General features: G+C 69.8%; 49 protein-coding genes, 3 pseudogenes and 1 riboswitch (2 of these 53 only partly in view). Of the genes and pseudogenes, 24 read left to right on the top strand and 28 right to left on the bottom strand.

What is annotated here, in order from left to right:
- The 4 genes from OH809_RS04090 to OH809_RS04075 all read left to right on the top strand — a co-directional run.
- A protein-coding gene (locus OH809_RS04090; protein WP_406423919.1) for a hypothetical protein crosses the window boundary here: on the top strand, window positions 1-139 show its end. The gene continues 368 nt to the left of window position 1, outside the view; 139 of the gene's 507 nt are visible here — the last part of the coding sequence; the start codon falls outside the window, past its left edge; it ends in the stop codon at window positions 137-139.
- 84 nt (window positions 140-223) lie between these two features.
- Complete coding sequence (locus tag OH809_RS04085; RefSeq protein ID WP_406423921.1) at window positions 224-2,857, top strand: S8 family serine peptidase; 2,634 nt, start codon at window positions 224-226, stop codon at window positions 2,855-2,857.
- 172 nt (window positions 2,858-3,029) lie between these two features.
- Window positions 3,030-3,980, top strand: a complete 951-nt coding sequence (locus OH809_RS04080) for a helix-turn-helix domain-containing protein (protein ID WP_406423923.1) — start codon at window positions 3,030-3,032, stop codon at window positions 3,978-3,980.
- 152 nt (window positions 3,981-4,132) lie between these two features.
- Window positions 4,133-7,867, top strand: a complete 3,735-nt coding sequence (locus tag OH809_RS04075) for a S8 family serine peptidase (protein WP_406423925.1) — start codon at window positions 4,133-4,135, stop codon at window positions 7,865-7,867.
- Window positions 7,868-8,078: 211 nt separating this feature from the next.
- Here the strand turns inward: OH809_RS04075 and OH809_RS04070 are convergent.
- Window positions 8,079-8,427 (bottom strand): annotated as a pseudogene (locus OH809_RS04070) (amidohydrolase family protein); the annotation flags it as partial.
- 362 nt (window positions 8,428-8,789) lie between these two features.
- On the opposite strand from OH809_RS04070, the gene OH809_RS04065 reads away from it, so the two are divergent.
- Window positions 8,790-9,260: a transglycosylase SLT domain-containing protein gene (locus OH809_RS04065; RefSeq protein WP_406423927.1), complete on the top strand. Its 471-nt coding sequence runs from the start codon at window positions 8,790-8,792 to the stop codon at window positions 9,258-9,260.
- 267 nt (window positions 9,261-9,527) lie between these two features.
- Here OH809_RS04065 and OH809_RS04060 read toward each other — a convergent pair whose 3' ends face one another.
- The 12 genes from OH809_RS04060 to OH809_RS04005 form a co-directional block, all read right to left on the bottom strand.
- Window positions 9,528-10,148 (bottom strand): L-threonylcarbamoyladenylate synthase, encoded by a 621-nt coding sequence (locus OH809_RS04060; protein WP_406423929.1) that lies wholly within the window; start codon window positions 10,146-10,148, stop codon window positions 9,528-9,530.
- A 601-nt stretch (window positions 10,149-10,749) separates the two neighbouring features.
- Window positions 10,750-11,766: a Rieske 2Fe-2S domain-containing protein gene (locus OH809_RS04055; RefSeq protein WP_406423931.1), complete on the bottom strand. Its 1,017-nt coding sequence runs from the start codon at window positions 11,764-11,766 to the stop codon at window positions 10,750-10,752.
- Window positions 11,767-11,768: 2 nt separating this feature from the next.
- The gene (locus OH809_RS04050; protein WP_406423933.1) at window positions 11,769-11,993 is read right to left on the bottom strand and encodes a recombinase-like helix-turn-helix domain-containing protein; all 225 of its coding nucleotides are present in this window, start codon (window positions 11,991-11,993) and stop codon (window positions 11,769-11,771) included.
- Between the two features lie 28 nt (window positions 11,994-12,021).
- Window positions 12,022-12,957: a PDR/VanB family oxidoreductase gene (locus tag OH809_RS04045; protein ID WP_406423935.1), complete on the bottom strand. Its 936-nt coding sequence runs from the start codon at window positions 12,955-12,957 to the stop codon at window positions 12,022-12,024.
- Window positions 12,958-12,995: 38 nt separating this feature from the next.
- Window positions 12,996-14,621 (bottom strand): thiamine pyrophosphate-binding protein, encoded by a 1,626-nt coding sequence (locus OH809_RS04040; protein WP_406423937.1) that lies wholly within the window; start codon window positions 14,619-14,621, stop codon window positions 12,996-12,998.
- A gap of 9 nt (window positions 14,622-14,630) precedes the next feature.
- Entirely contained in the window at window positions 14,631-15,419 is a 789-nt protein-coding gene (locus OH809_RS04035; RefSeq protein WP_406423939.1) for an SDR family oxidoreductase, read from the bottom strand.
- A 19-nt stretch (window positions 15,420-15,438) separates the two neighbouring features.
- The gene (locus OH809_RS04030; RefSeq protein WP_406423941.1) at window positions 15,439-16,194 is read right to left on the bottom strand and encodes an SDR family oxidoreductase; all 756 of its coding nucleotides are present in this window, start codon (window positions 16,192-16,194) and stop codon (window positions 15,439-15,441) included.
- Window positions 16,187-16,708: a cupin domain-containing protein gene (locus OH809_RS04025; protein ID WP_406423943.1), complete on the bottom strand. Its 522-nt coding sequence runs from the start codon at window positions 16,706-16,708 to the stop codon at window positions 16,187-16,189. Before OH809_RS04025 ends, OH809_RS04030 begins: the two co-directional genes overlap by 8 nt.
- Window positions 16,709-16,720: 12 nt before the next feature.
- Entirely contained in the window at window positions 16,721-17,509 is a 789-nt protein-coding gene (locus tag OH809_RS04020) for an alpha/beta fold hydrolase (RefSeq protein WP_406423945.1), read from the bottom strand.
- Complete coding sequence (locus OH809_RS04015) at window positions 17,506-18,303, bottom strand: aspartate dehydrogenase domain-containing protein (RefSeq protein WP_406423947.1); 798 nt, start codon at window positions 18,301-18,303, stop codon at window positions 17,506-17,508. Before OH809_RS04015 ends, OH809_RS04020 begins: the two co-directional genes overlap by 4 nt.
- The gene (locus OH809_RS04010) at window positions 18,300-19,244 is read right to left on the bottom strand and encodes a VOC family protein (protein ID WP_406423949.1); all 945 of its coding nucleotides are present in this window, start codon (window positions 19,242-19,244) and stop codon (window positions 18,300-18,302) included. The genes OH809_RS04015 and OH809_RS04010 overlap by 4 nt, the downstream gene beginning before the upstream one ends.
- 31 nt (window positions 19,245-19,275) lie before the next feature.
- Window positions 19,276-20,760, bottom strand: a complete 1,485-nt coding sequence (locus OH809_RS04005) for an aldehyde dehydrogenase (protein WP_406423951.1) — start codon at window positions 20,758-20,760, stop codon at window positions 19,276-19,278.
- Between the two features lie 301 nt (window positions 20,761-21,061).
- Between OH809_RS04005 and OH809_RS04000 the strand changes: the two genes are divergently transcribed.
- A complete protein-coding gene (locus OH809_RS04000) occupies window positions 21,062-22,426 on the top strand; it encodes an MFS transporter (RefSeq protein WP_406423953.1) in 1,365 nt (454 codons plus the stop codon).
- A 217-nt stretch (window positions 22,427-22,643) separates the two neighbouring features.
- Entirely contained in the window at window positions 22,644-23,183 is a 540-nt protein-coding gene (locus tag OH809_RS03995) for a MarR family winged helix-turn-helix transcriptional regulator (protein WP_406423955.1), read from the top strand.
- Between the two features lie 130 nt (window positions 23,184-23,313).
- On the opposite strand, the gene OH809_RS03990 is transcribed toward OH809_RS03995, so the two are convergent.
- Window positions 23,314-24,477: a glycosyltransferase gene (locus OH809_RS03990; RefSeq protein WP_406423957.1), complete on the bottom strand. Its 1,164-nt coding sequence runs from the start codon at window positions 24,475-24,477 to the stop codon at window positions 23,314-23,316.
- Between the two features lie 194 nt (window positions 24,478-24,671).
- On the opposite strand from OH809_RS03990, the gene OH809_RS03985 reads away from it, so the two are divergent.
- Window positions 24,672-25,898, top strand: coding sequence for an FUSC family protein (locus OH809_RS03985; protein ID WP_406423959.1), 1,227 nt, complete (start codon window positions 24,672-24,674; stop codon window positions 25,896-25,898).
- Between the two features lie 355 nt (window positions 25,899-26,253).
- On the opposite strand, the gene OH809_RS03980 is transcribed toward OH809_RS03985, so the two are convergent.
- Window positions 26,254-27,207 carry a DUF5996 family protein gene (locus OH809_RS03980; RefSeq protein WP_406425388.1) on the bottom strand — a complete coding sequence of 318 codons (954 nt, stop codon included), beginning with the start codon at window positions 27,205-27,207 and terminating at the stop codon, window positions 26,254-26,256.
- Between the two features lie 574 nt (window positions 27,208-27,781).
- Window positions 27,782-27,967, top strand: a riboswitch (cyclic di-AMP (ydaO/yuaA leader).
- 4 nt (window positions 27,968-27,971) lie between these two features.
- Between OH809_RS03980 and OH809_RS03975 the strand changes: the two genes are divergently transcribed.
- Both OH809_RS03975 and OH809_RS03970 read left to right on the top strand, forming a co-directional pair.
- Window positions 27,972-28,748: a transglycosylase SLT domain-containing protein gene (locus OH809_RS03975; protein WP_406423961.1), complete on the top strand. Its 777-nt coding sequence runs from the start codon at window positions 27,972-27,974 to the stop codon at window positions 28,746-28,748.
- A gap of 293 nt (window positions 28,749-29,041) precedes the next feature.
- Window positions 29,042-30,598 carry a GMC oxidoreductase gene (locus OH809_RS03970; protein WP_406423963.1) on the top strand — a complete coding sequence of 519 codons (1,557 nt, stop codon included), beginning with the start codon at window positions 29,042-29,044 and terminating at the stop codon, window positions 30,596-30,598.
- Between the two features lie 3 nt (window positions 30,599-30,601).
- On the opposite strand, the gene OH809_RS03965 is transcribed toward OH809_RS03970, so the two are convergent.
- From OH809_RS03965 to OH809_RS03955, 3 genes are all read right to left on the bottom strand, one after another.
- Window positions 30,602-31,081 carry a carboxymuconolactone decarboxylase family protein gene (locus OH809_RS03965; protein ID WP_406514840.1) on the bottom strand — a complete coding sequence of 160 codons (480 nt, stop codon included), beginning with the start codon at window positions 31,079-31,081 and terminating at the stop codon, window positions 30,602-30,604.
- Window positions 31,078-32,157, bottom strand: coding sequence for a dihydrodipicolinate reductase (locus tag OH809_RS03960; protein WP_406423965.1), 1,080 nt, complete (start codon window positions 32,155-32,157; stop codon window positions 31,078-31,080). Before OH809_RS03960 ends, OH809_RS03965 begins: the two co-directional genes overlap by 4 nt.
- A gap of 291 nt (window positions 32,158-32,448) precedes the next feature.
- Window positions 32,449-33,642 (bottom strand): MFS transporter, encoded by a 1,194-nt coding sequence (locus tag OH809_RS03955; RefSeq protein WP_406423967.1) that lies wholly within the window; start codon window positions 33,640-33,642, stop codon window positions 32,449-32,451.
- A gap of 74 nt (window positions 33,643-33,716) precedes the next feature.
- Between OH809_RS03955 and OH809_RS03950 the strand changes: the two genes are divergently transcribed.
- On the top strand, window positions 33,717-34,475 hold the full coding sequence (locus tag OH809_RS03950; protein WP_406423969.1) for a DeoR/GlpR family DNA-binding transcription regulator: 759 nt from the start codon (window positions 33,717-33,719) through the stop codon (window positions 34,473-34,475).
- A 243-nt stretch (window positions 34,476-34,718) separates the two neighbouring features.
- Window positions 34,719-35,165, top strand: coding sequence for a nitroreductase family deazaflavin-dependent oxidoreductase (locus OH809_RS03945; protein ID WP_406423971.1), 447 nt, complete (start codon window positions 34,719-34,721; stop codon window positions 35,163-35,165).
- A gap of 449 nt (window positions 35,166-35,614) precedes the next feature.
- Here the strand turns inward: OH809_RS03945 and asnB are convergent, their stop codons facing one another.
- A complete protein-coding gene (gene asnB / locus OH809_RS03940; RefSeq protein ID WP_406423973.1) occupies window positions 35,615-37,468 on the bottom strand; it encodes an asparagine synthase (glutamine-hydrolyzing) in 1,854 nt (617 codons plus the stop codon).
- Between the two features lie 378 nt (window positions 37,469-37,846).
- Between asnB and OH809_RS03935 the strand changes: the two are divergent.
- A pseudogene (locus OH809_RS03935) lies at window positions 37,847-37,954 on the top strand (hypothetical protein); the annotation flags it as partial.
- A 153-nt stretch (window positions 37,955-38,107) separates the two neighbouring features.
- Here the strand turns inward: OH809_RS03935 and OH809_RS03930 are convergent.
- Complete coding sequence (locus tag OH809_RS03930; RefSeq protein ID WP_406423975.1) at window positions 38,108-38,845, bottom strand: flavodoxin family protein; 738 nt, start codon at window positions 38,843-38,845, stop codon at window positions 38,108-38,110.
- 215 nt (window positions 38,846-39,060) lie between these two features.
- On the opposite strand from OH809_RS03930, the gene OH809_RS03925 reads away from it, so the two are divergent.
- Window positions 39,061-40,755, top strand: coding sequence for an acetolactate synthase large subunit (locus OH809_RS03925; RefSeq protein WP_406423977.1), 1,695 nt, complete (start codon window positions 39,061-39,063; stop codon window positions 40,753-40,755).
- Between the two features lie 145 nt (window positions 40,756-40,900).
- On the opposite strand, the gene OH809_RS03920 is transcribed toward OH809_RS03925, so the two are convergent.
- Window positions 40,901-41,590: a TetR/AcrR family transcriptional regulator gene (locus OH809_RS03920; protein WP_406425390.1), complete on the bottom strand. Its 690-nt coding sequence runs from the start codon at window positions 41,588-41,590 to the stop codon at window positions 40,901-40,903.
- A gap of 124 nt (window positions 41,591-41,714) precedes the next feature.
- On the opposite strand from OH809_RS03920, the gene OH809_RS03915 reads away from it, so the two are divergent.
- Complete coding sequence (locus tag OH809_RS03915) at window positions 41,715-43,430, top strand: CocE/NonD family hydrolase (protein ID WP_406423979.1); 1,716 nt, start codon at window positions 41,715-41,717, stop codon at window positions 43,428-43,430.
- A 167-nt stretch (window positions 43,431-43,597) separates the two neighbouring features.
- On the opposite strand, the gene OH809_RS03910 is transcribed toward OH809_RS03915, so the two are convergent.
- Complete coding sequence (locus OH809_RS03910) at window positions 43,598-44,350, bottom strand: hypothetical protein (protein ID WP_406423981.1); 753 nt, start codon at window positions 44,348-44,350, stop codon at window positions 43,598-43,600.
- Window positions 44,351-44,678: 328 nt separating this feature from the next.
- On the opposite strand from OH809_RS03910, the gene OH809_RS03905 reads away from it, so the two are divergent.
- Window positions 44,679-45,680: a PHP domain-containing protein gene (locus OH809_RS03905; protein WP_406423983.1), complete on the top strand. Its 1,002-nt coding sequence runs from the start codon at window positions 44,679-44,681 to the stop codon at window positions 45,678-45,680.
- On the opposite strand, the gene OH809_RS03900 is transcribed toward OH809_RS03905, so the two are convergent.
- A complete protein-coding gene (locus OH809_RS03900) occupies window positions 45,675-46,118 on the bottom strand; it encodes a hypothetical protein (RefSeq protein ID WP_406423985.1) in 444 nt (147 codons plus the stop codon). The genes OH809_RS03905 and OH809_RS03900 overlap by 6 nt on opposite strands.
- 213 nt (window positions 46,119-46,331) lie before the next feature.
- Here OH809_RS03900 and OH809_RS03895 point away from each other — a divergent pair, with 213 nt between their 5' ends.
- The 5 genes from OH809_RS03895 (at window position 46,332) to OH809_RS03875 (ending at window position 51,250) form a co-directional block, all read left to right on the top strand.
- Window positions 46,332-46,844: a hypothetical protein gene (locus tag OH809_RS03895; RefSeq protein WP_406423986.1), complete on the top strand. Its 513-nt coding sequence runs from the start codon at window positions 46,332-46,334 to the stop codon at window positions 46,842-46,844.
- A gap of 446 nt (window positions 46,845-47,290) precedes the next feature.
- Window positions 47,291-48,004: a hypothetical protein gene (locus tag OH809_RS03890; RefSeq protein WP_406423988.1), complete on the top strand. Its 714-nt coding sequence runs from the start codon at window positions 47,291-47,293 to the stop codon at window positions 48,002-48,004.
- Between the two features lie 944 nt (window positions 48,005-48,948).
- Entirely contained in the window at window positions 48,949-49,626 is a 678-nt protein-coding gene (locus OH809_RS03885; protein ID WP_406423990.1) for an ABC transporter permease, read from the top strand.
- Window positions 49,623-50,297 carry an ABC transporter permease gene (locus OH809_RS03880; protein WP_406423992.1) on the top strand — a complete coding sequence of 225 codons (675 nt, stop codon included), beginning with the start codon at window positions 49,623-49,625 and terminating at the stop codon, window positions 50,295-50,297. The genes OH809_RS03885 and OH809_RS03880 overlap by 4 nt, the downstream gene beginning before the upstream one ends.
- Window positions 50,297-51,250 (top strand): ABC transporter substrate-binding protein, encoded by a 954-nt coding sequence (locus tag OH809_RS03875; protein WP_406514839.1) that lies wholly within the window; start codon window positions 50,297-50,299, stop codon window positions 51,248-51,250. The genes OH809_RS03880 and OH809_RS03875 overlap by 1 nt, the downstream gene beginning before the upstream one ends.
- Window positions 51,251-51,517: 267 nt before the next feature.
- Here the strand turns inward: OH809_RS03875 and OH809_RS03870 are convergent, their stop codons facing one another.
- Window positions 51,518-52,681 carry an ABC transporter ATP-binding protein gene (locus OH809_RS03870; protein ID WP_406423996.1) on the bottom strand — a complete coding sequence of 388 codons (1,164 nt, stop codon included), beginning with the start codon at window positions 52,679-52,681 and terminating at the stop codon, window positions 51,518-51,520.
- 106 nt (window positions 52,682-52,787) lie between these two features.
- Between OH809_RS03870 and OH809_RS03865 the strand changes: the two genes are divergently transcribed.
- Window positions 52,788-54,083 (top strand): alpha/beta fold hydrolase, encoded by a 1,296-nt coding sequence (locus tag OH809_RS03865; protein WP_406423998.1) that lies wholly within the window; start codon window positions 52,788-52,790, stop codon window positions 54,081-54,083.
- 76 nt (window positions 54,084-54,159) lie between these two features.
- Here the strand turns inward: OH809_RS03865 and OH809_RS03860 are convergent, their stop codons facing one another.
- Entirely contained in the window at window positions 54,160-54,732 is a 573-nt protein-coding gene (locus tag OH809_RS03860) for a rhodanese-like domain-containing protein (RefSeq protein WP_406424000.1), read from the bottom strand.
- 76 nt (window positions 54,733-54,808) lie between these two features.
- On the opposite strand from OH809_RS03860, the gene OH809_RS03855 reads away from it, so the two are divergent.
- Window positions 54,809-55,087 carry a metal-sensitive transcriptional regulator gene (locus tag OH809_RS03855; RefSeq protein ID WP_266978054.1) on the top strand — a complete coding sequence of 93 codons (279 nt, stop codon included), beginning with the start codon at window positions 54,809-54,811 and terminating at the stop codon, window positions 55,085-55,087.
- A gap of 27 nt (window positions 55,088-55,114) precedes the next feature.
- On the opposite strand, the gene OH809_RS03850 is transcribed toward OH809_RS03855, so the two are convergent.
- From OH809_RS03850 to OH809_RS03840, 3 genes and pseudogenes are all read right to left on the bottom strand, one after another.
- On the bottom strand, window positions 55,115-55,897 hold the full coding sequence (locus tag OH809_RS03850) for a sulfite exporter TauE/SafE family protein (protein WP_406424002.1): 783 nt from the start codon (window positions 55,895-55,897) through the stop codon (window positions 55,115-55,117).
- Window positions 55,894-56,253, bottom strand: a complete 360-nt coding sequence (locus tag OH809_RS03845; RefSeq protein ID WP_406425392.1) for a rhodanese-like domain-containing protein — start codon at window positions 56,251-56,253, stop codon at window positions 55,894-55,896. The genes OH809_RS03850 and OH809_RS03845 overlap by 4 nt, the downstream gene beginning before the upstream one ends.
- Window positions 56,253-56,661: pseudogene (locus tag OH809_RS03840) on the bottom strand (MBL fold metallo-hydrolase); the annotation flags it as partial. The pseudogene OH809_RS03840 and the gene OH809_RS03845, both read right to left, overlap by 1 nt.
- 226 nt (window positions 56,662-56,887) lie before the next feature.
- Between OH809_RS03840 and OH809_RS03835 the strand changes: the two are divergent.
- Window positions 56,888-57,002, top strand: partial view of a hypothetical protein gene (locus OH809_RS03835; protein WP_406514838.1) — the 5' portion only. 35 nt of this gene lie beyond the right edge of the window; only the first 115 of its 150 coding nucleotides appear in the window; the start codon lies at window positions 56,888-56,890; the stop codon falls past the right edge of the window.

Below are 57,002 nucleotides of genomic sequence, written 5' to 3'. Positions count from 1 at the left end.
CTTCACCACCGACTGGACGGTGTTCCGGGAGTACCTGGAGACGCCCGGGCTCTTCGTGCTGCCGGGTGCAGATCCTCATGAAGTCACCCCAACCATCCGATGCCGCTCGGAGGTCGGAGAAGGCTCATGGTCGAAATGATCGACGTCGAGTCTCCGCCATGGCGGAGACTCGACACACGGTGACCGTTGCCCTTCCGAGGCCGGTCGCATTTGATCGACCGTCGTGTACAGACACTCGATATCCGCAGCGTCCGCGCTGCTCCTCGTCTCGCTCGTCCTGCCCGGTGACCTGGCGCACGCGGACTCGGACGACCTGTCCGGGCCGTCGGTGACGCGAATCGTCACGCTCGACAGCGCCCCGGCCGCGCAGCAGGCCGCCCCGCAGGACCGGGCAGCGGCCCGCCGTACGGTCTCCGATGCGCAGCGGACGCTGGTCGACGCCGCGCACGACGCGGGCATCGCGCTGTCCGTGGAACGCCAGTACCGCAATGTCGTCAACGGTCTTCTCGTCGAAATGCCCGCCGGTCAGACCGGCCGACTGGCCGAACTCCCCGGCGTGGCCCAGGTCACCGAGCCGGTGACGTACGAGATGCCCGAGCGGCCCACCCCGGTGCCCAAGGACGTCCTCGCAAAGGCCGTTGCCCAGGCGGGCCATGACGCACGGTCCGGCGAGGCGGCCCCCTCGGGCCGGGAGATCGTCACGGCCACGGATCTCACCGGCGTCCCGCAGGCCCACCGCCTGGGTTACACGGGCAGGGGCGTCACCGTCGGCATCATCGACAGCGGCATCGCCTACGACCACCCGGCGCTCGGCGGCGGGGGCTTCCCCAACGCGAAGGTGGTCGGCGGCTTCGACTTCGCGGACGAGGACGCCGACCCGTACGACGACAAGTTCGGCCCGGCTGCCGGGCACGGCACCCATGTCGCGGGCATCGTCGCCGGGGACGACACGCACATCGAGGGCGTCGCCCCGGACGCGACACTGCGCTCCTACCGGGTGTTCGGTACGAAGAACTCACCGACCGACGCCATCGTTCTGGCCGCCCTCGACCGAGCCGCCGCCGACGGGGTGGATGTCGTCAACATGAGCCTCGGCGCAACCGGCGACCGAAGCAGCAGCGTGCTGTCGCTCGCCGTGAACCACCTGGTGGACTCCGGCGTTCCCACGGTCGTCGCCAATGGAAACGGTTACGCCGGTCCGTTCAACGCCGCGGCGCCCGCGGTGGCGGACGGGGCGATTGCGGTCGGCAGCACCTACAGCAGCCGCTACCCGTTCCTCGCGTTCACACTCGACGACGGCTCGACGGCCCCCGTCCCGTACCTGGACTCCGGGCGGGCACCGGCCGCTCCCGTGACCGGCGCCCACCCGGTGGCCGTCATGGAGTCCAGCTGCGCCCCGCTGCCCGCAGGCAGTCTCGACGGCAAGATCGCGCTCTTTGCTCCACACACCGGCACTGACGTCTTCAACTGCCGGGTGATGGACCTGGCCCGCACCGCCGAGGCCGCGGGTGCGGTCGCCGCGGTTCACTACGACCCGTCGGGCACCGATCCGGACGCGATGCCGTTCTCGCCCTGCTGCGGCACCATCGGCATCCCCGTGGTGGGGATCCGCGCGCGGGACGCCGAGCGCATCAAGGCCGCACCGGCCGGCACCGAGCTGTCCTGGGGTGCGTACGCCGGTGCGCCGATGAATGCCGACGCCGCAGGGCTGATGGATGCCGGCTCCTCCTGGGGCCCGGGCAGTGAGCTGGAGTTCAAGCCGGACGTCGCCGCTCCCGGTGGGTACATCCTGTCCGCGCTTCCCCCGGCCCAGGACTGGTACGGCGTCATGTCCGGTACCTCGATGGCGTCCCCGCACGTCGCGGGAGTGGTCGCCCTGCTGCTCCAGGCCCGACCGGACCTCACTCCGGCCCAGGTGCAGACCGCGCTGCAGAACACGGCCACTCCGCTCGCCATGACCGGTGATCACGAGCGCGGCCGGCAGCCCGTCGCCCAGCAGGGCGCGGGCCGGGTCGACGCGGTCGCCGCACTGGCGTCGGTCTCCGGCGACACCGTGACCGCCAGGCCGTCCGAACTCGCCCTGGGCGACCTCGAAGACCGGCAACGGACCCGCCGGATCACGGTCCAGAATCCGACCTCCCGTCCGGTGACCTACCGGGTCGGGCAGAGCGCCGCCGTGTCCGCAGCCCCGCCGTACACCAGCGAGTGGCAGCCCACCGACGCCACAGGCGACGCCGAGGTCGACGGCCAGGACAGGATCACCGTGGCCGCGCACGGCAGCCGTACCGTCACCGTGCACATCAGACAGCCGCACGGCGTCGCCGAAGGAACCCTGTTCGGTGGCTGGGTGGAGTTCACCCGGTCCGGCTCGGCGGCCCCGGAGATCCGGGTGCCGTATCTGGGCATGGCAGGCGACTTCGACGCGGTGTCGGCGATCAACCCCACCTTCACCTCGATCAACAACAGACTGGACAATCCGGCGCTTCGTCCCGGCTACTTCAGCTTCGGCAAGAATGTGCCCACCGCCGTCGACCTCACCGACACGTCCACGGCCAACGACAAGGCCTGGGTCATGCTGTCCCACGGCTTCCCGCTGCTGGAGCGGATGCGGCTCCAGGTCCTCGACGCCCGTGACGAGGTGATCGACACCCCGTACGACGCGTCGTGGGTGACCCGCAATTCCGGCGCGGGCACCGGGATGGCGTTCTACAGCTGGGACGCCACTCGTGCCGATGGCACCCCGGCGCCCGCCGGTACGTACCGGCTGCGCCTCGTCTTCGACAAGGCGCTCGGCGACCCGCAGAAATCACCGGGCACCCAGACCTGGACCTCCCCGGAGGTCACCCTGGTCCGCTGACCGCAGGACCGGCCCACGTCACACCGGCTCGGCGGACAGCCGGTGGTCCTGCCCGGCCGGGCAGGACCACCGGCCGCCGTGGTTTCGACGGCTCCGGTGACACCGCCCGGGCCCTGCAGTCGGGTGCGCCCGGCCGAGCTGCAAGAATCCGGCAGTACACACGGACCGGAGGGTGGCTTTGGCACTGGAGGATCTCGGGCTCGGCGCCTGCGAGGAGTCCGTCTACAGGGTACTGATCGAGCGGCCCTCGGCCTCGGTCGCCGAGGTGGCCGCGGCGGCGGCCGTCCCCGACGCGGAAGTCGCGGACGCATTGAACTCGCTCGCGGCTCGCGCCCTGGTCAACAGGCGGCCCGGAAGCGGTCATTATGTCGCCGCGCCACCATCGGTCGCGCTTGGCACGGAACTGGCCGAGCGCCGCATCCGCCTCCACCGTGCGGAACTCGCGCTTGCCGAGGTGGTCGAGACCTACCGGACCGGGTCCATGGGACGCGCGCAGCGCGATCTTGTGGAGGTCGTCGAGGGGCGGGATGCCGTGCGCCAGCGGTACCTCCAGCTCCAGCTCTCCTCCCGGCACGCCATCGACACGTTCGTCACCGGCGACGTCCAGGTGGTCGGCCCGGAGAACACCGAGGAGCCGACCGTGCTGTCGCGCGGCCTGCAGGTGCGCGCCGTCATCGACCAGTCGTTCCTGGGCGAACCGAGCGCGGCCGACAACGTGGACGAGTCGCTCGCCCGGGGCATGCGGATCCGGACGGTCGATGGCGTACCGCTCAAGCTCATCGTCTGCGACGGCGAGACGGCGATGCTCCCGCTGCGTGGCTCCGGCAGCGAGGTCGACCCCAGCCTCGTCCTGCGCGGCGGACTCGCCAACGTTGCCCAGGCACTCTTCGACGCCGTGTGGGAACGGGCCCGCCCCTACGGCGAACCGCACCACGGGATCGATGTCCTGGACACCCGCATACTGCGTCTTCTGCTCGCCGGTCTCACCGACCACGCGGTGGCCGCGCAGGTGGACATGTCGGCGCGCACCGTGCAGCGGCGCATCCAGGGGCTGATGGTCCAGGCCGGGGCGACCACCCGCATCCAGCTCGGCTGCTACGCCCGCCACCACGGCTGGGCGTAGGGCGAGTCCGTGCTCCGTGTCCGTCACTGACGGGTCTACGCCAAGGCAGATATCCGCCAGGGCAGAACGGTCGACACGCAAGCTGCCGCCGCGAAAACTCTTCGCAGCACCCGGAACCACCCATTCACCGGGTGCGTGGAGGAGAGTCATCCATGACCAGATTATCCGCGAGGCGGAGATCCCAGCTGCTCGCAGTGGGGTTGTCGCTCGTACTGCTGCCGGCCGGGCAGGCCGTCGCAGCCGGCGCATTGGGGACGGCGGGGGCGGGCACCGACCGTGCCACGTCACCCGTGCACGCACCCAGCACCGCGCGAACCGTCACCCTGATCACCGGTGACCAGGTGACCGTGACCGACCTCGGCGCGGGCCGGAAGTCGGTCGCCGTGGAGCGTCCCGAGGGCGCGACCGGAGCGGTTCGCAGCGAGATATCCGACGGCCGGATCACCGTCATACCCGACGAGGCCCGGCCCTACCTCCAGGCGGGCGTCCTCGACGCCGAACTCTTCGACGTCACCGCTCTGCTCGAGCAGGGGCTCGGTGACCCGTCGTCCGACGGCCTCCCGCTCATCGTGACGTACACGAAGAACGCCCGGAGCGCGACGCCCCGCGGAGCCCGCCAGGTCCGTGGGCTGCCGAGCGTGGGCGGTGCGGCCCTGGAGGCGTCGAAGTCGGGGGCGTTCTGGCGCACGGTCGCACCGGACGTCACCTCCGGGGCGCGCAGCGCGACTTCGGGCCGTGTGCGTCTGTCGGGCGGCGTCGAAAAGATCTGGCTGGACGCCCGCGTCGACGCCGCGATGGAGAGCAGCAACGCTCAGATCGGCACCCCCGCGGCCTGGGAGGCCGGGCTGACCGGCAAGGGTGTCAAGGTCGCCGTACTCGACACGGGCGTGGACCTGACCCATCCCGATCTCAAGGACCGGGTGAGCGAGACCAAGAGCTTCATCGACGGCCAGGAGGTCGCCGACCGGAACGGCCACGGCACGCATGTCTCGTCCACCGTCGGTGGCAGTGGTGCGGCGTCCGACGGCAAGGAGAAGGGCGTCGCGCCCGGCGCCACGCTCGCCGTCGGCAAGGTTCTCACCGACCAGGGTTTCGGATCCGAGTCGCAGATCATCGCCGGTATGGAGTGGGCGGCCAAGGACGTCCAGGCCAAGATCGTCTCCATGAGCCTCGGATCGTCGCAGGGCAGCGATGGCACCGACCCGATGGCCCAGGCGGTGAACACCCTCTCCAAGGACACGGGTGCCCTCTTCGTGATCGCGGCCGGCAACGCAGGCTACCCCGGCAGCATCGGCTCCCCCGGCGCGGCCGACTCCGCACTGACGATCGGCGCGGTCGACTCCGCCGACCGGCGTGCGAACTTCTCCAGCCAGGGCCCGCGTTTCGGCGACAACGCGCTGAAGCCCGACCTGTCCGCGCCGGGCGTGGACATCCTCGCGGCCCGCTCGCAGCTCGTGAGCGGCAGCGGCCCGTACACATCGAAGAGCGGTACGTCCATGGCCACCCCGCACGTCGCGGGCGTGGCGGCGCTGCTCGCCGAGAAGCACCCCGACTGGAGCGGACAGCAGCTCAAGGACGGGCTGATGAGCACGTCCAAGCAGATCAGCGGCACGTCGTACGAGGTGGGTGCGGGCCGCGTGGACGTCCCGTCCGCGATCGCCGCGCAGATCACCGCGACCGGCAGCGCCGACCTCGGCTTCACCAGCTGGCCCTACGAGGCGAACAAGCCGGTCACGAAGACGCTGACCTACACCAACGCCTCCGACCGGCCGGTCACCCTGGCGTTGACCGCCGAGGGCGCTCCCGCCGGCGTGGTCACCCTCGCCGACTCCACCCTCACCGTGCCCGCGCACGGAACCGCGCAGACCACGGTCACCGGTGACGGCACCGCCGCGCCCGTCGGCGCCACCTCCGGCCGGATCGTCGCCAAGGACGGCGACACAGTGGTGGCGCACACGGCCTTCGGCCTGACCAAGGAGGACGAGCGCTACACCCTCACGATCCACGTCAAGGACCGCGACGGTGCCGCATCCGCCGCATACGTGGCTGTAAAGCAGCTGGCCAAGGGCACGTCGGTCATCCCGGCCCCGGTCGATGACTCCGGCACGCTCAAGCTGCGCCTGAAGCCGGGCATGTACACCCTGTCCAGCTTCCTCGACGTGCGCGGCAGCGGGGGCAAGGACTCGCTCGGCCTCGGTCTTCTCACCGAGCCCGAGGTCACCATGGACCGTGACCGCGAAGTCACCCTCGACGGGCGGACGTTGCGGGAGATCCGGGCCGAGGTGGACCAGCGGACCGAGACCCGTCAGCGGATCATGAAGTTCAACCGGTCCGCGAACGGCGCGTCCTTCGCGCCGGCCGTGCAGGTCCCGCCGAAGTACGACAGCATCTTCGCCGCGCCGACCCGCAAGCCCGCCACGGGCACCTTCGAGTACTGGACCGCCTGGCGGCTCGGCAAGCCGCAACTCGATGTCGAAGCAGGCGGCCGGCGGCTCGGCGAGACGGCCGTCCAGTACGGATCGGACCTGTTCACCGGGCGGAAGCGGATGTCCCTGGTGGACGCGGGCACCGGAAGCCCCGCCGACTACGCCGGCAAGGACGTGACGGGCAACGCGGTCGTCGTGCGCCGCACCGACGCGATCACGCCCGCCGAACTGGCCCAGAACGCACAGGACGCGGGCGCCAAGGCCCTGTTCGTCACCGACGAGGTTCCCGGGCGGCTGATGGCCAACTTCAGCGGGGCCGGCGGGACGACACGTCCGCTGTACATCGCGACGGTGAACGCGGCGGACGGGGCGCGGCTGATCGAGGCCGCTCGACTCGACCGGGGCGTGGAACTGAACGGCACTCAGTTCACGCCGTTTGTGTACGACCTCACCGAGGGATACCCGGGGGCGATCCCCGCTGATCTGACGTACCGGCCGGACGAGAGCGAACTGGCCGTCGTCAAGAACAAGTTCCACGCGACGAAGGCCGCCGACGGCGGCGAGTTCCGCTACTCGATCCCCGACAGCTTCCCCGTCGGCCTAGGGTTCCAGGAGAAGATCAAGTTCCCCGCGGAGCGCACCGACTACATCAGCTCCGGCCCCGGCAAGGGGTGGCACGAGTCCATGTCCAACGGCCCGTTCGCCCTCGAGGAACGCAGCGGTGTGGTGCACTACCGCGGCGGCACACGCTCCGGGACCGACTGGTTCAAGCCGGTCTGGCACCCGTGGCTGGGCACCGGCCTCGGCTGGGGCCAGCAGCGCGCGGGCAACTACCTGCAGTTCAACACGCCGGGTTGGGGCGACTCGGGACCGGACCACACCGGCTTCGGCGATGTGTGGAACCAGAAGTCGATGACCCAGTTCACCGAGGTGTACGTGGACGGGGTGCGGGTCGACCGGAAGACCGGCTCGGGGGCGTACGCCCGGGACGTCAAGCCGACCGAGCAGGACTTCAAGGTGGTCACCGACACCACCCTGGACCCGGACGTCTGGCGGCTCGCCACGAAGGGCCACTCCGAATGGACCTTCAAGTCGTCCGCCACGCCGGCCGACCGGTGGACGTATCTGCCGATGCTCAACCTCGGGTTCGACATCGACACCGACCTGCACGGTGATGTGCGGGCCGGACAGCGTCTGGATCTCGGGATCTTCTCCGAGTACGTCAAGGGCGCGCCGGACACCGGGCGGATCACCGGCTCCACGCTGGAGGTCTCCTTCGACGACGGCGCGACGTGGACATCCGTCGCACTCGATGGCGTACGCGGCAAGTCCGCCGCCTGGGCCGGCTCGGTGCAGGTGCCGGACGACGCGCAGTACATCTCCGTGCGGGCCTCGGCCGCCGACGACAAGGGTGGCTCGGTCAAGCAGGAGATCATCCGCGCGGTGGGTGTGCGGAAGTAGCCGACGGGGTGGGAGCCGCGCAGTCGGCGGCGCGGCTCCCACCTGCCGCATGCGCTGAGCGCATGGAGCTGACCGCGGCAGCGCTCGCTGCCGCGGTCAGCTGCGCGAGGACCGACGCCCGTGCGGTCGGCCGACGTTCCCGCGCCGCGTGGTCCGGGCCTCTGGAACCGGCCTCCAGGACCGCCGGCCGCGCGTCAGCCGGCATGACCGATCAGAGGCTCGGGTCACGACGGGTGGGCCGGCCGTCGAGGACGGTGAGCACCACAGGGAGTTCGGGCAGATCGGTGGCGGGAGTGATGAGGGGGTTGTCCGCGAAGGCCGTGAGGTCGGCGCGGTGGCCGACGGCGAGCCGGCCGGCCTCGTGTGCCTCGTCCGCTGCGTAGGCGGGGTTGATGGTCATGGCCTGGAGGGCTTCCAGGGCGGTCAGCGCCTGGTCGGGGCCGTGCGGGGGCTGGGTGAGATCGCGGCTGGGGCGGCGGTGGCGGGCTCCCGCCATGACGGCCAGCGGGGGATAGGGGGGCGATCGGCCAGTCGGAGCCGAGGACGACGGTGGCGCCGGAGCCATCGGTCGACATTTCCCGCCGAAGCGGGCCAATAATCGCTACCCCGCCGCCAATACAGCGTGTTCATTCGGCATTACGGTGAGCGAATAGAGCGCCCTTAATGTGCCGCAGGCCACATGACTTACGCCACTCTTGTGCCGATTTGAGGCATTTGCCGTGTGGAGTGGGCCATATGACGGGCGTCACTATGAAGCCGGTTAGTAGATCCGTCACGGCCCGTTCCGCAGCCTTGGCGGCGATTCCTCAACCGTTTTGTTCAGCCGGTACGAATTGGAATAGTAAAAGGGGCCCATTGACCCGCATTTCTCCTTCGCTTAATAATTCTTGGCATCGCCCGACAACAGATGAGGAATTACCGAATGCAGTTCAACGCGATGTCCACGAAGTTCGCCCGCATGGCCAGGACCAAGAAGATCTCGCTGGGCATGTTCGCAGCCGGTGCCGCGGTCGTGGCCGGCACCGTCGCAGGCGCCCCGGCAGCCTCGGCCGCCACCCCCGCCCAGTCCGGCGGCGGCAACGTCGACACCTGGATCAAGGAGTCGCTGAAGGTCATGCACGCGAAGGGCATCCCGGGCACCTACGAGGGGATCCACCGCAACCTGATGCGCGAGTCCTCCGGCAACCCCCACGCCGTCAACAACTGGGACTCCAACGCCACCAAGGGCATCCCGTCCAAGGGCCTGCTCCAGGTCATCGACCCCACGTTCAACACGTACCACGTGAGCGGCACCTCCAAGAACATCTACGACCCGGTCGCCAACATCACCGCCGCCGCCAACTACGCCGCCCACCGCTACGGCTCCATCGACCACGTCAACTCGGCCTACTGACCGGTCGTGCCGGTGTGGCCGGACCCGGCCAGAACATGCCCGGGGCCTGTCCTGACGTCGTGACCGAGACGTAAGCATGGGGCCTTCCCGGGCTCCCGCCCTCGAACAGGCCCGCTCGGCAGGCAGGTTCATCCCGGTCCGCGCACACCTGTTGGGCCCGGACCCTGAGGGCAAAGACAGCTGAGCACGTGGAGGCCGACGAAGTGGCATCCGAGGCAGGGGCACGCGGTCCCATGCCTCGCACGTGGTGATGCCGTCGGTGTATGGCTATTCGAACCGTGTGGTGTCGCCTGCTCCTCGGCGCACGATCGTGGCTTCGCCTTCGGAGAAGTCGATGACCGTCGTCGGCTCGGTGCCGCAGTCACCCGAGTCGACCACCGCGTCCACCTCGTGGTCGAGCCGCTCCTTGATTTCCCAGCCCTGTGTCATCGGCTCGTCCTCATCGGGCAGGAGCAGGGTGCTGGAGAGCAGCGGCTCACCGAGCTCGGCGACCAGGGCCTGGGTAACCACATGGTCGGGAATGCGGACTCCGACCGTCTTCTTCTTCGGGTGCAGCAGCTGACGCGGCACCTCCTTCGTCGCCGGGAGGATGAAGGTGTAGCTCCCGGGCGTGGCTGCCTTGATCGCGCGGAACACGTCGTTGTCGACGTGTACGAACTGACCCAGCTGCGCGAAGTCCTCGCACACCAGGGTGAAGTGGTGACGATCGTCGAGGTTCCGGATCGAACGGATCCGGCCGATGCCGTCACGGTTGCCCAGCTGGCATCCCAGTGCGTAGCAGGAGTCCGTCGGGTACGCGACGAGCGCACCGGAGCGGATGGACTCAGCCACCGTGCTGATGGTGCGTCGCTGAGGATTTTCGGGGTGCACGTCGAAGTACTTAGCCATTCTCCGAGCTTATGTGATCCGGACTGCCGTGGTGAGGAACAGGACCGCGGACAGGAGCGCAGGCCGATCGATCTCCTGGTCCTGGCCCGGGCGGAGAAGCAGATGAACCAACGGACTTCTCCCGAGTCCGTCTCCGTCCGTTCGCCGTCCGACAGCAGACGCCGCTCCGCCGGCGGGTGCACGTGCGTACCTTCGCCGTCGGCGATTCGCCGGTGCCTGCGCAGGAGAGCCGGGCCGGCCGTGGGCTCATCGTTGACGGCGACGCCGTCCATGTGTTCCAGGTGGCACGGAGGATCCCGCGTGTTACCCGGTCAACACCCGGCGCCGCACCGCAGCACCGAGCCGGTCCGAGGGGGCACGCCGTGCCGGCAGGCTCGCCGGAGCGGGTCAGTCGGGCACGCGGCGCGGCCGGGGGCCCACACCGGTTGTCAGGCGTGGCCGGACCGGTCCCCGTTCATGGTGATTCACCCCTGGTCTGCCGCACGGGGCGTGCAGCCCACGACGCGTGGCCACCCGATGCCGTACCGCGGACATCGGGTGGCCACGCGTCATGTGCGACGGCAGCGAGGCCACGCACGGGCCGTTGCCAGTACCGTATTTTTCAGGCGGCCGCCGACGACTGGGCCTCCGCCGCCGCCCGGTACAGCCGGCGCAGCCGGACCACGCCCAGGTCGTGCTGGTACAGGTTCTCCCGCTGGTCGGCGTCGGCCGGCATGGCCTCCAGCATCACGCGGTCCTGCTCCAGGACCTCCCAATGGCGCTTCTCGATCAGGGTCTTGTACAGGAAGCGCCAGGACGCGCGCTGCCAGTCCTCGACGCGGCGGTAGCGCCAGAAGAAGACGCCTGTGCGCTGTTCGTCCACCGGGCACACCATGCCCACGATGCCGAACGGTCCGCCGGGGCCGGCCGACGGCGGGTACGGGATGGACAGGTCGACCCAATCCACGCCGGTGCGGCACAGTTCCACCCAGTCGAAGTTGACGCCACGCTGGTCGGTCTTCTCGAAGAAGTAGCCGCGATCGGTCTCCCGGATGCGGAACTTGGCCGTCGTGTCACCGTCGAACATCGTGTGCGACTCGTGGTGCAGGAACGCACCGTGCATCGGGTCGAGCAGGTTCTCCACGGCGTACCGCCACGGCACGTTCCATTCGGCGTAGCACAGGAAAGCGTCCACCTCGGGGTCCGTCAGCGGCTCGGGCAGCGTCAGCGCGGCCGGCTCCGGGTGCTCCTCGTCCCCGAAGTAGGCGAGGATCGCGCCCGCGACCTCGCGCACCGGCAGCGAGGTGACCAGCTTCTTGCCCTCCAGGCTGCAGCCGGGCAGCCCGGGGACGGAGGCGACCGTGCCGTCGGTCTGGACCTCGACACCGTGGTACCAGCAGGCGACCCGGTCACCGAGGTGCTTGCCGAGCGAGAGCGGCGCGCCACGGTGCGGGCAGCGGTCGGCAAGCATCGACAGGGTGCCGTCGGAGCGGCGGAACAGCAGCCACTGCTCCCCGAGCGCGGTCACCTTGCGCATCGCGCCCGGGGCGACGAAGTGCGAGGGGACGACGGCGTGCCACTGGTTGCGCAGACCGGTGGCGTAGATGTGGTCCGCGGTGGCGGAGGACGACAGCGTCATGGTCAGGCTCCCAGTCGGTTCATCTCGGCGCGGAAGGATTCCTCGGTCCACGGTGTGCCGTCGGCGGCGTGGACCTGACGGGCGTTGAGCCCGCGGACCACGTCGGACAGCTCGTGGCCCTCCTTGGTGAAGACGTCCTCGAGGGTTGCGGCGAGCTTGTACTCGTACGGGGTGGGCTCGTGCGTACGGGACTGGTGGACGTCCAGGTACGGCCAGGTGTCGGTCACGGTGTCTCCTGAAAGTGTGGGGAAGGTGTCACAGGTCGAGGACGAGCCGGCCGGAAGCGCACCGCGAGACGCAGATCATCATCGTGGCGCCGGCGGCGTGTTCGGCCTCGCTGAGCAGGAAGTCGCGGTGGTCGGGGGTGCCGTCGAGCACCCGGGTCTCGCAGGACCCGCAGATCCCGTCGCGGCATGAGCTCTGCACGCTCAGCCCGGCGTTCTCCACGGCATCGAGGATCGAGGTGTCCGTGCCGACGGTGAGGGTCACCCCCGACGTGCGGCACTCGACCTCGAATGCCTCGTCGTCACCGGTGCGCTCCACGACCGGTGCGGCGAACCGTTCCAGTCGCAGCCGGTCCTCGGAGCAGCGCTCCTCGACGGCCGTGAGCAGCGGTTCGGGGCCGCAGGAGTACACCAGTGTGCCGTCGCGCAGCTCCGCGAGTGCGGTGTCCAGGTCGATGTGGCCCAGCTCGTCCTGCGGGACGAGCGTGACGTCACCGCCGAGTGCGGCGAGTTCCGAGGTGAACGCCATCGAGGCCCGGCCCCTGCCGCCGTAGACCATCCGCCACGGGGTTCCCCGGCGGGCGGCCTCCCGGGCCATCGCCAGCAGCGGGGTGATCCCGATGCCCCCGGCGACGAACACATAGGCGTCGGCGTCCTCCAGCGCGAAGTGGTTGCGCGGTTCGGAGACCGTGACCGGCTGCCCGGGGCGCATCTGTGTGTGCACGTATCGCGAACCGCCGCGCGAGGCGGGTTCGTTGAGCACGCCGATGCGGTAGACGTCCGGTGTGTGCGGGTCTCCGCACAGGCTGTACTGGCGGACCTGGCCGCCGACATGGACATCGAGGTGCGCGCCGGGCGTCCAGGCGGGCAGGGGTTTGCCGTCGGGGTGGGTCAGTTCGACGGACAGTACGCCGTCGGCCTCCCATGTCATACGACGGACGATCAGCTGCAGCGAGTTCTCGCTCATGGCCTGTTGCCTCCTTACCGGCAGTACGGGGGGCCGGGCTACTGGCCCGGGATCCTCACGGGTGGGGTGAACGGGTTCTTCATCGGGCCCAGTGCCGTCAGATCGACCTCGACGAGGGTCGGTCCGCCCGAGGCGACTGCCTCGTCGAGCACCGGTCCGGCGTGCTCCTCGGCAGCGATCCGCAGATACGGCAGCCCGCAGGCGCGCGCGAGCAGTTCGAAGTCGGGGGTGACGAGATCCACCCCGGACCGGCGCTCGCTGTAACGGTCCTGCATGTTGCGCAGTACGCCGTAGCCGCCGTCGTTGAAGACGATCAGGGTCAGGCGGGGCCGCTCCTGGGCGAGGGTGAGGAGTTCGCCGAGGTGGACGGCGAGTCCGCCGTCGCCGGCGATCACGACGGTGGGCGCGTCGGGCCGGGCGAGCGCCGCGCCGATGCCCATGCCGAGCCCCTGCCCGATGCCGCCGCCGCGCGGGAAGACGTTGTCGCGCGGGCCGTACATCTCCAGCAGCCGGTTGCCCCAGCTGCTGGACGGGATGGTGACGTCGCGTGCCACGACCGCCTCGCGGGGAAGCGCCGCGCGGATCGCGTCGCAGATCGCGGCCTGCGGGCCGATGCTGTCGTGCAGGGCCGCCCGCACCTCGGTGCGTACGGCGGCGACGCGGTCGGTCCAGCCGGACTCGGCGGGTCGGGCGTGCGCCAGCAGACCGGTCAGAGTGGCGGCCGCATCGCCGTGCAGGGCGTGGGTGGCCGGGTACACGCGGCCGAGTGCGGCCTCGTCGATGTCCACCTGGATGTGCGCTCCGGGGAGCTTCAGCGTGTAGTCGGCGGTCTCGTTCGAGCGGAAGTGCGTGCCGATCGTGAGCAGTACGTCCGCGTCGGCGAGCAGCGCACGGACAGTTGGGGTGGTGGCGAAGTTACCGATGACCTGCTCGTGGTCCTCGGGCACTGCTCCGCGCCCGGAGTTCGAGGTGAGCAGTCCTGCTCCGGTCGCCTCCAGCAGCCGGGCCAGTTCGCCGCGGGCGGTGACGGCGCCGCCACCGGCCCAGATCAGCGGACGGTGCGCCGACGCCAGGAGGGCGCCGGCGGCGGCAGCTTCATTTTCCGCGGGCGTGGGGACGGCGGGCGCGGACAGCTCGGTGGGTTCGTCGGTCTGCGTCGCGTACTGGAGGTCGATCGGCCACTCCACGCTCGCCGGGCCGCCCGGCGCGGTCAGCGTGGCGTGGGCCGCCTCGCGCAGGATCCGGCCCGCCTGCTCCGCGTCCGGCACACTCGCCGTGTACGCCGAGACGGCGGTCAGCATGCCGAGCTGGTCCTTGGTCTCGTGGATGAAGCCCCGGCCGCTGCCCAGGAACTCGCTCTCCACCTGACCGGTGATGTGCAGCACGGAGCTGCCCGCGCTCAGGGACTCGATCAGCGATCCGGCCGCGTTTCCCGCACCCGTGCCGGTCGAGGTCAGTGCGCAGCCGAGGGTCCCGCGGGCCCGCCCGTAGGCGTCGGCGGCGTTCACGGCGGATGCCTCGTGCCGGACGGGGACGAACCGCAGTTCGCGGTCGACGGCCTCGACGAGCGGCAGGTTGTGCACGCTGACGATGCCGAAGACGGTGTCGATGCCGAGTTCGCGGAGGACGGCGACGAGGAGATCGCCTCCGTTGTCGTAACGCATGGTGTCTCCTCAGAGGATGGAGCGGCCGACTCCGCCGCAGACGTCGATGCTGGTGCCGGTGATGTACGAGGCGAGGGGGGAGAGCAGGGTGACGACCGCGTACGCGACCTCCTCGGCCCGGCCGAGACGGCCCAGCGCGATACCCCGGTCGGCGGCCAGTTCCGCCTGCCAGTCCTCGTAGGTCATGCCGGAGTCCGCGGCCGCGTGGCGTCGGGTCCACTGGCCGGTGTCGATGAGTCCCAGGCAGACGGAGTTGACTCGGATGCCTTCGCCGGCCAGTTCGACCGACAGGGACTTGGAGAGATTGAGAATGCCGGCGCGGGCGGCGCTCGTCGTGATCAGCCGGGTCTCCGGCTGCTTGGCGAGCACCGCGTTGATGTTGACGACGCTCGCCGCGCCGGAGGCGGTGAGATAGGGGCGAGCCGCCTGCAGAGGGTTCAGCACCCCGGCGAACTTCAGCTCCAGCTCGTCGCGCCAGTCGTCGGCGGTGGAGTCGTCGAGACCCTTCATCCGGGACTGTCCGGCGTTGTTGACGAGCCCGTCGATGCCGCCGAACTCTTCGGCGGTGCGACGGACGAAGTCGCGCACCGCATCGGCGTCCCGTACGTCGCACACGCCGGTCAGCAGGCGGTCACGTCCGGCGCCGAGCCGGGCGGCCACCTTGGCCAGCCGGTCGGCGTCGCGGCCGCAGGTGGCGACGCGGGCGCCTTCGTCGAGGAGGGCGCGGACCGTGGCCAGGCCGACGCCCGAGCTGCCGCCGGTGACCACGATGGTGCGGTCGGCGAGGCCCAGATCCATAACTCGTTTCTCCTGTAGTTCAGTTCATGGTGAAGCCGCCGTTGACGGCGATCACCTGGCCGGTCAGATAGCGGGACTCCTCGCCGAGCAGGAAGGAGACGATCCCCGTGAGGTCGTCGGGCTGCTGCGGCCGGGAGATGGCCCGGTTCATGCGGTAGAGGTCGTGCCGCTCGGTGGGCACGGTCTCGGTCGCCTCGCACTCGGTGAGTCCGGGGGCGACCGCGTTCACGGTGATCCCCCTGTCGCCGAGCTCGCGGGCCATGGCCCGGGTCAGCGCGATGACCGCGCCCTTGGAGGCGATGTAGTGGGCGAGGCGCGGGGATCCGTACAGTGCGGCGTCCGAGGCGATGTTGACGATCCGGCCCGGGGCTGCGAAGAGCGGGTACAGCGCCTTCGATACCAGCCAGGGGCTGCGGGCGTTGACCGCCATCAGCCGGTCCCACACCTCGACGTCGATGTCCTGGAACTCCTTGCCGCCCACGCCGTTGGCGAGCGCCGCGTTGTTGACCAGGCCGTACAGCGGGCCCAGCTCGCGCACGGCGCCGGCCAGTGCGTCCACCGAGGCGGGGTCGGCGACATCGCAGCGCACGAAGTGGGCGTCGATGCCCTCCGCGCGCAGCTCCGCGACAGCGTGCTCGCCCTGCTCCCGTTCGAGTTCGGCGACGACGACCCGGAAGCCGTCGGCGCCCGCCCGGCGGGCCATGGCCAGTCCCAGGCCACGGCCCGCGCCGGTGACGACGACGGTGCGTGCGTCGGCCGGGGGCTGGTCAGCCACGGGTGACACCGTGCATCGGCGAGTACTCGGGGTAGGTGGGCACCTGCGGCTTCTGTGTGCCGATGACGACGCAGAACAGGGCGTCGGTGTCGCCCTCGTTCTTGAGCGATCGGGTCACGCCGGCCGGGACGACGATCATGTCTCGGTAGCCGAGAGTGCGGTACTCGGCCTCGTCGGGACCGCGGTGGATGCCGACCTTGACCTCTCCTTCCAGGACGAAGAAGGCCTCCTCGACATCGTGGTGGGTGTGGGCCGGGCCCTCGGCGCCGGGCGGCAGCAGCATGTTGGAGAAGGTGAAGCCGCCGGACGGGATGATGCGGCTGTCGCTCTCGTGGTTGCCGGTGGCACCGGAACCGACATACCGGATCTGGCCGCGGCGGAACTGCGGGCCGGCCTTCTCCTGGAAGGAGAGGGTGTCGAAGTCCGCCGCACGGGAGTTCTTGGTGGCGATGAGGGAGTCGGTGTACGCGGAGAGGTCGCCGCCGTTGTCGTACTCGGTGGTGGTCAGAGGCATGGGGAACAGCTCCTATTCGGGAATGGATGCGGTGATGCGGAGGTGGGAGAGCACCCAGGCGTTGAAGTGCCCGGGCTGCTCCTGGTTGGCCAGGTGACCGGCGTCCTTGACGATCACGTAGGCGGTTCTGTGGATGGCCCCGGCGATGGCCTGGCTCGCCTCGATGCCGGTGACCTTGTCCTGGTCGCCGCAGAGCACGAGCGTGGGCGCGGCGATCGAGGGGAGTTCGGTGCGCAGATCGGCCGCGGCCATGGACTCGGCGGCGTACGCGTAGCCCGGCAGCCGCACCGATTCCGCCATGGTCCGCACGACCCGGCGCACCAGATCGTCTGGAGCGCCCGGCGACACCAGCCGCGGTCCGCGCGCCCCGGCGAAGGCGCGCGGACCGAGCTCGGCCAGCTCGACCGCCCTCGCCCGCATGCCCTTGGCCTTCGCCTCGTCCGTGCCCGAGCCGGGGCTGGAGTCGGCGACGATCAGTGAGGCGACGAGCTCCGGGTGGCGGGTGGCGAGCCGCAGCGCGATCACACCGCCCCAGGAGACGCCGAGCACATGCGCGGTCGTGGCGCGCTCGCGAATGAGGGCGGCTGCCGTGTCCGCGAAGTCGTCGAGGGTGAGCGGCTCCTCGGGGTCGGGGGACTTGGCGTAGCCGGGGGCGTCCCAGGCCACGACCCTTACGTACGAGGAGAGTTCGGCGAGCTGCGGGGCGAAAGCGGCCGACGACGAGCCGATGCCGTGCAGGCACAGCAGCAGCGGACCCCGCCCGCCGGCCTCCTCCACATGGACGTCGACGCCGGCGCTCAAAGGATCTGCCCCGTCCGTCCGGCGAGCGCCGCGAGGCTGCGCAGCACCGCGTACGGCACGACCTGGCTGGTTGCCGGATTGCCCGGGTCGGGCAGATGCGCGACCTCGAACCGGTACGCACCGTGCGGGCCGGACGCCTCGATCACATGCCGGGTGTGGTACGCCGCCGGGTCGGCGACGACCTGGACCCGCACAGCGTCCAGGTCGCCGACGGCCAGCGCGACCGACGCGGCCACGTTCGTCGACTTGGGGAATTTCACCGGAACCTCGCGGGCGGTGCCGGACATGACCTCGACCGGTCCGGTTGCCGTCCGCATCCGGGTCAGCAACTCCTCATCCATCCAGGGCTGTTCGAGGGTCGACGGCAGCTTGGTGGTGGTCAGGCGGACCTCGTCCAGCGGGCCGAGCGAGCGTGCCGCCTGGAGCAGGTCGAGACCGCCGACGGCGCCGCCCGTGAAGTACACCCGGCCCGGTCCCGCCGCGAGCAGCCGCTTCGCCAGCTCGTCGTCGGTCAGCGCCCCGCTGGAGGCGATCAGCAGATCGGTGCCGGAGGCCAGCACCCGCTCTCCCCACTCCCGCACGACGCCCTGGCCCGCGGCCTCGACGATCAGGTCGCAGAGTTCCAGGGCCTCCTCGAAGGTGACCTGACGCGCGGGCGCGGCTTCACCGAGGGGACGGTTGTCGACGACGCACACCAGCTCGGCGCCGCCCACCTGCCCATCGGCGAGGGCGGTGCCGACGACCCGGCCGATCGCACCCCAGCCGACCACGCCGACCTTGCGTACGGTGCTCATGCGGTTGCCTCCTGGGCGTCGAGGGGAGCGAGCGGGCCGGGGTCCGGCGTGCCCGCCATGTGGCAGCGGATCTCCTTCGACGGCGGACCGGCCGTGCCCCACAGGTCGGACAGGTCGGGCACCCGCCGCCACACCCGCGCGATCCAGGCGTCCTCGACGATCTGGGCGACCTCGGAGGTGTACTCGCAGACCAGGCCGGACGGGTCGGTGAAGTAGGAGAAGGTGTTGTTCCCGGGACCGTGCCGGCCGGGGCCCCACTGGGGAGTGATGCCGTGGTGGCGCAGCCGGCCGAGGCCCCGCATGAAGTGGTCGACCGAGGTCATCTCGTACGCCACATGGTTGAGTGAGGTCCATGCGGCCTGGTTGAAGGCGATGCAGTGGTGGTCGGCGTTGCAGCGCAGGAACGCCATCTGGTGCTCGGACCAGTCGGAGACGCGCAGACCGAGCACCTCGCAGTAGAAGGCCACGGCGGCGTCGATGTCGGTGGTGTTGAGCACGGCGTGCGTGACCCCGACGGGCACGGCGCCGTCCCGGCCGCGCGGGACGACCGCCTCGACCTGGGCGCTGATCTCGATGAGGCGCCCCTCGGGGTCGGTGAACCGCAGCCCGTAGCCGCCGCCCGCCTGTTCCAGCGGGCCGGGCCCGAAGACGGGAACGAGGGAGCGTGCTTCGAGGCGCCGGGCGGCCTCGTCGACCTCGGCGGGGGTCGCGACGGCGAACGCGATACGGCCGAGGCCGACCCGCTCCCGCTCGGTCAGGTGGAGCACGTGGTGCTCGTCGTCCGTGCCGCGCAGCCAGCGGGCGCCGGTGTCGGACTCGACGGTCTGAAGGCCCCAGACCTCCTCGTAGAAGTCGGCGGCCTCGGTGAAGGCCGGCGTGTGCAGTTCGACGTAGCGCAGCGATCGGAGCCGGGCGATCGGACCGGGCGGTGGTTGGTGCATGAGTCTCTCCAAGACGGGCAGGCGTGCCGGGTCAGTTGGCCCAGGGGAGCGGGAGGTCGGAGGTGCCCCAGTACAGGGACTTCTGGCGCTGGTAGGCGCGGATCGCGTCGCGGCCCTTCTCCGTACCGAGGCCACTGTCCTTCCACCCGCTGAACGGGGTGGAGGCGCTGAACTGCTTGTACGTGTTGATCCAGACGGTGCCGGCCTCGATACGGCGGGCGATCCGCCACGCGGCCCGCAGGTCGCGGGTCCAGATGCCGCAGGCCAGCCCGTAGACCGAGTCGTTGGCCTGGCGGACCAGATCGTCCTCGTCGTCGTAGGGCAGGGCGACCAGCACCGGTCCGAAGATCTCCTCCTGGCAGGTGCGGGAGGTGTTCGGCAGTCCGTCGAGGACGGTCGGCAGGTAGTACGCGCCGTCCTGGTACCGCTCGCCCTCGGGGGCGGACCCGCCGCACAGCACCCGCGCGCCTTCGGAGCGGGCGAGGTCCACATGAGCGGCGACGGAGTCGCGGTGGCGGTGGTGCACGAGCGGCCCGACCTGGGTGCTGGGTTCGGTGCCGGGGCCGACGCGCAACTTGCGGACGCGCTCGACGAGTTCGCCGACGAAGGAGTCGTAGATCTCGCGGGCCACGAAGAGCCGGGAACCGGCGATGCAGGACTGGCCGCTGGACGAGAAGATCCCGAACAGCACGCCTGCCAGGGCCTGTTCGACGTCCGCGTCGGCCCGCACGATCGTCGGCGACTTGCCGCCCAGCTCCAGCGAGGCGGGGACGAGCTTCTCCGCCGCGATCGCGGCGATGGACCGCCCGGTCTCCGTGCCGCCGGTGAATCCGATGCGGGCGACGAGGGGATGGCGGACGAGGGCGTCCCCGACCACCCGGCCGCTGCCGGGCAGCACCGACAGCAGGGCCGTGGGCAGCCGGAACTCGTGGAGTGCCCGGGTGATCAGACGGCCGAGGGCGAGGGAGACCAGGGGGGTCCAGGCCGCGGGCTTGAGAAGGACCGCGTTCCCGGCCGCGAGCGCGGGGGCGATCTTCTGCGCGTCGCTGGCGACGGGGGAGTTCCAGGGGTTGATCGCACCGACGACGCCGATCGGTTCGTACACGCTCATCGTGACGTACGGGCCACGGGACGGGGTGACCGTGTCCTCCGCCGTCTCCAGGGCGGCCGCCATGTAGCGGAAGGTGCCCGCCGCGCTGAGCGCGAGGGCCCGGGTCTCGGCGAGGGTCTTGCCGGTGTCGGCGGTCTGCAGGGCCGAGAGTTCGTCGGCGGCCTCTTCGGTCAGTTCGGCGATCCGGTGCAGCAGCCGGGCGCGCTCGTGGGGGTGCAGGTCCCGCCAGGCCGGGTCCGCAGCCGCCTTCGCCGCGGCCTCGGCCGCTTCGGCGACCTCGTCGGCCGATGCGGAGTGGACGGTGGCGAGAACGCGGCCGGTCGCCGGGTCGACGGTGTCGACGGGCTCACCCGCGCCGCGTCGCCACTGGCCCGCGATCAGGATGTCGGTGGGGAAGTGCGGCACGGGAGAACCTCCGGGCGAGGCGGCGGAATGAGGGGACTTCGGGTGCGGATGCGCTCGGCGCGAGACCGGAGCGCTTGGGCTGCCTGCACTGTCGAAGTGCTAGAAATCTAAGGGCTTAACTTTCTCTGCGCAAGACTCGAGTTGAAATCGATATCGAGGGGGCCTTGAGCATGGGGTCTGTGGCGGCGAAGATAGTCGACAAATAGATGGTCGTCAGGTTTCTAAGCTCTTAACCATTGACCGCTTAGATACGGGACCCTACTGTCTCCGCAACTCCTCTGTCAGCGGAAGGACCCCCTCCATGACGACTGTGGCCGGCAAGCCAGCCCTTGGCTCCATAGCTGCGAGACTTGAACGACTGCCGCACTCGCGCTGGCACGTCAAGGTCCGATTCCTGATCGGCGCCGTTACCTTCTTCGAGGCGTTCGACCAGCTGTTGGCCGCCTCCGCACTGCCCGTCCTGATGAAGGAATGGCACCTGACCACCGGGCAGGCCACCTTCGCCGTGACCTCCGCCTCCATCGGCATGCTGCTCGGGGCACTGGCCGCCGGCTGGATGGGTGACCAGATCGGCCGCGTGCGCACTGTCGCCCTCGGCGTCGCCGTCACCGGTCTCGCCAGCCTCGCCGTCGCCTTCTCCGGCAGCATCGAGACCTTCTCGCTCTTCCGGTTCGTCCAGGGTCTCGGCATCGGCGGTGTCGTGCCCGTCGCGGCCACCTACATCAATGAGATCGCCCGCTCCGACAAGCGGGGCCGCTTCGTCCTGCTGTACGAGATGATCTTCCCGGCGGGACTCGCGGTGGCCACCCTGGTCGCCGTATGGGTGGTCCCCAACTTCGGCTGGCGTGCGATGTTCGTCGTCGGCACCCTCCCGGTGCTGATCGCCGCCCTGTTGCCCCGCCACGTCACCGAGTCCCCGCGCTGGCTGCTGTCCCGTGGCCGCACGGCCGAGGCGGAGGAGGCTCTCGCCCGTATCGAGGCGGAGGTCGCCCAGGCCACTGCCGAGCCGCTGCCCGCACCCTCCGCGACGCTGCCCGACGAGACCTCCCAGGGCCGGCTGAGCGACCTGTTCCGCGGGCGCTATCTTCGGCGGACGGCCGTGCTGTCGGGCCTGTGGTTCGTCGCGTTCTACGTCAACTTCGGCATCTCCACCTGGCTGCCGTCGCTGTACACGAAGCAGTTCGGGCTGGATCTGACCACCGCGCTCGTCTACACCCTGCTCAGCAACGTCACCGGCCTGCTCGGCACGCTCGTCGTGGCCCTGCTGATCGACCGCATCGGCCGCAGGGCCGCGCTGGTCGGCGCGCTCGTCGGCACCGCGCTCTCGCTGGGCGTCCTCGCACTGGCCGGTGCGACCTCGGGCCGTCAGATCGCCGTCTTCGCCTCGTGCACGACCTTCTTCCTGTACGCGATCAACGCGGGGCTCTACCTGTACTCGCCCGAGCTGTACCCCACGTTCAACCGGGCCAAGGGCGCCGCGTTCGGCGCTCTGTGGAACCGGTTCGGTGTCATCCTCGGCCCGGTGACCGTCGGCGCGATCATCGGCGCGGGCGGCAGTCTGGCCGTCGTCTTCGGGCAGCTCGCCGTGGTGGCCGCGGTGGGCGTCGTGATCGCGTGGTTCGCCGTCGAGACCAAGGGCAGGACGCTGGAGGAACTCAACTCCTGAACGCGATCGGCAGTCCCGGTGCGGGGCGGGTGTCCCGGAGCAGCGATCACTGCTCCGGGACACCCGCCCCCCAGCGTTTGCCCCAGGGCGGCTGCTGAGGCGGCGTTCCCGCAGGTGAAGCCCTACGGCGCGGGCACCCCCGGTCCCGGCTTTTCCCCTCAGCGGTAAGATTCCCAGGGCCGTGAGAAGTCTGCGGGAGCCGTGCGAGGGGTTGAGGATGGCTGGATCGAGGCCGGGAGACCGGGACGCCGTGTCGAAGGTGATCGAGGACTGGGCGCGCGAACGGCCGGAGCTGGACACCAGCCCGCTGGAGGTCCTCGCGCGGCTCCACCGCTCGTTCCTGCGCTACAGCACCAGGCTCACCACGTCGATCGAGCGGCATGGTCTGTCCGTGGCGGGCTTCGACGTGCTGACCGCCCTGCGGCGGTCGGGGAAGCCGTTCCGGTTGACGGCGGGCCAGCTCGCCGACTCCGGACTGGTGTCGTCGGCAGGGGTCACCCTGCGGATCGACCGCCTGGAGAAGGACGGCCTCATCGTCCGTGAACGGGATGCCGACGACCGCAGGGTCGTCTACTCGCGTCTCACGGACAAGGGCTTCACAACGGTGGACACCGTGTTCGCGGAGCATCTCGACAACGAACGCCGGATGCTCGGAGGGCTGTCGCCGTCCCAACGCCGCCAGCTTGCGCGGCTGCTGCGCAGGCTGGAGGACTCGATCCTCGAATCCGACGAGGAGCCGCCCGGCGCCGCGCAGTAGAGGGCGTGCCCCGAATCGTCGTGGTGCTCCCTGTGCGTCGCTGTCGCCGGACCGGTCGCGCCGCAGCCCGGGCACCGCTGTTCCTGGTTCCGGCACTGACCGCCGCTCGTCCCCTGCCCCGGTCTCAGTCTCAGCGAAGAGCGGGCGCCGGACCTGCCCGGAGACTGTCGAGCAGTTCGCCGGCTGTCGGTGTGGCACACATCTCGGCCGCCAGGCGCTCGGCACCCGCCCGGTAGGACGGTTCCTTGAGTACCCGTTCGACGGCCGCCCGCAGGCGGGCGACACCGTCCGGACCGAACCCGGCCGTCTCCTGCCCCGGTCCGTCCGTCGTGACGGTCAGACCTGCGCCCGCTCCGGTGACCAGCCCTGCGTTCGTCGGCTGGTCGGCGAAGAGGGGCACACAGACCAGCGGGACACCGGCGGCGAGGGCGCCGTAGACCGTGCCCGAACCGCCGTGGCAGAGCACGAGGGAGGCGCTGCCCAGTACGTCGGCCTGGGGGACCCACTTCTCCACATGGACATTGCGGGGGATCGCCCCGAAGTCCGACACGTCGGTGAGGGGACCCGTGGTCAGCAGGACGCGCGCCGGCAGCCCGCTCACGGAAGCCAGTACCGCCCGGTACAGGGCGGAGGCGTTCGGCATGCCGCCCACCTCGGTGCCGAGTGTGACGTAGACGAGCGGTTCTTCGCCGCCGTGCCACCGGTAGGGCGGAGCGTTCGGGGCGGGTGGCTGATGGTAGCGCCGGGTCACCGCGTACGGCGAGGGGTCCAGGGAAGCGGGGAGCCGGGTCAGATAGGGGGAGGCCCGGAGCCGTTCCGCGATGCCCGCACCGTACGAATCGAGTACCGGGCGGAGCAGTTCGTCGGTGGACTCGGCGAACTGCGCGGCAGAAACGGCGACCTGGGCATGCGGGACACCGTGGCGCTCGGCCGCCACCACCGACGCGAGCTCGTACATCTCGTCCAGGACGAGATCCGGCCGCCACTCCCGGCAGAGCTCCTCCAGCGTCGGCAGCATGGCGGTGGTGCACAGCCTGCCGAACACCTCACTGGTCATCAGGGACACGCCCTCGTCCGCAGGCAGCCCCAACACCCGCATCATCAGCGGCACGAGCTCGGCCTCCGGCGGCTCCCCGCCGATGCGGTAGGGCTGTTCCCGGGCCGCCAGTAACGGTTCGAGCTTCGGCGGTGCGACGACGAGGACATCGTCGCGACGCGCCGCGCAGGCGTCGATGAACGGGACAAGTGGGTTGAAGTGGCCCGATCCGCTGGTCGAGGCGAAAAGTACACGCATGGCAGGAGCCTAGGGATCGGCGCCCCACACCCACAGGACCGCATTGCGCCGACTTCCGGCACTCCGCCGCCGTCCCGCCTTGCTGCCCGCCCACCGGCCCCAGGCGGCGGTACGGACCCATCGCAGGGCCCACACGCAACCCGTCCGGTGGATTCGTGGTGCTGCAAGCAGACGTACGAGGGAAGGAGAGTGAAATGCCTGAACTCTCCGCACCTGTGATCAAGCTCGTACGGCAGACCACCGAGCCTGTCGCGGCGCAGACCCTGCGCTCGACGGCGGCCGCGGTCATCTCCTATGTCGTCGCGGTGTGGACCCTTCCGCAGCCTGTACCGCTGACGGCTCCACTGACCGCGCTTCTCGTCGTCCAGGTCACCCTGTACGCGACACTCACCACGGGCATCCGGCGCGTCAACTCCGTCGTCGTCGGGGTGCTCATCGCCATCGGCTTCAGCGCCCTGGTGGGTCTGAACTGGTGGAGCCTGGGTCTGACGATCTTCAGCTCGCTGATCATCGGACGGATGGTGCGGGTGGACGAGTTCGTGCCGGAAGTCGCCATCAGCGCGATGCTCGTCCTCGGCGTCTCCCAGGTCGCCGCCACCGCATGGGACCGCGTTCTGGAGACCCTGATCGGTGCGGGCGTCGGCCTGTTGTTCAACCTGCTCGCACCGCCTGTATGGGTGCAGAACGCGGGCGTGTCCATCGACGAACTGGCGCGGGAGATGGGACGGATGTTCCGGGCCATGGGCGAGGAGGTCGGCGGCCACATCTCCGTCCGGCAGGCGGCGGCGAGACTGCACGACGCCCGCAGACTGGACCACGACATCGTGGCGGTCGACGCCTCGCTCCGGCAGGCCGAGGAGAGCATCCTGCTCAACCCCCGGATCCGGCAGGGCCTTCTGTACCGCATCGTCCTGCGTACCGGACTCGACACACTGGAGATCTGTGCCGTTGTCCTCCGTGTGCTGGCCCGCACGCTGACGGACCTGGCCAAAGCCCGGACCGAGGAAACCATGTTCCCGGAGGACGTGGCCGCCTCGCTCCGGGAACTCTTCGCGCAGATGGCCGACGCCATCGAGAGCTTCTCCACGCTGATCACCACCCCGGTGTCCGCCAATGCCGAGGAGGCCGAGTCGCGACTCGCTGCCGCACTGGCCGCCAGCCGCGCCACTCGGGACGTGGTGGCCGACCTCCTGCTGGAGGACGTCCAGGAACACCCCCGACAGTGGCAACTGCACGGTGCGCTGCTCGCCGAGGTCGACCGCATTCTGGATGAGCTGGACATCGACAAACGCGCCGAACGCCTTGGCGAGGAACTCGACCGCCACTCCGCTGAACTGCACGAACGCCATCCCCGGCTCGCCGCAATGCGGCGGCGGCTCGGCAGCCCCCGGGCCACGCAGCCGACAGTCCCGGGAGGGTGAGGGCGAGGGCGAGGCGATGGGAGACCGCGCGCCCTGCGACGCCCGTACGCCCTGGCCCTGCTGCCGTCGGCGCGCGAACGTCCCCCGCAGGGAAGGCACTTCACATCATCGAGCGGCGCCCGGAGTCCGGCACGGCTCTTCGACGCAGGCGGACCCGGTAGCCCGGCCTTACGATGCAGGAGGGAAACCGGAAGCCTCAGAGCGCCGGGACGGGACCCGCAGGGTCCGCGGTCTCGCGCCTGATCTCGGAGGAGCTGCTCCCGCCCACCTCGCACCCGGTTGCCCAGCCGACCCCCGGTCCCCAGGGCAAGGTCCCCGTGGACCGGGAGCGGCGGCTGCACCGAAGCCGCGCTCCTCATCCACCGGCAGACGTACGGGTCCTCAGGCACGGATCGGTCATCCCGCCGGGACAGGCGAGACGGTCGATGTCCCAGCCGGCGCGCCCCGCTCCGGCCTGATAGGCGCTTTCGTAGAAGGCGAGTACGGCCGCACGGGGATCGCTCTCGGTGCGGGCCGCGTCGTACGGCAGCACCGCCAGGTGGCTGCCGCCACGATCCACCCATTGCGCCGACACCGGAGTGAGCGGTTCCTCCGCCAGCCGCGCCGGTTCGGGAGCGGTGTACGAGTAGAACGCGGGCGCGGCGAACGTGTCGTCACCGAACCAGAAACCGAAGCTGATCACTTCCCGGGAGTAGGCCTCCCGCGTCACCGGGTCGATCTGCTGGGGTTGGTCGATCTGACGCTCCGAAAAGCGGGTGTGGGCGATATCGAAGGTGTGCCAGAAATGGTGCACGGGACTGACTTTCCCCGAAAACCGCGCCGCGAATTCCTCCAGTACCAGCGCCACTTGACTGAGAACCTGCCAATACCGGTTGGCGTGTTCGGGATCGTATGCCGCGTGCTGGGTGTCCTCGGCGAACGGCCGGTCGGCGTCGGGCAGATCGAATGGCTTGGGCAAGTTGATATCCACCTCGATGCCCAGCGCTTCCAGGGCGGCCATGACCTTCTTGTGGAAGGACGCCACGGACTGGCCCGAAAGCGGGAACGAGACCGTCATGCCGTCCAGTCTTGTGACGACGAGTCGATGGCCGACGAAGTCGAAGTCCACCGTGAAAATCGGGTTGCCGTCGATCTGCCCTATGGGGCGGGTGGTGATGCCGCGTCCAGTGAGGTGAAACGGAACGTTCCACCAGTGATTGCGCCGGACACTGGCCGCGAGACGGATCTTTCCGACGACCTGCGCGAATCGGTGGAGGGTCTCTTTGGTGTCACGCCACTCGGCGAGCGGCATGGGCGGGAACAGCTCCATCGCCATCACTTCTTTCGTGCTGCCGGACGGTCCCGGTGGGCGGGCAGGGCGTTCTTCCGCACCATCTTGTCCATGTCGAAGGCCTACGACACCTCGTGCGGCCGCTGTGGGGTCGTTCGTGTGAACCGGCACGACCTGGCCGGGGTGGGCGGCCACTCGTGCGCTGCAGTCGGCGCAGACGCGTGGCGCGCGACTGCTCCCGGTCGTCTCCCCGGGGACGCCCTTCCCGACGAGTCGGAGGCCGGGTGTCCGTCCGTCGACGCCAAAATCTCCTAAATGTCGCAAATTTGGCGATGAAGGGAAGCCGCTCGCTGTTCTGGTGAATGCGCGACCCGCACGGTCCGAGGCCTTGCGTGCCGGACAAATCGCCCTTTTCGGGCTGAGTGGTGAGAGTCACCTTTCGGGCCCGCGGACGCAGCGGCGTGCCGCCCGGTTCCCTGCTGCGCCAAGAAAGTTGGCTTCGCGGACCGGGGTGGATTGCGAAAATTTCCGCGACTCGATCTTGTAAATGAATTGTGATCGAGAAATGTGGGCTTGTTCAGGTCGGAGTTTCTCGCCTACGGTCACCGTCAATCCGGATGGAACGCCGAATCCTGCCGCCGTCCGGTAACCCGACCACTCACGTACGGCAGGAGCGGGGGACCCAGGTAAGCCGCCGATCCGGTATCCGGAACGGCTAGGGGTGAAGTCGTATTCCCATACGGCCAGGCAACTCCAGCCTCAACCCGACAGCTCACCTCGTAGGCGACGGAGAGGAATTCGCCATGCCCGCACAGGTTAACCACCGTCGTCGTAAGTCCAGTTCGCTGACTCGCGGATTCATCGCCGTGAGCACGGGCGGAGCCGCCGCTCTCGCGCTTCCGATGATCGGGGCAACCGTTGCCTCGGCAGCGCCGGCGCAGCCTGTCACCGCCGTCGCCGTCTCCAAGACGGTGGCGCCCGCTGCCGCTCCCGCCAAGCCGGCTGCCATGCGGGCAGCTACGCCCTCCATCTATTCCGTGATATCCGGTGACACCCTTTACAAGATCGCCCTGAGTCATTCCGTGAGCGGCGGTTGGCAGCAGCTGTACAAGGACAATCGAGCGGTCATCGGAGCCGACCCCGGCGTAATTCACGCGGGCCAGAAGCTCACGATCGGCGCCAAGGCCGCGCCCGCGGCAGTCGAGTCCACGACGGCCGCGAGCACCGCCGTTGCTGTCACCGCGAAGCCCGCGACGTACACGAACGACCTCGACGGCTGGATCAAGGAGTCGCTGGCCGTCATGGCCCAGCACGGCATCCCCGGCAGCTACGACGGCATCCACCGCAACATCATGCGCGAGTCCTCGGGCAACCCCCGGGCCATCAACAACTGGGACTCGAACGCCGCCGCGGGCACGCCGTCCAAGGGTCTCCTGCAGGTCATCGACCCCACGTTCCGGGCCTACCACGTGCCCGGTACGTCGATGGACCCTTACGACCCGGTCGCCAACATCACGGCCGCGTGCAACTACGCCGCCGCCAAGTACGGCTCGATCGACAACGTGTTCGGGGCCTACTGACGCTCGGTTGCGTTGATTCAGGTATGACGGGTGGCGAAGGTCCGATGGGGCTTCGCCACCCGTTCCCCGTCGGTGTCGCGCACGGGAGGCGCCAGGGATTACGGGACAGCCCTTCGAACGGGCGCATGTTACCCATCGGTATGTAGTGACTTGGCACGCGAACAGCAGTAGAACCAGTTTCACTCTCAGAGAGTGAGGCGTATCACACGAGTGACCCTACCACGCGCAATACAGGCCCGAAGGGCGTTTCGCGTCGAAGGTTCATCACACGAACTGGTTCTATTTTAGGAGCCGTGGCCCTCGCGGGTCACACCACTCCGGCCCAGGCCGGTGTCGGCTCCGCAGCCGCTCCGATCGACTCCGGGGCCCATGTCCCGGCCCTGGTGATCGGCACCGGATACGGCGGCTCCGTCGCCGCACTGCGTCTCGCCCAGGCAGGCATCGACGTGCACATGATCGAAATGGGCATGGCCTGGGACACCCCCGGCCCGGACGGCAAGATCTTCGCCAACACGACCTGCCCGGACAGCCGGTCGTACTGGCTCCGCACCAGGACCAAGCAGCCCCTCAGTAACTTCCTCGGCTTCCCCATCGACAAGAACATCACCCGCAGCACAGGGATCCTCGACGCCGAGGAGTTCAGCGGGATCACCGTCTACCAGGGCCGCGGCGTCGGTGGCGGCTCGCTGGTCAACGGTGGGATGGCGGTCACCCCCAAGCGCGAGAACTTCGGAGCCGTCCTCCCGTCGGTGGACGCCGACGAGATGTACGGAATCTACTACCCGCGCGCCAATTCCGGGCTCGGGGTCGGCACCATCGATCCGGCCTGGTTCGACACCGCCGCGTGCTACCAGTACGCCCGGGTCGGCCGTCAGCAGGCCGAGCGTGCCGGCTTCCCGTTCGTCTTCGTGCCCACCGTGTACGACTGGGACTATATGAAGCAGGAAGAGGCCGGAACCGTCCCCAGGTCGGCGCTGGCCGGCGAGATTCTCTACGGCAACAACTACGGCAAGAAGTCGCTGCAGAAGACGTACATCGACCGGATCAGGGCCACCGGCAGGGTCGCCATCTCGCCGCTGCACAAGGTCACTTCGGTCGCCCCGGCGGCAGGCGGCGGCTACACGGTCGTCATCGACCAGATCGACACCGGCGGTGTCACCACGGCCACCAAGACGGTGACCGCCGACCGGGTGTTCTTCGCGGCCGGCAGCGTGGGCACCAGCAAGCTGCTGGTCAGGCTGAAGGCCACCGGCGCGCTCGCCGGCCTGAACAACGAGATCGGTAAAGGGTGGGGCGACAACGGCAATGTCATGTGCGGCCGGGCCAACCACCTGTGGGACCCGACCGGCAGCCTCCAGGCGTCCATTCCCACGGGCGGCATCGACAACTGGGCCGCCGGTGGCGCGTTCGCCGAGGTTGCGCCGCTGCCCACCGGGATCGAGACGTACGCCTCGTTCTACCTGTCCATCACCAAGAACCCGAACCGGGCCGAGTTCTCCTGGAACGCCGCGACGGGCACGGTCGACCTGAACTGGCAGACCGCCTGGAAGCAGCCGTCCATCGATGCCGCCAAGACGATCTTCGACAGGATCAACCAGAAGGAGGGGACGATCTACCGGACCGATCTCTTCGGCACCTACAAGGTCTGGGGCGACCACCTCACTTACCACCCGCTCGGCGGCGCGGTGCTGAACCGGGCCACCGACAACTACGGCCGCCTGCACGGCTACTTGGGCCTGTACGTCATCGACGGCTCGCTGATCCCCGGCAACACCAGCGTCAATCCGTTCGTCACCATCACCGCGCTCGCCGAACGGAACATCGAGAAGATCATCGCCACCGACCTGTGACGATCAACGGCCGGGCAGCGCACACACGGTGTCGAGGCCCAGCACATGGTTGAGCCGGCCGAACGCCAGCCATGATCCGATGCTCATGCTCAGCTCCACGATCTCGAGCTCGCTGTAGTGCGCGGTCATCCGGGACCAGAACGCGGCGTCGAGGTTGTGGTGATCCAGGGCGTACCGCTCGGCGTATTCGGCGGCCAACCGGGTCCGGTCGTCGAACACGCCGGTGGTACGCCACTGGGTCACCGCGTCGGCGAATTCCTCCTCTACCTTCACGCCGTCCCGTTCGGTCCGCCAGCCGAGGCAGAAGGCGCACCCGTTGATCTGGGCGATCCGCAACCGTGCGGCTTCGAACTCGCGCAGTCCCAGGGTCGTGTGGGCGTACACCGACAGCGAGAAGTTCGATGCGGCGATCCCGATCCCGGGCACCATCTCGCCCCACACGTACTCGATCGCGTCCTTGCCTTCGGGGATGTCGATGTTCATGGTTGTCTCCTTCCGAGCCTGCCGACTGCGGGGCGCAGCGGGACGTCGAGCGCGTCGTAGAGGCCTGGTTCCGCGTCCACGAGCCAGTCGATGGCGCTCACGAGCCGGCCGACCGCGGTGGCGTTCCCGCCCGCGGACCTGTTCCCGCCCTCGTCGGTGGCCTCGACCGTGACCTCGATGCGTGGGCGGCCCTCGATGATCACTCGATGTGCGCCGTCCCCGCCGGGCGGCTTCGGCCAGTCCGGTGCGCAGGAGGGGTGGATGCGCGTGGTGTGCTCGATGACGATGCGGGCTTCGCCCCCGACGATGCCCTGCACTTCGAACCGCACGGCGCCCTGGGTGCCGGCCTCGAACGTGCCCATCGTCCTGGTGCTCACCGTGGCGTCGAGCGGGCGCCGGTCCAACGTCTCGCGGATGTCGTCGAGTTCGGCTCCCAGAGCCCTGGCCATCAGCCGTATCTGCCCACCCCACACCATGGTCGGGACGGTCGGTGCGAGCATCAGCGGCTCGTACTCCATCGGCTGGCCCATGCCGACCAGGTACCGGACCGATTCCTCCTGGTCGTAGGTGGAGTAGTCGAAGATCTCCTGACAGTGGATCACGTCCACGGAGGTGCCGAGTCCGCTGATCAGCAACGGGAGGACGTCATTGCCCCAGCCGGGGTCGACACCGGAGACGAACAGCGAGCCGCCACCGTCCGCGATGGCGGCCAGCACCGGATCCCGCAGCTCCGGCGGGGCGCCCAACTGGTCGTACAGTGCGTACAGCGCGGGGGTGACGACCACGGCCCCGGCCCGGATCGCCCTGCTGATGTCGGCGAGGGCCTCGTCGGGACGGATGTCGCCGGACGCGGCGTACACGACGGCCCGGGGACCGGTGGCCAGCACGGTATCGACGTCGTCGCCCGCCACGACCCCCAGCGGACGACCGAGCCCACCGAGTTCGCCCGCGTCGCGTCCCACCTTGTCGGGGTTGTGGACGAGCACGGCGGTGAGCTCGAGCGCCGGATGGGCCTCGACAGCGCGGATCGCGGCGCGGCCGACGTTGCCCGTGCCCCAGACAACCGTGGAAATCATGCGCGGAGGGTAGCGAGAGGGCCTGTCACTTCCTAGTGCCACGACGCGACGAGTTTGCCGGGCGGGGCAGGGGAGTCGGCCGCCCCTGCGTCGCCCCTCGGGCTGCGGCCGCTGCGCGTTACGGAATGGGACGTGCCCCGGGGCGGCGCCTGGGAGATGATCCCGGCGTGACCGAGGAACGGGATGCAGGAGCGAGCACGGGCGGCGACGACGCACCCGCCTGGGACGAGCGGCTGGGCTGGGCGTTCGGTTTGATCTCGGACGATCCGAAGGTACGGGTGTCCGTGCCCGTCATGCCGCCTCTGCCTCCAGCCGGCTGGGAGCGTTGCGCGGCGAGCGGAGTATGCCGGCTGCGCACGCTGCCACGACGCAGAACCCAAGGGGCAGCAGGAAGGTCAGGTTGAGCGGGACGAAGTGTGTCAGCGGTCCGATGACGGCGGGGCCGGCAAGCATGCCGAGATAGCCCAGACCGGCGACACGCGAGACATTCGTCCCGGCTGCGCCCGGGTCGGCGTGGCCCGCGGCGCTGAAGAGCTGGGGGATGCAGCCGGACAGCCCGGCCCCGAACACGGCCCAGCCGACCAGGGCCAGCGGGATCCAGGTGGAGAACGTGGCCGTCGTCAGCCCGACCGCGGCCAGGGCCGCCCCGTAGCGGAGGATGGCGACGGGCCCGAAGCGCATGGCCATTCGGTCGGTCAGCAGCCGGCCGATGGTCATGGCGGTCGAGAACGCACCGTAGGCGAGAGCGGCGGTGGCGGCGGTGGCGTTCAGGACGTCCCGCAGATGCAGAGTGCTCCAGTCGTTGGCCACTCCTTCGCAGAGCATGAGCATCAGCGCGAGCGCGGCCAGCGCCCAGATCCGGCGGGATGTCCGGTGCACCGGTTGTGTCACACCGGCGGGTGCCTCCCCGGCAGGGGAGGGGGCGTGTTCGGCCGGCAGGAGCCCGCGGGCGGCGAGTGCGGCGACCGCGAGGCCGAGGACGGCCACCGATCCGAGGGTCACTGCCGGGCTCCAGCCCCAGCTGAGCGTGCGCGCGCCCACCAGCGCGGCAAGGACCCCGCCGATGGAGAACGTGGCGTGGAAGGCGGACATGACGGGGCGTCGGTAGCGCCGCTCGACCTGAATGGCGTGGGCGTTCATGCTGACGTCCAGACAGCCGTTGCCGAGTCCGAGCAGTGCGAGTGCGGCTCCCAACGTCCACGCGTCCGTGGCCAGGCCGGGAAGGACCACGACGGCGCTGCACAGAGCCGCGCCCAGTGGTACGACGATTCGGGCGCCCCACCGATCGGTGAGTGGGCCCGTGATCCGCATCCCCGCGAAGGCTCCCGCGCCGAGGAGCAGCAGCAGCCAGCCGAGCACGGCATGACTGATGCCCACGTGGCGCTCGACAGCAGGGATGTGGACGACCCACATCCCCAGGACGAAGCCGTTCAGGGCGAAGTAGGCGGTCGTGACCAGGCGGCCGGTCCGCAGCGATCTCTCCATGCCAATGAACATATCTAACATCATTGATGTTCGAAAGCTTGCGTTGTGAACATCGATGGTGTTCCATCGCTGATGTGGCGAGCACAGATCGACTGAGACGGATCACCGAGGCGGTGCGCGACGCGGGCAGTGCCGGCGTCGCGGAACTGGCCGCCCTGACCGGCGCGTCGGAGATGACCATCCGCCGTGACCTGGAGACCCTGGCCGAGCAGGGCATTCTGGAGCGATACCGCGGAGGAGCGAGGAGCCTGCTGCTGCGCGGCGACGAACCCCCCTTCGGGCTGCGGGCGACGGAGGGGCTGGAGGCCAAGCGACGCATCGCCTCCGAGGTTGCCGGGCTGATCGCCGACGGGGAGTCCGTCGTCCTTGACAGCGGCACCACCTGCCTGGAAGTGGCCCGCGCGCTGGAGCACCGCCGCCTGACGGTCATGCCACTGTCCCTGCACGCGGTGAACGCACTCACCGGGGCGCCGGACCTCACGCTGCTGGTGCCCGGTGGCCGCCCCCGGGCGGGCGAGCTCGCACTCATCGGCCCGCTCGCCGAGGCGTCGCTGGCCGCCCTGCGTTTCGACACCGCGATCATCGGCTGCTGCGGACTGAACGCGGCGAACGGCCTGACCGCGTACGACTTGGACGACGCCGCCGTCAAGCGGGCCGCGATCGCATCGGCCCGCCGCGTCATCGCGGTCACGGACGGCGCGAAGCTCTCCCGCACCGCCCTTGCTCTCGTCGCGCCCGCCACCGCATTGTACGCCGTTGTCACCGACGGGGCCGCGCCCGAGGCAGAGGTCTACGCACTCGCTGCGGCGGGCGTGCACGTGCGACAGGTATGACCTGCACGTCAGTTGAACGGCACGCGCACGTCACTCCGTCTCACGCTCCGGGGCGACTCAGCCGTCATGGTCGAAGAGTGTCTGGAGGTACTCCTCCAGCCTGACCCCGGTCCGGTTGCCGCTGTGACACGCGTACGGTTCGCGCCCTGGCGACGGCGGAATGATGAAAGAGTTCGCGGTGCAGTGGTACACGCCGTTGTCCGCGTGTCCGAATGTCCGTATGCCGACGATGGGACAGATTCCATGCCTCTCAAGGGTGAGTACGAGCCGAGCCCCGCGCAGTGGGTCCGCGATCAGGTCGAGCTGTTCGAGAGCTCGGGCGGCACGGAGGGGACCACGATGCGTGGTCTGCCGGTCATCATCCTGACCACGCGCGGGGCCAAGAGCGGCAAGATCCGTAAGACGCCGCTGATGCGGGTCGAGCACGACGGAACGTATGCCGTGGTCGCCTCGCTGGGCGGCGCTCCCCAGCATCCCGTCTGGTTCCACAACGTCGCGGCGGACCCCCGGGTGGAACTCCAGGACGGCCCGGTCCGCCAGGACATGAACGCCCGTGAGGTCACCGGCGAGGAGAAGACGGTGTGGTGGGAGCGCGCGGTCGAGGCGTTCCCCGACTACGCGGACTACCAGCTGAAGACCGACCGGCAGATTCCCGTCTTCGTCCTGGAGCCGGCGGCCCAGAGCCACTGACCACGGCCAGGAGGAGGCACCACCCGGGTATCCGGCACCGGGGACCAAGGAAACAGCCGTCGGTGCTGAGCCGTGACCTTGATCGTTCGGATGCTCCGGTTCCTGCTCGCTGAAGCGGAACGCATCTCTCCTGGGGCTCGACAGGGTGGCGAAACTCTGCTCTCCCGGGCGTGAGCGGGCCGTCCGTGCGTCGGATGCGGGCAGGGGTGTCTCGGGTCAGGCGGCCGAGGCCGTGATGAGGGCCGCGGCCGGCACCCCGAGCACCGTCCGGCGACCGCCCAGGGCGTGGCACATGCGCGCTGGACGCGCAGGCCCTCCCTGGTGCTGTGGCAACGCACGAACGCCGGCTCATACACCACACTCTCGTGGCGACGCCTGTCCAGCACCGTGGGCCGCTTCGCCGTCGCCGGCCATGGGCCCCGCCTCGCCGAGCGCCCGGTGGGGCTGCGTCAGCCGCCGGTGCCGAGCGTGAGCGTAGGCCGTTCCAGTTCGAACCAGACGGCCAGGTCCAGTGTCCGCTCCAGACTGCTGCGGTCCGCGGTGCCGACCTGGCCGGGCTCGGCGGCAATGATCTCCTGCAGCCGGCCGCGGTCCAGCAGGTCGAGGGCGGGGCTGTTGCCTGCCGACAGCACGTCGCGGACCTGGGTCTGCAGCTCCACAGCGTAGGCCGGGTCCTGGGTCGAGGGGTACGGGCTCTTGACCCGCTCCAGAACCGAACGCGGCAGCAGGTCCGCGGCGGCCGCCCGCAGCAGACTCTTCTCCCGGCCGTCGAACGTCTTCATCGACCAAGGGGTGTTGAAGACGTACTCGACCAGACGGTGGTCGCAGAACGGAACGCGCACCTCCAGACCGGTGGCCATGCTCAGCCGGTCCTTGCGGTCCAGCAGCACCCGCACAAAGCGGGTGAGGTGCAGGTAGCACACCTCTCGCATCCGACGCTCCAGCGGATCGCGTTCCCCGTCCAGGCGCGGCACCTGCGCCATGGCCTCTTCGTAGCGCTGGGCCACGTAGCCTTCCAGGTTCAAACGTTCGCGCAGCCCGGGTTCGAGCACCGAACTGCCGCCGCGGCCATGCTGGCGCTCCAGGGCCGCCAGCCAGGGGAAAGTGCCGGCGTCTCGTGCGGCAGGATCGTGGAACCATGCGTAGCCGCCGAAGACCTCGTCCGCGGACTCACCGGACAGCGCCACCGTGGAGTGCTCGCGGATCGCCCGGAACAGCAGGAGCAGCGACTGGTCCATGTCGCCCAGCCCCAGAGGCAGGTCCCGCGACCGCACGGCTGCCGCGCGCACGCTCGGATCCGCCAGCCCCTCGGGGGCGAGGACGATGTCCTGGTGGTCGGTTCCGACGTGCCTGGCGACGTCGTGCACATAGGGAGTGTCCGGGGTGGCCCGCAGATCGTCGGGGACGAAGTTCTCGCTCTGGCCGACGAAGTCGACGGCGAAGCTGCGCACGGTCTCCTTGCCGCGCAGCTGTTCGGCTGCCAGCGCGGTGACCGCGCTGGAGTCGAGCCCGCCCGACAGCAGGATGCACCGCGGCACGTCGGAGACCAGCTGGCGGCGGACGATGTCGTCGAGCAGCTCGCGTACCCGCGCGACGGTGTCGTCGCGGCTGTCGGTGTGCGCGACGGAGCGCAGCTGCCAGTAAGGGTGGGTGCGCAGGCCGGAGCGGTCGACGGTCACCAGCGTGCCCGGCTCCACCTCCCGCATCCCTCTCCAGATCGCGTGACCTGGGGTCTTGGCCATCGAGAACAGCTCGCGCAAACCCTCCAGATCCACCTCGCGGGGCACCATCGGGTTCGCCAGGATGGCCTTCGGCTCGGAGCCGAACAGCACGCCGTCGTCGGTGGGGAAGTAGTACAGCGGCTTGATGCCCATCCGGTCGCGCATCAGGTGCAGCCGCTCGGTGCGGCCGTCCCAGATCGCGAACGCGAACATGCCGTTCAGTCGCTCGGGGAGGTCGGCGTCCCATTCCAGGTAGCCGCGCAGTACGACCTCGGTGTCGCTGTCGGTGCGGAAACGCTGGCCGTTTCGACGCAGTTCGTCGCGCAGTTCCCTGTAGTTGTAGGCCTCTCCCGAGTAGAGCAGCACGACATCGCCGTCCGGGGTGCGCTCCGTCATCGGCTGGACGCCGCCGGGCAGGTCGATGATGGCGAGTCGGCGATGGCCCAGCGCCGCGTGCCTGTCGAGCCACAGGCCGTGTGCATCCGGTCCGCGGCAGGCCATCGTGACGTTCATGGCTTCGGCGGTGAAGCGTTCCTGCCGCAGGTCGCGCCGGTAGGACACCCAGCCGGAGATTCCGCACATGGGGTGGCCCTCCTTGTCGTGGAGAAAACATCCAGGGGATGCGCACCTTGCTGACTATAGGGACCAAGTGGATATAACGGATGGCTGATGTCGGTCTCTCCGCGGCCGTGTCGACCTGCTCGCAGGCCACACGGAACACCCTCAGGGAACGCTGTGCCTACGGACTTGTACGCCTGGGCGACGGCGGCGACGACCTGGGCGCGACTCGCGAGAATGTCAGCGACCGACGTGGGTGCGATGGGGGGGCACCGGGAGTCCGGGTGAGTGGTGCCAAGGGGGGAACTGCCCCGGTGCCGGGAGAGTGCCCACCTGCGCATGGATACGCGCCTCAGTACCGTTGCGCAGGCACGGCGCCGCCGCGCCGGGGCTTCGGAACCAACCCTGCTGGGCCTGGTCAAACACGTCGCCGGGGTGGAGCTGGGGTACTTCGGCGACACGTTCGGAGGGCCCTGTTTCGACAAGGAGCCGCCACCCTGGTGGTACACGGGGACGCTATCCCTGGCGCGCCGACTGCGGCTTTGGAGCACTTATGCGGAGGTCGAGCTCCGTCGCGCGGGACCACCGCCCGCCAGCGTCGCCGGGTCTGTGGTTGCCGGACCAGGAGCAGAACCCCCTTCATCGACGTTCCGGCTTCTGGTTTCAGCGGTGTTCCGGGTTCGGGAAGTCGAAGCGGCAGCCCGCGTCCCATTCGGATCGCTGGTTGCCGTGCGCCGGAATCCCGCCCGCCCGCTTGAGCATGGCCGCCAGGTGCATCAGGTTCCACGTCATGAAGGTGGTGTTGCGCTTGGTGAACTCGTTGTCGGGTCCGCCGGATCCGGCATCGAGATACGACGGTCCTGGGCCCGCCTCCCCGATCCAGCCCGCGTCGGCCTGTGGCGGGATGGTGTACCCGAGGTGCTGGAGGCTGTAGAGCACATTCATCGCGCAGTGCTTCACGCCGTCTTCATTGCCGGTGATCAGGCAGCCGCCCGCCCTGCCGTAGTAGGCGTACTGACCCTTCTCGTTGAGCAGGCTGGAACAGGCATAGAGCCGCTCGATCACCTTCTTCATGACTGACGAGTTGTCTCCCAGCCAGATGGGGCCGGCCAGCACGAGGATGTCGGCCGCCATCACCTGGTCGTACAGTGCGGGCCACTCGTCACTGGCCCAGCCGTGTTCCGTCATGTCCGGCCATACGCCGGTCGCGATGTCGTGGTCGACAGCCCGTACGACGTCGACGTTTACGCCCTGCGCCTCCATCACGGCCCGGCTCCTGTCGATCAGCCCTTGTGTGTTGCTGACTTCGGGTGAGCGTTTGAGCGTGCAGTTGACGACGAGGGCGCGCAGGTCGTCGTAGCGAGCGGGCGGCGACTCGGCACTGGGCGACTGGGTGGTCACAGGTCCTCCTGGCTTTCGCCGCCGTGCCGTCACGGCGGCCCAACACCGACCATCGTGCTGGCAGGGATCCGGCTACGACTGCTACGGCACAGTCGAACACCGGCGATCACTCCGACAGCCGAGCACCCGGTAGGCCGGCCCTTGACGGACGTGCCCTTCACCCGACCGGGGGTTGGTGCGTGGTCCGCCCTCCGGCATGTGCATACGTTCGGCCCATGGACACCCACCCCACCTCCGGTCCGCAGAGCTCCGGGACGAGGACCGAAGACGTCGCGAACCTGATGGTCCGCTGTCTTGAGGCCGAGGGCGTGGAGTACATCTTCGGGATCCCTGGCGAAGAGAATATCCGCTTCGTCGATGCCCTGGAAGGTTCGCGCATCCGATACGTCCTGGTCCGCCACGAGCAGGGCGCCTCGTTCATGGCCGAGATCTACGGACGCCTGACCGGGCGGGCCGGGGTGTGCTCGGCCACGCTGGGGCCCGGTGCGATCAATCTCCTGCTGGGTGCAGCGGACGCGACGACCAACAGCGCACCGTTCGTGGCTCTTGCGGCGCAGGGATCGCTGGGCCGGCTGCACAAGGAGTCCCATCAGGTCATCGATCTGGTGTCGATGTTCGCACCGGTCACCCAGTGGTCCGCTCGCGTGGACAGCCCCGTCGCGGTGCCCGAGATGGTACGGAAGGCGTTCAAGACCGCGCAGAGCGAGCGTCCGGGAGCGGTCTTCGTAGCAGTCCCCGAGGACATCGAAGCCTCACGAATCACCAGGCCGCTCAACCCCCTGCAGGTCGACACGGTCCATGCCGACGCGCCGTCGCCCTCCCAGATCGCCCGGGCAGCGGAGGTTCTCGCGACGGCGCGCCGACCGGTCGTCCTTGCCGGCCACGGCGCCGCGAGGGGCAAGGCGGCAGAGGCTCTCATGCGTTTTGCCGAGCGGCTGAACGTGCCTGTGGCGACCACCTTCCACGGGAAGGGTGTCTTCCCCGACGACCACCCGAACGCGCTCGGGGCGGTCGGCTTCATGCGCCATGACTATTCCAACTTCGGCTTCGACACCGCAGACGTCCTCATCTGCGTCGGCTACGAAGTCCAGGAGTTCGACCCGGTGAAGATCAATCCGGACGGCGACAAGCGCATCGTTCACCTGCACCGGTTTCCTGCCGAGGTAGATGCGCACTACCCGGTCACGGTCGGTGTCGAGGGTGATCTTTCGCAGGCACTGGACGCACTGGCGGCCGCGCTGCCGGACGGCCTCGACTACGAGTCAGGGACCGGTGCGCGCATCCGAGCCTTGCTCAACGAGGAGCTGGAGTACGGACGACGGAGCGACGCATGCCCGCTCGTGCCGCAGCGCGTGGTCGCCGACGTGCGAGCGGCGCTGGGGCGCGACGACATCGTGCTCGCCGACACCGGCGCCGGAAAGATGTGGATGGCCCGCCTGTATCCGGCGTACGAGCCGGACACCTGCCTGGTCTCCAACGGGCTGTCCACCATGGGCTTCGCGCTGCCCGGTGCCATCGCCGCGAAACTCGCCCGTCCGGAGCAGCGTGTGCTGGCCATGATGGGCGACGGCTCATTCCTGATGAACTCCCAGGAACTGGAGACTGCCGTTCGCGAACACATCCCACTGGTGGTCCTCGTACTGGTCGACGAGGAGTACGGCCTGATCACCTGGAAGATGGAGCTCGAACTCGAACGCCACAGCCACACCCGCTTCACCAATCCGGACTTCGTCGCCTACGCCGAGAGCTTCGGCGCCCACGGCTGCCGCATCGAGGCGGCCGATCAGCTACTGCCGGCGCTGCTACGTGCGCTGGCCGGTGACGGAGTGTCGGTGATCGCCTGCCCCATCGACTACTCCGAGAACCTGCGGCTCACAGAGCGGCTCGGCGCGCTCCACGGCCCGTTCTGACTCCACGTGTCAACAATGCTTGTGATCAATGCACTTTGGGTCTGTTGCGAAAGTGCCGGCCGCAGCCATTCATTGATGGCTGTGACCGGCACGGCGGCCTCATGGCGGACGGCCGGCTTGTCGTACCTCGTGGAGGGCTGCCGGATCAGTCGGTGTCGAGGCCGTCGACCAGACGGTTGAGGAACCGGGTGAACGTGGCTTCCGGAGTGAGCGGGTGTCCGGGTGCGGAGAGGGCCTCGGCGAGCTCCGGGTGGTGGCCGTCCGCGGCGACAGCGGCGAGGTAGCGGGCTTCGGCTGCGGTCCGGTCGGGCGATGCCGCGGCTGCGGCCTGCGCGATCTCGTGGGCGACGTGCCCGGCCACGAATCCGGTGAGCTGGGCGAAGACCTCCAGCTTCGCTGCGCCGTCCAGCCCGGTGGGCCGCAGGGCGGCAAGTGCGTGCTCCAGGAAGGCCAGGGTGTTGGGGCCGGGTGTCCGGCGGGCCGACAGGGCGGCGGGCAGCCAGGGGTGCCGGAGCATATGAGCGCGCTGGAGGTGGGCGATGGCCTTCAGGTCGGTGCGCCAGTCGCCGGTGCGTTCGTCCGTCGTCGGCAGTTCGCCGCTGACGTGGTCGACCATCAGTTCCAGCAGCGTCTCCTTGTCGGGGGCGTAGCTGTAGAGCGACATGGCGCCGGCTCCGACCTGTGCGGCGACCCGTCGCATGGTGACCGCGTCGAGCCCTTCCGCGTCTGCGAGGGCGACGGCTGCGGCTGTGATCGCCTCGCGGCTGAAGGTGGGCCTGCGCCCCCTGCGGGGCCGGGCGGGACCGAGCCAGAGTTGCTGTGGGTCGACGCTCATGGCGCCGGACCCGCCGTCAGGGGTCACGATCTTCGTATTCCTTTCCTGGTCGCTGCCTCTCGTGTCGAAGCCATCCAAGCATCCACTATTCTCGTACGCAGTACGAGAATAGTGGAGGACGACGATGACATCACGCATGCACGACGCTGTGCCGAGGTCGGCCTGGATGCCGCCTTCCGGGAAGCCGCCGCTGTCCGCACGGATGATGAGAGCGACCTGGCGCAATCTCCCGGCCAAGCGGCACGAAGCCGGGTGGGAGCCGGGACTGGTGGTGCCGGCCGCCGACGGCAGCCCGTTGCGTACGGATCACTACTTCCCGCGTGCGGAGGGAGACTTCCCCACCCTTGTCGTGCGCTCGCCGTACGGTCGGGGCGTGCCGTGGTCACCCATGTACGGCATGCTCTTCGCCGAACAGGGCTTCCACGTGGTCCTGCAGAGCTGCCGCGGCACCGGCGGCTCGGGGGGCCGGTTCGATCTGTGGCGCAACGAGGCCGCCGACGGTCAGGCCACGGTGACCTGGCTGCGAGAGCAGCCCTGGTTCAACGGAATTCTGGGCACGGTCGGCCCCAGTTACCTGGGTTACGTGCAGTGGGCGCTCGCCCTGGACCCGCCACCGGAGCTGAAGGCGATGGTGGTGCAGGTGGGTCTGCACGATCCCTACGCCCTGTTTCACACCGACGGCGCACTCCGCCTGGAGAACGCCCTCGCTGTCGGTGTCGGCATGACATACCAGCATCGGGGGATCGGCCCCTTGGTGAGGGGGACGCTGCGCCTGCAGCGCCGACTGCGCGCCATCACCACCGCGCAGCCGCTGCGCGGAGCGTACGCGTCCGCACTGGGGGAAGAAGTGCCCTGGCTGGACGACGTGATGACGCACCCCGACGCCAACGACCCGTACTGGCTCGGCGCGTCCCCGGGAGAAGCGGCTTCGCGGCTGAGCGTGCCCACCGCCCTGACCACCGGGTGGTACGACGCGCTGGTCGACCAGACCTTCGAGCAGTACGACAGGCTGCGTCGGGCCGGCTGCGAGACCGCGCTGCTCGTCGGCCCCTGGACACATACCTCCGCGCTTCAACAGGGCTGGCCCGAGGTGTTCGCCGAGAGCCTCGCCTGGCTGCGCGCGCACCTGTGCGCCGACCCCTCCGGCCTGCGCCCCACCGCAGTGCGCGTGCATGTCGGTGGCGACAACGCGTGGCGGGACCTCGACGACTGGCCGCTGACCCCGGCCGCGACGTCATGGTTCCCCGCCCCGGACGGGTATCTGACCCAGCAGGCACCCACGGACAACACACCGCTGAGGTCCTTCCGTTACGACCCGGCCGATCCCACCCCGTCCGTCGGCGGCCCTCTGCTCTTCCGCGGCGCCGGCCCCCGCGACAACAGCGCCCTGGAAGCCCGAGAGGACGTCCTGACATTTACGGGCCCGCCGCTGGCCGAGCCCGTGGACGTCCTCGGCCCGGTCTCCGCGCGGCTGAGCATCGCCACGGACACCGGATACGCCGATGTCTTCACCCGACTGTGCGACGTGGACGCACAAGGCCGTTCACTCAACGTCTGTGACGGACTGGCTCAGCTGCGGACGGTTGAGCAGGAGCCCTCGATGGTCACCGTACCGATGGGCTCGACCGCCCACCGCTTCGCCGCCGGTCACCGTATCCGCTGGCAGATCAGCGGCGGTGCCCATCCGCGCTACGCCCGTAATCCCGGCACCGGGGAGTCGTCGGTCGACGCCATCGACTTCACACCGGTACGCCTCACACTCCACGCGGACTCAGCACTGATGCTTCCCGGGAGCACCCAGGCTGCGCAGCCCTTCGAAGGTGAACAGCCCGACGCATAGACAGCGGGGCGCCACCGGGAAAAAAAGGGATACAGTCCCGGCGCACGACGTCCTCGTCCACCACCTGGTGGCCCTCCGACGGGTTCTGCCGCGGGCGGGCCACCGTGGCGTCCGGGGAGGGCGTCGTCCGCACGGCCGCGGTGTCACCGGCGCCGCAGGTCCGGGCCTCAGAGGCTGCCGGGCGCGTGCGGGTCCTCCCAGCGGGCGGGGCCCGGGAGGCTGAGCAGCCGTATCAGGTGGAGTAATTCCTCGGAGTCGCCGTGGGCTCGCAGCCGGTCAGGGGCGTGGCGGATGAGCCAGGCGGCGAGCTCGGCGCACATCTCATCCCTGTTCTCACGGCTGTGCCACGGGAGTAGATCCCCCAGCAGGCTGTACTCCCACTGCCTTACCGCCTCGGCCAGGTTCTGGTCGGCCACGGGATGACGCAGTTCCGCCCAGACGGTGAGCCACGGACTGATCTCGGCGGACGCCTCGGCGCACAGGGCCAGGACCTCGTACGCCGGCACGGTGGGATCCGGGTCGGTGAGACTGAGAGCCCACCAGGCGTGCAGGAACTCCCGCACCGCTGCGGCTTGCCCGACAGGCCACCGTTGCCAGTGGCCTCGGGCGAATGACCGTCCGGCCTCCTCCATACCGAGTGGTTCGACGAGGCCACGGACAAGTGCCGCGGCGAACTGAGGCAGGATGCGACGCAGCACGGCCGCGTGGTCGGTCCAGTCCGGGGCGTCCCAGGTGCGACGCAGGAGATCGGGCTCCAACTCCACGCCCGGCGCCTTCAACTGCGCGAGTTCCTCTGCGCTGCCCCAGTGACACGGGCAGTTGTACTCGTCGGAACGGGCGGTCATGCCATGGAAGGTGACGGCGAGGCCGTCCAGTGACGCGTTGAGACGGAGTCGAGCGGGAGCCTCGTCACGATTCATCGGGGGCGCACGTCCTTCAGGTACTCCGGAGGGCTTCCGCCGGCCGAAGATTCCTACTCTACGTGGTCTCAATACTGCCTTCGTCGTGGCCTGGCAAGGCGGGAACGTCATCGCCGGACGCCGTGACCGCGGCACTGTTCCTCTGACCCACCGACCCGCTTGGTGATCCCGAGGGGGGCGAACTCGGCGCAATGCGCACCCCATGACACGTACCTCACCCGACTCGGACCACCGTCCGTGCGCAAGATGCCGCCTGCTGCCGGGCTGTGCCAACGTGGAGGGAGCAGCGGCGCAGCCCCGTCGCGCGAGGGCCGGAAATGAGGTGCCGATGGACCCGGTCGATGCCCTGCGGCGGATCGCCTTCCTGCTGGAACGCGACCAGGCTGCCACGTACCGCGTCCAGGCGTTCCGCAAGGCCGCCGCCGCGGTGGGCGCGATGACGGGCGACGAGATCGCGGAACGAGTGGCGTCGGGGTCGCTGGAGTCGGTCAGGGGCATCGGGCCGAAGACGGCACAGGTGGTGCGTGAAGCGCTCGCCGGGGAAGCCCCCGGCTACCTCCAGCGGCTGGAGGCCGCCGCCGCGGCTCCCCTCATGGAAGGGGGTGAAACGCTGCTCGCCCTGCTGCGTGGCGACTGCCATCTGCACTCCGACTGGTCGGACGGCGGAAGTCCGATCGAGGAGATGGGACGGACGGCGATCGAGCTGGGGCACGAGTGGGCGGTCCTCACCGACCACTCACCCCGGCTGACTGTGGCGAACGGACTGTCGCCCGAACGGCTGCGCCGCCAATTGGAGGCCGTGGCCGCACTCAACGAGCAGTGGGCACCGTTCCGGCTGCTCACCGGAATCGAGTGCGACATCCTTCCGGACGGCTCCCTCGACCAGGAGGACCGACTGCTGGAGCAGCTCGATGTGGTGGTCGTGTCCGTGCACTCCAAGCTGCGGATGGACGCACGGGCCATGACGCGCCGACTGGTCGCGGCCGTTCGCCATCCGGAGGCGGACGTACTGGGGCACTGCACGGGCCGTCTGATCACCGGCCGGGGACGCCCGGAGTCGGAGTTCGACGCGGACGAGGTCTTCGCGGCGTGTGCCGAGGCGGGCACCGCGGTGGAGATCAACAGCCGTCCGGAGCGGCTCGATCCGCCGCGGCGTCTGCTGCGGCAGGCCGTCGACGCAGGCGCGCTGTTCGCGATCGACACCGACGCGCACGCGCCAGGACAGCTCGACTGGCAGATCTTCGGCTGTGCCCGGGCAGAGGAGTGCGGGGTGCCCGCCGAACGGGTCATCACGTCGTGGCCGGTGGACGAACTGCTGGCCTGGTCATGACGCCGAGCCCGGTCCGTCCGTGGCGCGGGCGAAGACATGGAGGGCCGATGACTTCGCACCCATGTAGCGGGGCCCCGTGGGCAGAGTGGCGGATGCCGGCTGCCTGTGCGGATCGACGTCCACAGCGATGGAGTAGAGGTTCGCGGCACGGGTGCTCTGCGCACGCCCGCTGCCGTTGACCCTGTCGCCGTGGGCCGCGACCACCGCCTTCTGCGGAACGGCGCTGCTCGCCCGGTCGGGGACGGTGACCGGAGAGGAAACCGTGGTTCCCTCGGGGTAGGTGATTGTCACCGTCCCGGGCAGTCCGCAGGCCGGGGCGTAGGTCGCGGTCATGAGGAGGCCGACACGTGACGCGTTGCCGGACAGCGGAACGACCTGGCCATGGGCGAGGGCGTTGGCCTCGACACCGGCAAGCCCGGCAACCGCCTGGCGGCGCAATCAGGCACGGGACAAAGTCCTGGCCACCAATTGGTCACCCCTGGACGAGGCGATGCGCCAGGAACTCGGCAGCTGGGCGGGCGATGTGACCGGTAGCCTCAGGATGCTGGACCGGTTCACCAACTGGCCCATTCGGCCCCAGCAGATCTGACTGCAGATCAAGAGCCTGGAGGACTTCGCTCCCATCAAGATCAAAAAAGTAGGGAACACGAGGTGACTGCCGAACTCCGGCGGTTGGTGGAGGAACTGCGCTCCACGACCGCGACGCGACATGAGTGGAGCATGCTGAATTCGCTGCCCGCCGGGGCTCCGCCCGAGAGAATCGGAGCCGACCTGCCGGACCGGTACCGGGAGTTCCTCGCGGTATGCGACGGCGCCACCTGCGGAGACGTCACCGTGTTCGACGCCGCGACGGTCGACAGGATGCAGTTCTACGCGGACCCGGTCGACGAGGCCGAGGTCAACCTCGGCCGCGAGGAATGGTTCTGCCCCGGTGTCGTCTCCGACGAACCGTTCTTCGTCAACCGATCGACGGGGGCGGTCTGGAACTTCCCCGACACCGGGGTCGAATGGTGGAAGTCGGCCGTCTTCGAAAGGGCGGCTGACGACTTCACCACGTTCTTCCAGGAGTGGGTGGCAGGGCCGCGCTACATGCACCTCACCGGCTCCCAACCGGAGGAGCAATGGCCTGAACTTCTCAGCGGGCTGGGCCGACTGGGAGGATGAACGACCGGCTGAGGCGCTTGCCCGGGGGGTGACCCGGCCGAGCCCTTTCGTCTGTGCCGACCCCCTCCATGACGATCGAGGCCCTGCGGGCCGTCTTCGCGGTGAGCCGGGTGGTGCACTCCTCACGGTCGGCTCTCCTTGTGGAGAGACCATCTGTGGGTGTCGCCGGGCTTCCCGATCCCTTCCGTGGGTGCGACCGGAATGACCACTGTTCCGCCCGTCGAGCCGCTCTCCGGCCACTACGGCTCACGGGGTCCTCTCGCCACCGGCGGATCCGTCGACCCGACTGACGTATCAGCTCGGGCTACTGCTTCTCGTACATACGCCCGGTCGGCCCCCTGGTGTCACACCTTCGATATGCCCGACATGACAGCCAAAGGGGGGATTAGTACGTTTCGTTACGGATCGGCTGCACGGCCGGCGTCTCTGAGACAGGAAGAAGTGACATGACCACGCGCAAATTCGCCGTGACCGCCGCCGCAGTAGGCGCATCGGTCCTTGCCGTCACCGGCATCACGTATGCCTCGGCCAACGGATCCACCCAGGCCGCCCCGTCCGTCCAGCAGGCCGCCACGGCCGCCCCGTCCGTCCCTCAAGCCGCCCCGGCCGTCCCGAAGTCCGTGCCGGCCGTTCCGAAGTCCGCCCCCGCCGGGACGCTCCCTGATGGGGACAGCGGATACGGGAAGGGGGACGGCGGCCGTGATGACGGCGGTCGCGACGATGGGGGCCGTGATGACGGCGGTCGCGACGATGGGGGCCGTGATGACGGGGGCCGCGACGATGGGGGCCGAGATGACGGGGGCCGTGATGACGGGGGTCGCGGCTACGGGGGTAGCGACCGCGGTTCGGACCGCGGCTACGACCGTGGGGAAGACGGAAGAATCCAATTCAACGATCGGACGTACTCCGCAGCCGTCGACGGCTGCATCACCGCGGCCAGCGGACTGGGCTCAACCAGCTTCAGCATCAGCAACGACAGCTGGAAGACCGTTGAGGTCTACCGCGGGTCCACCTGCGACAACGGCTCTCCGGTTGCCACCGTCGGTCCCCACGGCGCCACCCACGGCGTCGTGACCCCCACGGTCGAGGGGGGCTTGTTCGCCAACAATGGCGTCGTGGGCAGCTTCCGGGTGATCGGTGACCACTACGACAGGTGGTAACAGCGCCACCCGCATCACTTGGAACCCGCGGTCCGTCGGAATCGGTCCGGGGTTTCCGGGAGGTCGGCCAGGGCCAGCAAGGGGCGTCGCGTCGGACAAGGACGCCGCCACCGGGCCCGACCGGCAGCTGGTGCGCCGTCAACTCCGACGCCAGGAACCCCCCGGGGCAGAGCTGGGCAGGTCGATGGCAGAGGGGTGGACAGGCGCTCGAGGCTCCTGGTGGAAGACGTTGCCCGGCAACTCATCCACCGGGAGCCTCGTCACATCCCCCTGGAAAACCCTTGTGTGCACGGCGCGAGGCTCTCCTCGGATCGCGCCGTTTGTCGGCGGCCATCTCCTTCTCGTGCAACTCGGGGCCAGGCGTCCGTCTTCCAGCCGTGCTTCCTCATGTCCGGTCACACGCCGGTCGCGCTGTCGTGGTCGATCGCCCGGAGCAGTTCGGTCGTGACGCCGCGCTCCGCCCCGACTGCGCGGCTGCGGTCGATCGGCCCCTCCGTGTTGCTGATCTCGGGGGGAACGCTGGAGCGTGCAGTCGGTGTGCATCGGGCGCAGCGCGTCGAAGCGGTACGCGTCGTCGGCACGGCCCGGTGTCACCATGCGGGGGCTCCTCTGTGCGTACGGAAGATTGTGAGGCCTGCCCCTGGTCTACCGTCACGCACGGGCTCACCCGGCCATGGGCGCGCGGGTGCCACCCGTACGCAGCAAGTGCGGCCCACCCATTGCCTCGCGTGCGAGGTGAGTACGAGAACCCGTGTGCCGCGTCCGCCCCCAATTGCCGGTCGGTCTGAGTCGACGGATGTCCGACGGCGTCTCGAACCCCTGTGCAACGCGCGCCTTGGAAGCGGCGGCCGCCGCCCGGGCGCGCCTCCGTCCCCCCGCACGCCCGTCCCACGAACAGTCGATCAAGACGAGCGGGCGCCCGGCTCCCGCGCTCCAATGAACTCGTGACCGCGCCCCCAGACGACTGCCTCGCGCGCAATGACTGGCTCTGCGGTGCCTATCTGACCAGCCGTCGCAACATTCTCTGGGACGCCGTCCTCCAGCACCTCCAGCTCACCGCGGTCTCCGTGTGCATCGGACTGCTCCTCGCCCTGCCCCTCGCGCTTGCCGCCCGTCGCCTGCGCTGGGCGGCCGGACCCGTCCTCGGTGTGACGACCATCCTCTACACCGTGCCGTCGCTCGCCATGTTCTCGCTGCTGCTGCCGGTCTACGGACTTTCCGCCTCGCTCGTCGTCGCGGGGCTTGTCCTCTACTCGCTCACCCTTCTCGTACGGAACATCCTCGCCGGACTGCGCGCCGTGCCCGAGGAGACCCGACAGGCCGCGCGCGGCATGGGCTACGGGCCCGTCCGGCTCCTTGTCGCCGTGGAGCTGCCCCTCGCTCTGCCCGCCGCCATGGCCGGGCTGAGGATCGCCACCGTCTCCGCGGTCTCCCTGGTCACCGTCGGTGCGATCGTCGGCTACGGCGGGCTCGGCAATCTCATCTACTCCGGGATGAACACCTACTTCAAGGCCCAGGTGCTCACCGCGTCCGCACTCTGCGTCGTCATCGCCGTCGCCGCCGACCTGCTGCTGCTCGGCGCGCAGCGGCTGCTGACCCCGTGGACCCGTAGGAAGTCGTGAACACCCTCTCCGACACCTGGTCCTGGCTCACCAGCTCCGCCCACTGGACCGGCGACAACGGCATCTGGCACCGGCTCGAACAGCACCTCGTCCTCACCGTCGTCTGCCTGCTGATCAGCTGCCTCATCGCGCTGCCCGCTGCTCTCGTCCTCGGTCATCTCGGCAAGGGCGGGACACTCGCCGTCAATATCTCCAACCTCGGCCGCGCCGTCCCCACCTTCGCCGTCCTGGTCCTGCTGCTCCTCACCCCGATCGGCAGGTACGGCGAGGGGCCGACCGTCGTCGCCCTGGTGCTGTTCGCCGTCCCGCCGCTGCTCACCAATGCGTACGTGGGGGTGCGGGAGGTCGACCGCGATGTCGTACGGGCCGCCCGCGGCATGGGCATGACGGGGCGGCAGCTGCTGCTGCGGGTCGAAGTGCCGCTCGCCCTGCCGTTGATCCTCACCGGTGTACGGATCGCGGCCGTCCAGCTCGTCGCCACCGCCACCCTGGCCGCGCTGGCGGGCGGCGGCGGACTCGGCCGCATCATCACCGCGGGCTTCAACCTCGCCTCCACCCCGCAGGTGGTGGCCGGGGCGATGCTCGTCGCCGTGTTCGCCCTGATCGTCGAAGGGATCTTCGAGCTCGGGCAGCGGCTCGCCCCCGACTGGGTGCGCGGCGAGGAATCCTGATGAGGGACGGCCGGACCGTGCCCGTACTCCTGACGCTGCTGCTGACCGCGTCCGCGTGCACCACCGGGCCCGCCCTGGAGGACCAGGGCGAGGTCACCGCCCCGCCGGGCGACAGCAAGCACCTCACCATCGGATCCGCGGGCTTCACCGAGAGTGACCTGCTCGCCCGGATGTACGCGCTGCTGCTGGACCGGGCCGGCTACTCCACCAAGGTCATCTCCGTCACCAACCGGGAGATCTACGAACCGGCACTGGAGAGCGGCCAGATCGACGTCGTACCGGAGTACGCCGCCACCTTCGCCGACTGGCTGAACGCACAGAAGAACGGCGCCGAAGCCGCCCCCGTCGGCTCTCCCGACCTGGACACCACCATGAAGGCCCTGCGCGCCCTCGCCACGCCCCGCGGCCTCACCGTCCTCGACCCGGGCCGCGCCGTCGACCAGAACGCGTTCGCGGTCACCGCTCCGTACGCGGCGAAGCACCGGCTGAGGACGCTCAGCGATCTGGGCAGGTCAGGGCTTCCCGTACGGCTGGCCGCGGGTGACGAGTGCGTGCAGCGGCCCTACTGCGCTCCGGGACTGAAGAAGTCGTACGGCATCGACATCGTCGCCGTCGATCCCAAGGGCGTCGGCACCACACAGGCGAAACAGGCGGTCCGGAGCGGTCGGGACCAGATGGTCCTGACCACCACCACCGATGCCACCCTCGACACCTTCGGGCTGGTTCTGCTCGCCGACGACAAGCATCTGCAGAACGCCGACTACCTCGTCCCTGTCGTCAACCGGTCCCGGGCGGGAAGCCCGGGCGTACGCGACGCACTGGACCGGCTCAACACCGTGTTGACGACCGCGGATCTCGCCCGGATGAACGAGCAGGTGGACAGCTGGCGGCGGCTCCCCGACGACGTCGCGCGGAACTACCTGGAGTCCAAGAAGCTCATTCCGGGCAGCTGAGCGGCGTGCGCGTACCTACCAGGGGAGTTCCGCGATCCGCGCGGTGATCCGCTCGCGGTCCCCCCACAGGTTCTGCCCGGACAGATGGGAGGCCGTGAGCTGCAGACCCTGGGTGGGTGATGGGGGAATTCGCTGGGTAGCAAGCGCTTTCTACCGTGGAAGCCCAGCTTTCGCGGGGAGGCGGGTCAAGGGATCTTCGCACCGGGCGTCGGGCGTACCTGATCAACGCGGGGCCCGGCGGATCGGTCGCACCGGCCCACCGGTCCGTCAGGCGTCCGCCACCGAGTCGAACTGCACCTCGTCGCGCCCCACTCCCCGCGCGTCCGCGTCCACCGACCGGCGCAGCGCCTCGTGGAGTTTCGCCGGAGTCAGGACGCCGAGGAAACGCGACCCGTCCAGCACCGCCACCCACCCGGCGTCGTGCTGCAGCATCTCGCTGAATGCCTGCTTCAGCGGGGCCCCGACCGGTACCCACGCATCCATCCGGCGCGCCAGTTCGCCGACCGTGCCGTGTTCCCCGGCGATCCGCAGTGCGTCCGCCGGCACCCAGCCGTGCAGTTCACCCTCGGCGCCGAGCACGACCGCCCAGCGGGCCCCCGCGCCGTTCAGCCGGGCCGCCGCCGAGCGTACGGGCTCGTCGAGCCGGGCGATCGGCGGCTCCTCCAGGTCGTCCCGCTCGATCGTGGTGACCGACAGCCGTTTCAGTCCACGGTCCGCGCCGACGAATTGGGCCACGTAAGGCGTCGCCGGTGTGCCGAGCACGGTGGCCGGCTTGTCGAACTGCTCGATGCGCCCCTCCCCGTACACCGCGATCCGGTCGCCCATCCGGACCGCTTCCTCGATGTCATGGGTGACCATCAGGACCGTCTTCCTGAAGGCCGCCTGCAGGCTCAGGAACTCGTTCTGCAACCGCTCCCGCACCACCGGGTCGACCGCACCGAACGGTTCGTCCATCAGCAGCACCGGCGGATCGGCGGCCAGCGCCCGTGCGACACCCACCCGTTGGCGCTGGCCGCCGGAGAGTTGGGCGGGGTACCGGGAGCCGTACGTCTTCGGGTCGAGTCCCACCAGATCCAGCAGTTCCGCCGCCCGCTCCCGGGCCCTGCCCCGCTTCCAGCCGACCAGGGAGGGAACGGTCGCGGTGTTGTCGAGGATCGTCCGGTGCGGGAAGAGGCCGACCTGCTGGATGACATAACCGATCCGGCGGCGCAGTCGCACCGGGTCGATCCCCGCGATGTCCTCGCCGTCCACCAGGATCCGGCCCGAGGTCGGCTCGATCAGCCGGTTCACCATCATCATCGTGGTGGTCTTGCCGCAGCCCGACGGCCCGACGAGGGTGACGAGTTCCCCCTCGGCGACCTCGAAGGACAACCCGTCGACCGCGGTTGTGCCGTCCGGATAGACCTTGCCGACCTGCTCGAACCGGATCATGGCTGCACGCTAGGAGCCCCCCGGGCGCGTCGCACACGGGCCGGGACTGTCCGAGTCACGGGCGTGTGCTGAACTGTCGGTGATACGTCTGATTCAGGAGCACCTTTTGACCAGTTACCGGCAGCCCGGCGTCGTTCTCACCGACCGCCGTTTCACCGTCCCGCTCGATCACGCCGATCCGGGCGGTGAGCAGATCGAGATCTTCGGCCGGGAGGCCGTCGCGAGCGGCAAGGTCGACGACGAGCTGCCGTGGCTGGTGTACCTGGAGGGCGGACCCGGCTTCGGTGCCCGTCGTTTCGTCGGTACGGAGGCCTGGCTTGGGCGGGCGGTGAAGGAGTTCCGGGTGCTGCTGCTCGACCAGCGCGGCACCGGGCTGTCCACACCGGCCAACCGACAGACCCTTCCGCTGCGCGGCGGCCCACGTGAGCAGGCCGACTATCTCGCCCACTTCCGGTCCGACAACATCGTGCGCGACTGCGAGCTGATCCGGCCGCAGCTGACCGGCGGCGCCCCGTGGACCGTGCTCGGCCAGTCGTTCGGCGGCTTCTGCGCGGTCCGTTATCTGTCGGTTGCCCCCGAGGGGCTCGAGGCCGTCCTGATCACCGGCGGACTGCCCTCGCTCGATGCCCACGCCGACGACGTGTACCGGGCCGCGTACCCGCGGATCGAGCGGAAGGTCGCCGCCCACTACGCCCGCTACCCGCAGGACGTCGAGCGTGCTCGCGAGATCGCCGCGTACCTCCTGGAGCGCCGTCCGGAGAGCGCCGGACACCGCCTGACGCCCGAGGGGTTCCAGTCCCTCGGCATCATGCTGGGCGGCGATGCCGGCAGTCACCAGCTGCACTACCTGCTGGAGAACGCCTTCGTCCGTACGCCGCTGGGCACCGAGCTCTCCGACACCTTCCAGGAGGCCGTGCGCACCGCCAACTCGTTTGCGGGTCACCCGCTGTACGCCCTGATGCACGAGGCGATCTACGGCCAGGGCAACGAGCCCACCGGCTGGTCCGCCGAGCGGGTCCGCGCCGAATTCCCGCAGTTCGACGCCGCCACGGCCCTGGCCGGCGACGCGCCGGTGCTCTTCACCGGCGAGAGCATCCACCCCTGGCACTTCGACGTGGACCCGGCCCTGCGCCCGCTGCGCGAGACCGCCGAACTGCTCGCCTCCCGTACCGACTGGCCCGAGCTGTACGACACCGAGCGGCTCGCCGCCAATGACGTACCGGTGGCCGCGGCCGTCTATCACGACGACATGTACGTCGACACCGAGCACGCGCTGCGCACCGCCGCGGCGATCCGCGGACTGCGCACCTGGGTGACGAACGAGTTCGAGCACGACGGGCTGCGCGCCGGGGGACCGCGGGTGCTCGACCGGCTGCTCGCCCTTGTCCGGGACGAGGTCTGACCTGCTTGTTCACGGCAGGTGCCGGTCACGCGGGTGGCGTGACCGGCACCTGCCGTACGGGTATGCCCGGACCGCTTCAGCCCTGCAGGGCGTCCAGCGTGGCGTCGAAGTCCGCAGCCGAGCGCGGGGCCCGGTTGTGCGGCAGCTTCGACAGGACGGCGGCCATTCCGCAGGTGTTGGTCACCGCGGAGAAGACCAGACCGGAGCCGACGCCGGCCGAAAGCCAGCGCGCGGCCGGGAAACGCCGACCCGCGAGCAGACCGGCCACCACGAGCGAACCGGCGGCGAACCGGACCTGACGCTCCATCGGCCAGGTGGCCCGGGCGCCGGCGGGACGGTCCAGGTCGTGGCCCTCGCCCTCCCATGCCGAGGTGCCGCCGGACAGCGTGACGGCGTCGATGTCCGCCGTGGCGAGAATGTCGCAGGCCCGGGTGGAACGCACGCCGGAGGCGCACACCACGAGCAGGGATCCGCGGGCCGCCGCCGCCTTCAGGGCGGGCAGCGCCTCTTCGAGACGGTCCAGCGGGATGTTCAGCGCGCCGGGCACGTGCCCGGAGGTGTACTCGCCCGGAGCCCGCACGTCGATGACGGTGAACTCCGCGATCCGCGCTGCGGCCTGGGCGGGGGAGAGGGAGGCGGGGCTGGTCACGAGGGATGTTTCCTTTCGTCGCCGGGGCGTACCCCGGACAGGTAGAATACCCCTTGGGGTATTCGGAGGAGGATGTGTGGAAATAGACATGGCGGCCGACGAACTGAAGTCGGTGCTCAACCGCCTTCGCCGGGCTCAGGGCCAGCTTGCCGCGATCATCAGGATGATCGAGGAGGGCCGGGACTGCGAGGATGTCATCACGCAGATGGCAGCTGTTTCGCGCGCGCTCGACCGCGCCGGTTTCGCGATCATCGCGACGGGCCTTCAGCACTGCATGGCCGACGACGGCGCAGAACCGGCCGACCGGGACCAGATGCGCGCCCGGCTGGAGAAGCTCTTCCTCTCGCTGGCCTGAGCCCGGATCCGGGGTCGGTGCCGTGGCTCAGGCCGCGGCATCGACCAGCATGAAGAGCGCCACGGCGAGCAGCGCAGCGCCGAAGATCCGCTGGAGCGCGGCCGTGGACACCTTGGCGGCCAGCCGCTTCCCGTCCCACGCCCCGAGGACCGCCGCCGCCGTGAACGGGGCGATCACCGCCCAGTCCAGCGAGGTGGGTGTGGTGAGGCGGGAAGCCAGGGCGGCCGTGGAGTTCACCGTGATGACGAGCAGGCTGGTGCCGACCGCCGCCGTCATGGGCACGGCGAGGACGGTGACCAGCGCGGGCACGGCGAGAAATCCTCCGCCGACCCCGAGGAACCCGGTCACGACGCCGAGACCGGCCCCGGCGCGGACGACCCGCCCGGTGCCCGTACGGTCGGCGGGGTCCGAGGGGTTCGGCCTGGCCGGAGCCGCCTCGCACCGCGCAGGCGCCCGCGGCCGGATCATCCGCACTGCCGCCACCGCCGCGAGCACCGCGAACGCCGCCGTCAGTACCCCCGCCGGAATCCGGACCGACAGCGCCCCGGCCACCGCCGCCGGCACGATGCCGGCCACCGCGAAGAGGCCGCCGGTCCGCCAGCGGACGTGACCGTCCCTGGCGTGCGCGACCAGCCCGGTCAGGGAGGTCGCGATGACGATGAGCAGAGCTGCGGTGGTGGCCGCGGCCGGGGTGAATCCGAGCAGATAGATCAGCGCGGGAACGGCGAGGACGCTGCCGCCGCCGCCCAGCCCGCCCAGTGCCAGACCGACCACGGCACCGGCGGTCAGGGCCAGGATGAGAGTGCTCATGCGACGGTGCCCGCCGCTCCGTGACGGTTCAGGACAGGCAGCCCCTCGGCCGCCCAGGCGGTCATGCCGCCGGTGACATCGACGGCCTCGGTGCCGCGTCCGGCGAGGATGCGGGCGGCCTGCCGGGACCGGTGGCCGGAACGGCAGATGACCACCACGGAGCGGCCCGCCGCCGAAGCGGGCAGCGACTGCCCGGTGGCCAGCCGGGAGAGCGGCAGATGGACGGCGCCCGGGGCGTGTCCGGCTTTCCACTCGGAGGTTTCGCGTACGTCGAGCAGAACCGCCGCACCATCGGCGGTCCGGCGGAGGGCCTCGGCCGGGGTGACACGGCCGGGGCCGCGCCTGAAGAAGGACATCAGGGATGCACCGGTTGCTGCGGCCACCGCGCGGCCGTCCTCCTCCAGTACGTACGAGGTGTGGTGCGGGGTCTGCCCGGGGGTGGCCATCGCGCGCAGCGTCAGCCCCTCGTCGATCGGGGCGGTGTCCCCGTCGGCGACCGGCGCCCGGTCGACGGAGACCAGTGCGGCGGCGGGCACCAGGTACTGGGCCCCGGTGACACGCGCCAGCTCCAGGCCGCCCGGCACGTAGTCGTTGTGCAGATGTGTCTCCACGACCAGGGCGATCCGCACGCCGCGCCGTGCTGCCGCGGCGATGACCCGGGCGATGTCGCGCGGCGGGTCCACCACCAGCGCGGAGTGCCGGCCCCCCGCCAGATAGCTGCGGTTGCCGAGGCCGGCGGTCTCCAGGGTGCCGACGAAGAACACGGCATGACTCCTTCCGTACAGTTTACCCGGGGGGGTATCTGTCATCAAGGTTAGCACTTATACCCGGGGGGGTATTTCCGGACCCCGGTGTGACGGAGGGAACGACAGACGGCTGTCGCCCGCCGCGCCCTGCCCGGCGGCGCCGCGAGGTGGCCGGCCAACAGCGCGTCACCGCAGGAGCTCGGTCCACAGATCGAGCGGCTGCACGCGAGAGGTGCCGGTGACGGTGTACGCGGCTCCCGACGACCCTGAGCAGATCGAGGGCTATGGCCGTCTGGGCGTCGAACGGCTGCTGTTCTACGTGCCGACGATGCCTGAACGGGAGACGCTGGAGTACCTCG

The organism is Streptomyces sp. NBC_00873, assembly GCF_045207415.1.
Taxonomy (GTDB): domain Bacteria; phylum Actinomycetota; class Actinomycetes; order Streptomycetales; family Streptomycetaceae; genus Streptomyces.
This window is presented reverse-complemented; position numbering and strand designations above follow the sequence as displayed.

Excerpts from the sequence above, each read along its gene's own strand:
- OH809_RS04075 (WP_406423925.1), top strand. The coding sequence starts at position 4,133 with ATGACCAGATTATCCGCGAGGCGGAGATCCCAGCTGCTCGCAGTGGGG.
- OH809_RS03995 (WP_406423955.1), top strand. The coding sequence starts at position 22,644 with ATGGCTGGATCGAGGCCGGGAGACCGGGACGCCGTGTCGAAGGTGATC.
- OH809_RS03915 (WP_406423979.1), top strand. The coding sequence starts at position 41,715 with ATGACATCACGCATGCACGACGCTGTGCCGAGGTCGGCCTGGATGCCG.
- OH809_RS03925 (WP_406423977.1), top strand. The coding sequence starts at position 39,061 with ATGGACACCCACCCCACCTCCGGTCCGCAGAGCTCCGGGACGAGGACC.
- asnB (WP_406423973.1), bottom strand. The coding sequence starts at position 37,468 with ATGTGCGGAATCTCCGGCTGGGTGTCCTACCGGCGCGACCTGCGGCAG.
- OH809_RS04000 (WP_406423953.1), top strand. The coding sequence starts at position 21,062 with ATGACGACTGTGGCCGGCAAGCCAGCCCTTGGCTCCATAGCTGCGAGA.
- OH809_RS03920 (WP_406425390.1), bottom strand. The coding sequence starts at position 41,590 with ATGAGCGTCGACCCACAGCAACTCTGGCTCGGTCCCGCCCGGCCCCGC.
- OH809_RS03960 (WP_406423965.1), bottom strand. The coding sequence starts at position 32,157 with ATGATTTCCACGGTTGTCTGGGGCACGGGCAACGTCGGCCGCGCCGCG.
- OH809_RS03945 (WP_406423971.1), top strand. The coding sequence starts at position 34,719 with ATGCCTCTCAAGGGTGAGTACGAGCCGAGCCCCGCGCAGTGGGTCCGC.
- OH809_RS04065 (WP_406423927.1), top strand. The coding sequence starts at position 8,790 with ATGCAGTTCAACGCGATGTCCACGAAGTTCGCCCGCATGGCCAGGACC.
- OH809_RS03955 (WP_406423967.1), bottom strand. The coding sequence starts at position 33,642 with ATGGAGAGATCGCTGCGGACCGGCCGCCTGGTCACGACCGCCTACTTC.
- OH809_RS03890 (WP_406423988.1), top strand. The coding sequence starts at position 47,291 with ATGACCACGCGCAAATTCGCCGTGACCGCCGCCGCAGTAGGCGCATCG.
- OH809_RS03845 (WP_406425392.1), bottom strand. The coding sequence starts at position 56,253 with ATGTCCTTCTTCAGGCGCGGCCCCGGCCGTGTCACCCCGGCCGAGGCC.
- OH809_RS03875 (WP_406514839.1), top strand. The coding sequence starts at position 50,297 with ATGAGGGACGGCCGGACCGTGCCCGTACTCCTGACGCTGCTGCTGACC.
- OH809_RS03975 (WP_406423961.1), top strand. The coding sequence starts at position 27,972 with ATGCCCGCACAGGTTAACCACCGTCGTCGTAAGTCCAGTTCGCTGACT.
- OH809_RS04010 (WP_406423949.1), bottom strand. The coding sequence starts at position 19,244 with ATGCACCAACCACCGCCCGGTCCGATCGCCCGGCTCCGATCGCTGCGC.
- OH809_RS04035 (WP_406423939.1), bottom strand. The coding sequence starts at position 15,419 with ATGGATCTGGGCCTCGCCGACCGCACCATCGTGGTCACCGGCGGCAGC.
- OH809_RS04025 (WP_406423943.1), bottom strand. The coding sequence starts at position 16,708 with ATGCCTCTGACCACCACCGAGTACGACAACGGCGGCGACCTCTCCGCG.
- OH809_RS03980 (WP_406425388.1), bottom strand. The coding sequence starts at position 27,207 with ATGGAGCTGTTCCCGCCCATGCCGCTCGCCGAGTGGCGTGACACCAAA.
- OH809_RS04060 (WP_406423929.1), bottom strand. The coding sequence starts at position 10,148 with ATGGCTAAGTACTTCGACGTGCACCCCGAAAATCCTCAGCGACGCACC.
- OH809_RS04015 (WP_406423947.1), bottom strand. The coding sequence starts at position 18,303 with ATGAGCACCGTACGCAAGGTCGGCGTGGTCGGCTGGGGTGCGATCGGC.
- OH809_RS03910 (WP_406423981.1), bottom strand. The coding sequence starts at position 44,350 with ATGAATCGTGACGAGGCTCCCGCTCGACTCCGTCTCAACGCGTCACTG.
- OH809_RS03850 (WP_406424002.1), bottom strand. The coding sequence starts at position 55,897 with ATGAGCACTCTCATCCTGGCCCTGACCGCCGGTGCCGTGGTCGGTCTG.
- OH809_RS03965 (WP_406514840.1), bottom strand. The coding sequence starts at position 31,081 with ATGAACATCGACATCCCCGAAGGCAAGGACGCGATCGAGTACGTGTGG.
- OH809_RS03870 (WP_406423996.1), bottom strand. The coding sequence starts at position 52,681 with ATGATCCGGTTCGAGCAGGTCGGCAAGGTCTATCCGGACGGCACAACC.
- OH809_RS03985 (WP_406423959.1), top strand. The coding sequence starts at position 24,672 with ATGCCTGAACTCTCCGCACCTGTGATCAAGCTCGTACGGCAGACCACC.
- OH809_RS04040 (WP_406423937.1), bottom strand. The coding sequence starts at position 14,621 with ATGCGTTACGACAACGGAGGCGATCTCCTCGTCGCCGTCCTCCGCGAA.
- OH809_RS04055 (WP_406423931.1), bottom strand. The coding sequence starts at position 11,766 with ATGACGCTGTCGTCCTCCGCCACCGCGGACCACATCTACGCCACCGGT.
- OH809_RS03990 (WP_406423957.1), bottom strand. The coding sequence starts at position 24,477 with ATGCGTGTACTTTTCGCCTCGACCAGCGGATCGGGCCACTTCAACCCA.
- OH809_RS03905 (WP_406423983.1), top strand. The coding sequence starts at position 44,679 with ATGGACCCGGTCGATGCCCTGCGGCGGATCGCCTTCCTGCTGGAACGC.
- OH809_RS04045 (WP_406423935.1), bottom strand. The coding sequence starts at position 12,957 with ATGAGCGAGAACTCGCTGCAGCTGATCGTCCGTCGTATGACATGGGAG.